Annotated in this window: 52 protein-coding genes (1 of these 52 running past the window's edge); 34 read left to right on the top strand and 18 right to left on the bottom strand. The window is 67.7% G+C overall.

Annotated elements, in window-relative coordinates; genetic code table 11:
- The 12 genes from AC1DXV_RS02510 to gspG all read right to left on the bottom strand — a co-directional run.
- Positions 1-593: the 5' portion of an AAA family ATPase gene (locus tag AC1DXV_RS02510; protein ID WP_477867227.1), read on the bottom strand. The gene continues 412 nt to the left of window position 1, outside the view; the window shows 593 of its 1,005 coding nt (coding positions 1-593); the start codon lies at positions 591-593; its stop codon lies beyond the left edge, outside the window.
- Between the two features lie 215 nt (positions 594-808).
- Positions 809-2,023 carry a type II secretion system inner membrane protein GspF gene (gene gspF / locus AC1DXV_RS02505; protein WP_477867225.1) on the bottom strand — a complete coding sequence of 405 codons (1,215 nt, stop codon included), beginning with the start codon at positions 2,021-2,023 and terminating at the stop codon, positions 809-811.
- A gap of 5 nt (positions 2,024-2,028) precedes the next feature.
- Positions 2,029-3,450 carry a type II secretion system ATPase GspE gene (gspE, locus tag AC1DXV_RS02500; protein ID WP_477867223.1) on the bottom strand — a complete coding sequence of 474 codons (1,422 nt, stop codon included), beginning with the start codon at positions 3,448-3,450 and terminating at the stop codon, positions 2,029-2,031.
- Between the two features lie 4 nt (positions 3,451-3,454).
- Positions 3,455-5,689: a type II secretion system secretin GspD gene (gspD, locus tag AC1DXV_RS02495; protein WP_477932324.1), complete on the bottom strand. Its 2,235-nt coding sequence runs from the start codon at positions 5,687-5,689 to the stop codon at positions 3,455-3,457.
- 2 nt (positions 5,690-5,691) lie between these two features.
- A complete protein-coding gene (gene gspN / locus AC1DXV_RS02490) occupies positions 5,692-6,612 on the bottom strand; it encodes a type II secretion system protein N (protein ID WP_477932322.1) in 921 nt (306 codons plus the stop codon).
- Complete coding sequence (locus AC1DXV_RS02485; RefSeq protein ID WP_477932320.1) at positions 6,612-7,154, bottom strand: type II secretion system protein M; 543 nt, start codon at positions 7,152-7,154, stop codon at positions 6,612-6,614. Before AC1DXV_RS02485 ends, gspN begins: the two co-directional genes overlap by 1 nt.
- Positions 7,151-8,419, bottom strand: a complete 1,269-nt coding sequence (gspL, locus tag AC1DXV_RS02480) for a type II secretion system protein GspL (protein WP_047500224.1) — start codon at positions 8,417-8,419, stop codon at positions 7,151-7,153. The genes AC1DXV_RS02485 and gspL overlap by 4 nt, the downstream gene beginning before the upstream one ends.
- A 124-nt stretch (positions 8,420-8,543) precedes the next feature.
- The gene (gspK, locus tag AC1DXV_RS02475) at positions 8,544-9,512 is read right to left on the bottom strand and encodes a type II secretion system minor pseudopilin GspK (protein WP_477932318.1); all 969 of its coding nucleotides are present in this window, start codon (positions 9,510-9,512) and stop codon (positions 8,544-8,546) included.
- Entirely contained in the window at positions 9,509-10,147 is a 639-nt protein-coding gene (locus tag AC1DXV_RS02470; RefSeq protein ID WP_477871891.1) for a prepilin-type N-terminal cleavage/methylation domain-containing protein, read from the bottom strand. Before AC1DXV_RS02470 ends, gspK begins: the two co-directional genes overlap by 4 nt.
- A 14-nt stretch (positions 10,148-10,161) precedes the next feature.
- Positions 10,162-10,539 carry a type II secretion system minor pseudopilin GspI gene (gspI, locus tag AC1DXV_RS02465; protein ID WP_477932316.1) on the bottom strand — a complete coding sequence of 126 codons (378 nt, stop codon included), beginning with the start codon at positions 10,537-10,539 and terminating at the stop codon, positions 10,162-10,164.
- Positions 10,536-11,036, bottom strand: coding sequence for a prepilin-type N-terminal cleavage/methylation domain-containing protein (locus AC1DXV_RS02460; protein ID WP_477871887.1), 501 nt, complete (start codon positions 11,034-11,036; stop codon positions 10,536-10,538). Before AC1DXV_RS02460 ends, gspI begins: the two co-directional genes overlap by 4 nt.
- A complete protein-coding gene (gspG, locus tag AC1DXV_RS02455) occupies positions 11,020-11,457 on the bottom strand; it encodes a type II secretion system major pseudopilin GspG (RefSeq protein ID WP_477932314.1) in 438 nt (145 codons plus the stop codon). The genes AC1DXV_RS02460 and gspG overlap by 17 nt, the downstream gene beginning before the upstream one ends.
- Before the next feature lie 60 nt (positions 11,458-11,517).
- Here gspG and AC1DXV_RS02450 point away from each other — a divergent pair, with 60 nt between their 5' ends.
- Positions 11,518-12,162 carry a type II secretion system protein N gene (locus AC1DXV_RS02450; protein ID WP_477932312.1) on the top strand — a complete coding sequence of 215 codons (645 nt, stop codon included), beginning with the start codon at positions 11,518-11,520 and terminating at the stop codon, positions 12,160-12,162.
- A 91-nt stretch (positions 12,163-12,253) separates the two neighbouring features.
- Here AC1DXV_RS02450 and AC1DXV_RS02445 read toward each other — a convergent pair whose 3' ends face one another.
- Both AC1DXV_RS02445 and ilvA read right to left on the bottom strand, forming a co-directional pair.
- Positions 12,254-13,339, bottom strand: coding sequence for a nicotinate-nucleotide--dimethylbenzimidazole phosphoribosyltransferase (locus tag AC1DXV_RS02445; protein ID WP_477932310.1), 1,086 nt, complete (start codon positions 13,337-13,339; stop codon positions 12,254-12,256).
- A gap of 168 nt (positions 13,340-13,507) precedes the next feature.
- Positions 13,508-15,085: a threonine ammonia-lyase, biosynthetic gene (ilvA, locus tag AC1DXV_RS02440; protein WP_477932308.1), complete on the bottom strand. Its 1,578-nt coding sequence runs from the start codon at positions 15,083-15,085 to the stop codon at positions 13,508-13,510.
- A 332-nt stretch (positions 15,086-15,417) separates the two neighbouring features.
- Between ilvA and AC1DXV_RS02435 the strand changes: the two genes are divergently transcribed.
- The gene (locus AC1DXV_RS02435; RefSeq protein ID WP_047585097.1) at positions 15,418-15,840 is read left to right on the top strand and encodes an OsmC family protein; all 423 of its coding nucleotides are present in this window, start codon (positions 15,418-15,420) and stop codon (positions 15,838-15,840) included.
- 6 nt (positions 15,841-15,846) lie between these two features.
- Here the strand turns inward: AC1DXV_RS02435 and coq7 are convergent, their stop codons facing one another.
- Positions 15,847-16,503, bottom strand: a complete 657-nt coding sequence (coq7, locus tag AC1DXV_RS02430; protein WP_477865757.1) for a 2-polyprenyl-3-methyl-6-methoxy-1,4-benzoquinone monooxygenase — start codon at positions 16,501-16,503, stop codon at positions 15,847-15,849.
- 243 nt (positions 16,504-16,746) lie between these two features.
- On the opposite strand from coq7, the gene AC1DXV_RS02425 reads away from it, so the two are divergent.
- The 8 genes from AC1DXV_RS02425 to AC1DXV_RS02390 all read left to right on the top strand — a co-directional run bounded on the left by AC1DXV_RS02425 (position 16,747) and on the right by AC1DXV_RS02390 (position 26,044).
- On the top strand, positions 16,747-17,802 hold the full coding sequence (locus AC1DXV_RS02425) for a porin (RefSeq protein ID WP_477865756.1): 1,056 nt from the start codon (positions 16,747-16,749) through the stop codon (positions 17,800-17,802).
- Between the two features lie 246 nt (positions 17,803-18,048).
- Entirely contained in the window at positions 18,049-19,152 is a 1,104-nt protein-coding gene (locus AC1DXV_RS02420) for a porin (RefSeq protein ID WP_477865755.1), read from the top strand.
- Positions 19,153-19,302: 150 nt separating this feature from the next.
- Entirely contained in the window at positions 19,303-20,286 is a 984-nt protein-coding gene (locus tag AC1DXV_RS02415; RefSeq protein WP_477865754.1) for an ABC transporter permease, read from the top strand.
- Positions 20,286-21,503, top strand: coding sequence for a M20 aminoacylase family protein (locus AC1DXV_RS02410; RefSeq protein ID WP_477865753.1), 1,218 nt, complete (start codon positions 20,286-20,288; stop codon positions 21,501-21,503). The genes AC1DXV_RS02415 and AC1DXV_RS02410 overlap by 1 nt, the downstream gene beginning before the upstream one ends.
- Positions 21,504-21,584: 81 nt before the next feature.
- Positions 21,585-23,153 carry an ABC transporter substrate-binding protein gene (locus AC1DXV_RS02405; protein ID WP_477865752.1) on the top strand — a complete coding sequence of 523 codons (1,569 nt, stop codon included), beginning with the start codon at positions 21,585-21,587 and terminating at the stop codon, positions 23,151-23,153.
- A complete protein-coding gene (locus AC1DXV_RS02400) occupies positions 23,150-24,061 on the top strand; it encodes an ABC transporter permease (RefSeq protein ID WP_477932306.1) in 912 nt (303 codons plus the stop codon). The genes AC1DXV_RS02405 and AC1DXV_RS02400 overlap by 4 nt, the downstream gene beginning before the upstream one ends.
- 1 nt (position 24,062) lies before the next feature.
- Positions 24,063-25,055 carry an ABC transporter ATP-binding protein gene (locus AC1DXV_RS02395; protein ID WP_477932304.1) on the top strand — a complete coding sequence of 331 codons (993 nt, stop codon included), beginning with the start codon at positions 24,063-24,065 and terminating at the stop codon, positions 25,053-25,055.
- Complete coding sequence (locus AC1DXV_RS02390) at positions 25,052-26,044, top strand: ABC transporter ATP-binding protein (RefSeq protein ID WP_477932299.1); 993 nt, start codon at positions 25,052-25,054, stop codon at positions 26,042-26,044. The genes AC1DXV_RS02395 and AC1DXV_RS02390 overlap by 4 nt, the downstream gene beginning before the upstream one ends.
- Here AC1DXV_RS02390 and lysA read toward each other — a convergent pair.
- Both lysA and lptM read right to left on the bottom strand, forming a co-directional pair.
- A complete protein-coding gene (gene lysA, locus AC1DXV_RS02385; protein ID WP_477867714.1) occupies positions 26,041-27,312 on the bottom strand; it encodes a diaminopimelate decarboxylase in 1,272 nt (423 codons plus the stop codon). The two genes, AC1DXV_RS02390 and lysA, sit on opposite strands and share 4 nt — an antisense overlap.
- Positions 27,309-27,482, bottom strand: coding sequence for an LPS translocon maturation chaperone LptM (gene lptM, locus AC1DXV_RS02380; RefSeq protein ID WP_477867712.1), 174 nt, complete (start codon positions 27,480-27,482; stop codon positions 27,309-27,311). Before lptM ends, lysA begins: the two co-directional genes overlap by 4 nt.
- Positions 27,483-27,501: 19 nt before the next feature.
- Here lptM and cyaY point away from each other — a divergent pair, with 19 nt between their 5' ends.
- Positions 27,502-27,864 carry an iron donor protein CyaY gene (cyaY, locus tag AC1DXV_RS02375; protein ID WP_477843566.1) on the top strand — a complete coding sequence of 121 codons (363 nt, stop codon included), beginning with the start codon at positions 27,502-27,504 and terminating at the stop codon, positions 27,862-27,864.
- An 8-nt stretch (positions 27,865-27,872) separates the two neighbouring features.
- On the opposite strand, the gene AC1DXV_RS02370 is transcribed toward cyaY, so the two are convergent.
- Positions 27,873-30,263, bottom strand: a complete 2,391-nt coding sequence (locus AC1DXV_RS02370) for a penicillin-binding protein 1A (RefSeq protein WP_477932297.1) — start codon at positions 30,261-30,263, stop codon at positions 27,873-27,875.
- A gap of 331 nt (positions 30,264-30,594) precedes the next feature.
- Here AC1DXV_RS02370 and AC1DXV_RS02365 point away from each other — a divergent pair, with 331 nt between their 5' ends.
- The 23 genes from AC1DXV_RS02365 to AC1DXV_RS02255 all read left to right on the top strand — a co-directional run.
- On the top strand, positions 30,595-31,632 hold the full coding sequence (locus tag AC1DXV_RS02365; protein ID WP_052202850.1) for a pilus assembly protein PilM: 1,038 nt from the start codon (positions 30,595-30,597) through the stop codon (positions 31,630-31,632).
- Entirely contained in the window at positions 31,629-32,273 is a 645-nt protein-coding gene (locus AC1DXV_RS02360; RefSeq protein WP_477932295.1) for a PilN domain-containing protein, read from the top strand. The genes AC1DXV_RS02365 and AC1DXV_RS02360 overlap by 4 nt, the downstream gene beginning before the upstream one ends.
- 13 nt (positions 32,274-32,286) lie before the next feature.
- A complete protein-coding gene (locus AC1DXV_RS02355; RefSeq protein ID WP_477932336.1) occupies positions 32,287-32,979 on the top strand; it encodes a type IV pilus inner membrane component PilO in 693 nt (230 codons plus the stop codon).
- A gap of 47 nt (positions 32,980-33,026) precedes the next feature.
- On the top strand, positions 33,027-33,524 hold the full coding sequence (locus AC1DXV_RS02350) for a pilus assembly protein PilP (protein ID WP_477865568.1): 498 nt from the start codon (positions 33,027-33,029) through the stop codon (positions 33,522-33,524).
- A gap of 23 nt (positions 33,525-33,547) precedes the next feature.
- Entirely contained in the window at positions 33,548-35,692 is a 2,145-nt protein-coding gene (locus AC1DXV_RS02345) for a type IV pilus secretin PilQ (protein WP_477932293.1), read from the top strand.
- Positions 35,693-35,723: 31 nt separating this feature from the next.
- Positions 35,724-36,128 (top strand): hypothetical protein, encoded by a 405-nt coding sequence (locus AC1DXV_RS02340; RefSeq protein ID WP_477932291.1) that lies wholly within the window; start codon positions 35,724-35,726, stop codon positions 36,126-36,128.
- Between the two features lie 61 nt (positions 36,129-36,189).
- The gene (locus AC1DXV_RS02335) at positions 36,190-36,723 is read left to right on the top strand and encodes a shikimate kinase (protein ID WP_477865565.1); all 534 of its coding nucleotides are present in this window, start codon (positions 36,190-36,192) and stop codon (positions 36,721-36,723) included.
- Between the two features lie 60 nt (positions 36,724-36,783).
- A complete protein-coding gene (gene aroB, locus AC1DXV_RS02330; RefSeq protein WP_477932289.1) occupies positions 36,784-37,875 on the top strand; it encodes a 3-dehydroquinate synthase in 1,092 nt (363 codons plus the stop codon).
- Between the two features lie 3 nt (positions 37,876-37,878).
- A complete protein-coding gene (locus AC1DXV_RS02325) occupies positions 37,879-39,042 on the top strand; it encodes a deoxyguanosinetriphosphate triphosphohydrolase (protein ID WP_477932287.1) in 1,164 nt (387 codons plus the stop codon).
- A gap of 3 nt (positions 39,043-39,045) precedes the next feature.
- Positions 39,046-39,711, top strand: coding sequence for a transposase (locus tag AC1DXV_RS02320; protein ID WP_477865562.1), 666 nt, complete (start codon positions 39,046-39,048; stop codon positions 39,709-39,711).
- A gap of 133 nt (positions 39,712-39,844) precedes the next feature.
- Positions 39,845-44,635, top strand: coding sequence for a glutamate synthase-related protein (locus AC1DXV_RS02315; protein WP_477932285.1), 4,791 nt, complete (start codon positions 39,845-39,847; stop codon positions 44,633-44,635).
- 39 nt (positions 44,636-44,674) lie between these two features.
- Positions 44,675-46,153, top strand: coding sequence for a glutamate synthase subunit beta (locus AC1DXV_RS02310; RefSeq protein ID WP_477932283.1), 1,479 nt, complete (start codon positions 44,675-44,677; stop codon positions 46,151-46,153).
- A gap of 84 nt (positions 46,154-46,237) precedes the next feature.
- Positions 46,238-46,801: a GspH/FimT family pseudopilin gene (locus tag AC1DXV_RS02305; RefSeq protein ID WP_477865663.1), complete on the top strand. Its 564-nt coding sequence runs from the start codon at positions 46,238-46,240 to the stop codon at positions 46,799-46,801.
- Positions 46,792-47,445 carry a type IV pilus modification protein PilV gene (pilV, locus tag AC1DXV_RS02300; protein ID WP_477932281.1) on the top strand — a complete coding sequence of 218 codons (654 nt, stop codon included), beginning with the start codon at positions 46,792-46,794 and terminating at the stop codon, positions 47,443-47,445. Before AC1DXV_RS02305 ends, pilV begins: the two co-directional genes overlap by 10 nt.
- A complete protein-coding gene (locus AC1DXV_RS02295; protein ID WP_477865665.1) occupies positions 47,442-48,455 on the top strand; it encodes a PilW family protein in 1,014 nt (337 codons plus the stop codon). The genes pilV and AC1DXV_RS02295 overlap by 4 nt, the downstream gene beginning before the upstream one ends.
- Positions 48,456-48,514: 59 nt before the next feature.
- Complete coding sequence (locus AC1DXV_RS02290; RefSeq protein WP_477865666.1) at positions 48,515-49,177, top strand: pilus assembly PilX family protein; 663 nt, start codon at positions 48,515-48,517, stop codon at positions 49,175-49,177.
- Between the two features lie 41 nt (positions 49,178-49,218).
- Positions 49,219-53,859 (top strand): pilus assembly protein, encoded by a 4,641-nt coding sequence (locus AC1DXV_RS02285; RefSeq protein WP_477932279.1) that lies wholly within the window; start codon positions 49,219-49,221, stop codon positions 53,857-53,859.
- Positions 53,860-53,887: 28 nt separating this feature from the next.
- Positions 53,888-54,334 carry a type IV pilin protein gene (locus AC1DXV_RS02280; RefSeq protein ID WP_477932277.1) on the top strand — a complete coding sequence of 149 codons (447 nt, stop codon included), beginning with the start codon at positions 53,888-53,890 and terminating at the stop codon, positions 54,332-54,334.
- A 71-nt stretch (positions 54,335-54,405) separates the two neighbouring features.
- Positions 54,406-54,957 carry a hypothetical protein gene (locus AC1DXV_RS02275; RefSeq protein WP_477932275.1) on the top strand — a complete coding sequence of 184 codons (552 nt, stop codon included), beginning with the start codon at positions 54,406-54,408 and terminating at the stop codon, positions 54,955-54,957.
- Positions 54,958-55,058: 101 nt separating this feature from the next.
- A complete protein-coding gene (locus AC1DXV_RS02270; RefSeq protein ID WP_477932273.1) occupies positions 55,059-55,910 on the top strand; it encodes an ABC transporter ATP-binding protein in 852 nt (283 codons plus the stop codon).
- Complete coding sequence (mlaE, locus tag AC1DXV_RS02265; RefSeq protein WP_477871543.1) at positions 55,907-56,689, top strand: lipid asymmetry maintenance ABC transporter permease subunit MlaE; 783 nt, start codon at positions 55,907-55,909, stop codon at positions 56,687-56,689. The genes AC1DXV_RS02270 and mlaE overlap by 4 nt, the downstream gene beginning before the upstream one ends.
- Before the next feature lie 14 nt (positions 56,690-56,703).
- Complete coding sequence (mlaD, locus tag AC1DXV_RS02260) at positions 56,704-57,207, top strand: outer membrane lipid asymmetry maintenance protein MlaD (RefSeq protein WP_047501040.1); 504 nt, start codon at positions 56,704-56,706, stop codon at positions 57,205-57,207.
- Positions 57,204-57,671: MlaA family lipoprotein (locus tag AC1DXV_RS02255; RefSeq protein WP_477932271.1), on the top strand; the 468-nt coding region annotated here is incomplete at its 3' end. The genes mlaD and AC1DXV_RS02255, both read left to right, overlap by 4 nt.

Here is a 57,671-nt window from a genome sequence, read left to right as displayed (position 1 = left end):
CTGTACAGCGCGCCGAGCGGGTCGTAGGCGTGTTCGCCGCCGGCCTTGTCGATCTCGTCGACCACCATCACCGGGTTCGCGTACTGGCCGTCGACCAGGGTCTCGAACACCTTGCCGGGGCGGGCGCCCTTCCACTGGCTGGAGGCGCCGCTCAGCACCCAGCCGGCGGTCATCGAACTCATCGACATGAAGCCCATGCCGGTGCCGAGCAGCTGCGAGAGTTCGCGCGCGAAGTGGGTCTTGCCGACGCCGGGCGGGCCGAGCAGCAGCAGCGGGGTGATCTCGAGCGCGTCGCGGCTGTCCTCGCACAGCGCGAGTTGGCGCTTCACGTCGTCGAGCACCTCGCTGAAGTTCGGCAGCTCGTCGTAGAGGTGGTCCATCGCCGGCAGGCCGGACGGTTTCACCTGGAAGCGCTCCGGGCCTTTCTCGAGCATGCGCTCGTAGGTGGAGCGCAGGCTCTCGTGCTCCTTGTGCGGCAGCTTGTCGAGCTTGCGGCCGACCTCGTCGACCCGGTAGAGGCTGCGCATGCGGGCAATCGGAATGCCGCCTCGCGTGGATGACGACACCGGGACCAACTGCTTGGATGCGCTCATGTGACCTCCAGAGGACGCAGACCTTGGCGTTCATTGAAGCAAAGGTGTCCGGAAGTCAGCACTCGATGAAAACCCGGAACACCACCCAGTTCTGGTGGTGCCGACATGCAGGACGCATGCCAGAGCGTGATCCAGCAACACCCGGGGAACTGGCTTTGCCAGGCCCCTTGGGTGGCGCCCCCTCGGGGGGGCAGGAGCGCAGCGACGTGGGGGCTCTACTTCACCCAGGTATTCAGCTGGATGATCGGCAGCAGCACCGCCAGCACGATCAACATCACCGCCCCACCCATCGCGACGATCAGCAGCGGCTCCAGGATGGTCGCCATCGCCATCGCGCGGCGTTGCACTTCCTGGCCCAGCTGCTTGGCGGCCCGGTCGAGCATCTGCGGCAGCTGGCCGGTCTGCTCGCCCAGCCGCGCGAACATCGACAGGATCCCCGGAAAGCGCTTCTTCGCGGCCAGCGCCGATGCGAACGGCGCGCCTTCGCGCACCTGCACCAGCGCATCCATCGCATCGGCACGCATCGCGTGGTTCGACAGCGTCTCCGCCGCCGCCTGCAGCGCCTTCAGGATCGGCACGCCGGCGTTCGCCAGCATCGCGAGCGTCCCGGCGAAGCGCGCCGCGTTGTAGCCGCGCGAGAGCTTGCCCACCAGCGGCAGCGTCAGCCAGCTCGCGTCGAACTGCTCGCGGAACAGCGCGTTGCGCAGCATCAGCCGCAAGGTCATCACGCCGCCGATGATCGCCAGCAGCAGCAGCCAGCCGTAGCTGCGCAGGAAGGCACTGATGTTCAGCATCATCGTGGTGATCAGCGGCAGCGCCCGCTTCGAGCTGGTGAACACCGAGGCCACCTGCGGCACCACGTAGGTCACCAGGAAGATCACGATCACCACCGCGATCAGCGAGACGATCGCCGGGTACAGCGTCGCGCCGATGATCTTCGACTTCAGCTGCTGCCGCTCCTCCAGGTCGTCGGCCAATCGCTCCAGCACGCGGCCGAGCGCACCGCTCTGCTCGCCGGCACCCACCACCGCGCGGTACACGTCGTCGAACTCGCGCGGCGCCCCGGCCAGCGCACGCGCGAACGGCGAGCCGCCGTTGACCTCGCTGCGCAGGTGGGCGATCAGCTCGCGCTGCTTCGGGTCTTCGGCCTCGTCGCTGAGCGCCGTCAGCGCCCGCTCCAGCGGCAGCCCCGAGCCGACCAGCCCGGCCAGCTGGCGCGTCCACACCGCCAGCCCGGTCGAGCTGAACACGCGGCGCACCATCTTCAGCCCGGTCGGCTGCGTGCCGGCCGAGGCCACCTGCGTCACCTCCAGCGGCACCAGCGCCTGCGCGCGCAACTGCGCGCGTGCGGCCTTCGCGTTGTCAGCCTCCAGCAGGCCGCTGTTGGTCTTGCCGGCGGCGTCGATCGCCTCGAACTTGTAGGCGGGCATGGTCGCTAGTCTTTCGTGACGCGCATGACCTCTTCGAGCGAGGTCACGCCTTCACGCACCAGCCGCTCGCCGTCCTCGCGCATCGAGCGCATGCCGCCGGCCTCGGCGGCGACGAACACCTGCGATTCGGCCGCCCGGCTGTGGATCAGCGCGCGCACCTTGTCGTCGGCCACCATCAGCTCGTAGACGCCGGTGCGGCCCTTGTAGCCGGAGTTGCCGCATTCGCTGCAGCCCACCGGGTGCCAGCGGCCCTTGGCGTCCTGCTTCTTGCAGTGCGGGCACAGCTTGCGCACCAGCCGCTGCGCGAGCACGCCCAGCAGGCTGGAGCTCAGCAGGAAGGGCTCGATGCCCATGTCGGTGAGCCGGGTCACCGCGCTCGGCGCGTCGTTGGTGTGCAGCGTGGCGAGCACCAGGTGGCCCGTCAGCGAGGCCTGCACCGCGATCTGCGCGGTCTCGAAGTCGCGGATCTCGCCGATCATGATGACGTCCGGATCCTGCCGCAGGATCGCGCGCAACGCCTTCGCGAAGGTCAGGTCGATCTTGGCGTTGACCTGCGTCTGGCCGATGCCGCCGAGGTCGTACTCGATCGGGTCTTCCACCGTCAGCACGTTGGTCGTCGCGGTGTCGACGCGGCCGAGCGACGCATACAGCGTCGTCGTCTTGCCCGAGCCGGTCGGGCCGGTCACCAGCACGATGCCGTGCGGCTGCTGCACCAGCGCATTGAAGCGCTGCAGCGTGTCGCCGCCCATGCCCAGGCCTTCGAGCGTGAATTTCGATTCGCCCTTGTCGAGCAGCCGCAGCACAGCGCGTTCGCCGTGCGCCGACGGCAGCGTCGACACCCGCACGTCGACCGCGCGGCCGCCGATGCGCAGCGAGATGCGGCCGTCCTGCGGCAGCCGCTTCTCGGCGATGTCGAGCTCGGCCATGATCTTCAGCCGCGAGATCAGCGCCGCGTGCAGCGCCTTGTTCGGCTGCACCACCTCGCGCAGCGTGCCATCCACGCGGAAGCGCACCGAGCTCGAGCGCTCGTAGGGCTCGATGTGGATGTCGCTCGCGCCGTCTTTCGCGGCCTGCGTCAGCAGCGCGTTCAGCATGCGGATGATCGGCGCGTCGTTCGAGGCCTCGAGCAAGTCCTCGATGGCCGGCAGGTCCTGCATCATGCGGCTCAGGTCGACCTTGCTCTCGACCTCGCCGATCACGACGGCCGCGCTCGATTCGGCACCGGCATAGGCGGCGGCGATGCGGTTGACCAGCGTCGACGACGGCTCGCGTTCCAGCGCGTCGATCGAGTACAGCCGCAGCACCTCGCTGAGCGCCGGCATCGACACCGTCTCGGGCGCCCACAGCACCAAGCGCTCGCCGTCGTCTTCCAACAACAGCGTGTGTGCCTTCGCGTAGGCGTAGGGCAGGGGGTGACGTGAGCCCATGGTGTTACTGCCCCGGCTGGCTGGCGGCCGGATCGGCCGGATCGGGGGCCGAGGCGCCCGACGCGGGCGCCGCCGGCAGCGCCGGATTGCGGATCGGCTTCGGTGCCGGTGCGCTCAGCGCCTTCGACGAATCCTGCAGCGTGTTCAGCGGCGGCAGCACCGGCGATTCGTTGATCGGCGTGATCCAGCTGTTGCGCGGCTGCTCGGCCTTCTGCTGCGCACGGATGGTCTCGTAGCGGTCCAGCGAGACCGAGTTCGAGGTCGCCGCATCGCGCATCACGATCGGGCGCAGGAACACCATCAGGTTGGTGCGCGTCTTCTGGCGGCTGGTGCTGCGGAACAGGGCACCCAGCACCGGGATGTCGCCGAGCAGCGGCACCTTGTTGTTGGTCTCGGTGAACCGGTCTTCGATCAGGCCGCCGAGCACGATGATCTCGCCGTCGTCGACGACCACCGTCGATTCGATCGAGCGCTTGTTGGTCGACGGGCCGGCGCTGGTGGTGCCGGGCGCGACCTTGTCGGACAGGCTCGACGACTCCTGGAAGATCGTCATGCGCACCGCACCGTTCTCGCCGATCTGCGGCTTGATCTTCAGCGTGATGCCGACGTCCTTGCGCTCCACCGTCTGGAACGGGCTGGTGGTGGCGGTGCCGGTGTTGGTGAACTGGCCGGTGATGAACGGCACGTTGCTGCCGACGATGATCTTCGCTTCCTCGTTGTCGAGCGTGATCAGGTTCGGGGTCGAGATGATGTTGCTGTTGGTCTGGCTCTGCAGCAGGTTGGCGATCGCCGCCAGCCCGTACTGGCCGGCGAACTTGCGGATCACGCCGATGTTGAAGCCTTCGCCGAGGCCGGCGGCCACGCCGGTCGCATCGATCTGCACCAGGTTGCCCTTGCCGCTCTTCGGCGTGAAGTTGGTGCCGCCGACGATGCCGGTGGAGTCGCCGCTCTTGCCGATCAGGCCCTGCCACTGGAAGCCGGCCTCGGCCGCGTTGTCGCCGGTCACCTCGACGATCATGCTCTCGATGTAGACCTGCGCACGGCGCGAGTCGAGCTGGTCGATCACCGCGCGCAGCTGCTTGTAGACCGGCTCGGGCGCCGTGATGATCAGCGAGTTGCTGGCCGGGTCGGCCTGGATCATGCCGCCGGTCGACGGTGCGGCCGACGGGGTGAGCGGCGCGACCGCCTGGCCGCCGCCGGGGCCGCCCTGCTGGCTGTTGGGGTTGGCGGCCTGCGACAGCGCGGCCGTCGGCGAGCTGCCGCCACCACCACCACCGCCGCCGGTCGAGCTGAACGCGGCGCGCAGCACGGTGGCCAGCTTCACCGCATCGCCGTTCTTCAGGTAGACGACGTAGATGTTGCCCATCGGGTTGTCGCCGACCATCGGCTTGTCGAGCTTGTCGATCACCGCCCTGATGTTGGCCATGCGCGCCGGTGTGGAGGCGCGCACGATCAGCGCGTTGCTGCGCGCATCGACCAGGATCGACGAGGTGGCGCCGCCGCCGGGCACGCCGCCCTGCACGCCGGTGCCGCCGTCGCTCAGGCGCTGCACGACCGTGGCGAGGTCGGTGGCGACCGCGTACTTCAGCGGGATGATCTCGACGTCGCCGGAGCTCGGCGTGTCCATCGCGGCGATGATCTTCGCGATGCGCGTCAGGTTGTCGGCGTAGTCGGTGATCACCAGCGTGTTGTTGCCGGGGTTCGCGTTGATGGTGTTGTTCGGGCTGATCAGCGGGCGCAGCACCGGCACCAGGTTGTTCGCGTTCTCATGGCTGAGCTTGAAGATCTGCGTCAGCACCTGGTCGCCCTGGCGCGACACCGAGCCGACCGAGACGGTGCCCGACTGCAGCTTCGCATCGGCTTCCGGCACGACCTTGAACAGCCCGCCGACCTCGACCACCGTGAAGCCCAGGCCGCGCAGCGCGGCCAGGTAGTTCAGGTAGGCCTCGCGCGGCGTCATCGGCTCTTCGCTGAACAGCGTGATCGTGCCCTTCACGCGCGGGTCGACGACGAACTGCTGCTTCAGGATGGCGCCCATCGCGCGCGACACGCCTTCGATGTCGGCATTGACGAAGTTCAGCGTGACCGGTTCGCCCTTGAAGCGCGACGGCGCCGGCGATGCCGGCTGCTGGGCCATCACGGCCGGGAACGTACCGAGGTTCGTGGTCAACAGCGCAGCCACCAGCGCGCCGACGAGCGGGCGTCGCGGCTGGAGCAGGGGGATATGGCGCTTTTTCATGCTCATCCGATCGAAATGACGGACACGGCGCCGTTGCGCCGCCCGATGATGTTCAGCAGATTGCTCAATGCGGCTTCGTCGCCGCTGTTCGCACGGGCCTCGCCGCGAAAGCGCACGCCATTGGCGCCCACGCTGCCGTTGCCCGAGAGTTGCAGGGCGCCGTCGAGCGTCGTCAGGCTCAGCTGCGACGGACCGCCGCCCGGGTTGCCGGTCAGCGACAGCCGGTAGCTGCCCAGCGTCTCGAGCGTCGACACGCGAGACGCCGCGCCGATCAGCTCGACATCGGCCCGGCCGTCCATCAGCCAGCGGCCTTGCACCCATTCCATCTTCAGCCCCGGCGACACCAGGCGCAGCGCGCCGCCGAGCTGCAAGGTGTTCCACGGCGTGCCCAGGCCGCCGAGCAGCGCACCCGGCCACTGGCCGGTCCAGCCCGGCTGGGGCATCAGCGTCAGCGAGAGGCGGCCGAAGCCGGGCTTGATCTGCAGCGCGACGTTGCCGTTCAGGCAGCAGGCCTGGCGCGCCACCAGCTCGAAGCCGAGCCCGCGCAGGCCGAGCGACCAGTCGAGCCGGCCCGGCAGCGCCGCGGCATCGCGGCTGCCCGGGCCGCCGGTCAGCACGACGACCGCGCTGCCCGACCACACCGTGCCGCGCGCATCGGCCAGCAGCACGCGCTGGCCCGAGGCCGATTCGATCGCGCCGGCCAGCCAGCTCGCGGGTGCGAAGGCGACCAGCCCGAACAGCAGGCCGAGCACGGTGCCGGCGATGCCCCAGCGCGCGGCAGCACCGCGCGACTGGTCCCAGGCCAGCTCGGCGAAGGTGGATTCCTGCCAGGCCGACGGGCTCAGGCTGGCGGCGAAGCGGCGCTTGCCGACGCGCTTGGGCACGTTGCGCCCGAGCGGTCGCAGGAACGGACGGGTGGCCATCAGGCGCCTCCCCCGAAGCTCACGAGGATCGTGCCGGCGTAGCCTTGCGGGCCACGCGTGAGCTGCGCATCGACCGGCCGCGCGCGCGCGCCGCTGCGCGCCTCGCCGAGCCAGGAGCGCAGCTTCTCGCCGGAGACGCCGGTGAGCGTCAGCGTCGCGCGGTCGCCCTGCACCGAGATCTTGCCCCTGTCGCCGAGCCGGTCGGTGGCCGATTTGAGCGCCTCGGCCGCCTGCTGCGGCGACACCGGCGCGACACCGCGCAGCTCGCGCACCTCGCCGGCCAGGCGCTGCATCGACTGCAGCTGGGCGTCGAGCGCATCGAGCGTGGCCGGGGCCTCGCGCAAGACGCGCAAGGCCGGCGCGACCGCGATCATCCAGACGACCAGGATGCCGACGCAGATCATCGCGGCGCCGGCGCCCATGCGCTCGCGCGCGGCGAGGCCGCTCCACATCGTGACGAACTGGGTGCGGATGGCCGCCAGCGGGGCCGGCAGGGCCAGGCGCGCGGGACGGGAAGGGCGGGCGTTGCGGGCGGTACTCACAGCGGGCGTCCTGGCGTCGTGGCGGGTGCGCGGCTGATGGTGAGCCGGCCATCGACCGACTCGACCTGCCAGCCGGCGGGTGTCAACTGGTTGCGGAACTGGTCGATCTGCGGCGGGCTCCAGCCGGCGGCCGCGAGCGTCAGCTTGCCGGGCTCGTACTTCAGCGTCTCGACCGGCGGGCGATCGGGCGGCCACGCGGCGGCGGCGGCCTGCAGCATCGGCTCGAAATCGGTTTCTCCAGGGCGGCCGGCAGCGGCCCGAAGGGTGTCGGTCTCACGCTGCATCTGGGCCGGCGCGTCGAGCACGGCGCGCACCTGCGGGTAGGCGGTCTGCACGACGGTGACCATCGCCTGCCGGCGCGCCGAGATCGCCGAGCTCTGGTGCGCGGCCCACAGGTTCAGGCCGAGCAGCTGCACGACGACCAGCGTGATCAGCCCGTAGCGCAGCGGCCGCCAGGCGGGGGTCAGGAACTTGCGCCAGCTGTCGCGCATCGCGCGGGTGCCGCGGTTCTTGCGGGCGAGCGAGAACTGGCGCAGGTTCCACAGCGAGCGCGAGGCCTGCAGCGCGCGCTGGGCCGGCGTCATCACGGTGATCGGGTTGCCGAGCCAGCGCTCGGCGGTGGTCGCGGCGGCCGGGGTGGCGCTCCAGCGCGCGCCCTCGGGCAGCGGTTGCGGCAGCAGCGCGCGTGCGAGCGTGCCCTGCAGGCTGAAGAGCGCGACGCCGTCATGGTGCGCCCAGCTCAGCGTGACGCCTTCGGAGCCGCGGGCGGCCTGCGGATCGGCGCTGCTCTCGGCGAAGTGGCCGGTCGGCGGATCGTCGGGCCAGGCCACCGGCACCACGCGATCGACGAAGACCTGCGCCTTCTCGAGGGCGGCCAGCTCGCCGGTGAGCCACAGGCGGTCGACCGCGGCGATCCAGGTCGGCTGGCCGGCGGTGGCCTCGGGCGCCACCGCCAGGTGCACGCCTTCGGCGTCGTCGAGCAGGGCTTCTTCGAGCACGCCGGTGAGGGCGGCGCGCAGCCGCGCGGCGGGTGCCTTCGGCAGCGTGATGCGGTGCCAGCTGACGTCGGTGTCGGCGAGCACCGCGACGACGACGCTCGCCTTCGGCAGCAGCGACGCGGCGCAACGCCCGTGCGTGGCCATCGACAGGCCGTCCGGCGACATCGCGTAGACGTACTCGGTGCCCGTGCCGTCCGCGCCGGCCGGCGCCTGGCTGCTGGCGCGCAACCGGGGACGGGGCGGGATCTGGATGACGAGTGTGCTCATGGGAGGCGCAATGTTGGCTGCGGCATTGTAGGCATTCGGCGCGCGCAAACCTTAGGAAATCAACGACTTACGGTGTCTTGTTGTAGTAATTCCTGCGACAGCGTGGCGGCGCTGCGGGGGCTTGTCAATTGCTGCTGTCGATCGAGCTCACGCGTTCTCGCGACAACGGGGTCACGGTGGTGCCGCTGCGTTGGACGACCGAGCGCTGTTCGAGCACCTGGTCGGTCAGCCGCAGGCGGCCGCGCACCTCGAAGTAGCTGGTGTTCACGCCGACCTGCTGCGCGTTCAGGTCGGGGAAGGTGGCGGGGAGCTGCGCCTTGATGTCGGCCGGGGTCTTGAACGGCGTGCGCAGGCGCACCTGCACCAGGCGCTCGGCGCTGCCGAGGTCGAGGTTCATCACCGAGGCCAGCACTTCCTTGCTGGCGGTGTTGGCGTTGACCGGCGTGCGCGTCGGCAGGATCGTCACGTAGGGCTCCAGCCGGGCGAGCGCCGCGGCGTCGACGCCCAGCCAAGTCAGTTGGTCGAAGCGCTTGGGCAGCAGCGGCGCGTTGGCGGTGCCGGCGGGCGCGCTGGCACCCGCAGGCGCCGGCGTCGCCTGGACCAGGCCTTTCGCGAGGTTGTCGGCCACCGTCACCGCGACGTTGGCGCGCTCGCACAGGCGGCGGAACGCCAGCAGGTCGGGCTCGCTGATCTTGCCGCCGTCGACCAGGTTCGTCAGGTTGAAGCGCGCCTGCAGGTCGGTGATGCCGCCGGACAGGAAGGCCTCGGGCGCGTCGTCGGTGTTGTCCTTGTCGGCCGCGAGGAAGGTGGACAGCCGGGCCTCCTCGAGCGGCACCGCCCAGGGTTCGCCGAGGTTGTCGGAGCCGCCGGACTTGGCGTCTTCCTTCAGGATGATGCGCGACCAGTCGAGCGCGCCCGACAGCATCCAGCCGGACTGCGATCGCGAGCGCTCGGCCGTCTCGACCTGCACCGCGCGCCATTGCTGCCAGACCATCGACACCGCCAGCGTCGCGATCAGCGTGACGATGATCATCGCCATCAGCAGCGCGGCGCCGCGCTGGCCTGTCGGCGAGGAGGTCGGGCGGCGCGTCATTGCGGGCCGATCGTCACGTCGCGCGTGACGTTGCCGGAGAAGCCGCTGCCCTCGCCGAAGCTCAGCACCAGCCGCACGCCCTGCGGCAGCGGGGTCGTGACGCCGCTCGGCGGGTTCGGTTGCCCGGGATTCTGCTGCGTCGGATCGGCGCTGGACTGCGCATTGGTCCAGGCATTGCCGCGGTAGTAGTAGACCTGCCAGTCCGACAGGTGGGTCAGCGTGCGCAGCTGGCCGACCTCGCTGCCGAGGAACTGCTGGCTCGACATCCAGTTCTGCTGCAGCTCGCTGGCCGTCGTGACGACCGGGCCGGCCCAGCGCAGCCAGGTGCCGCCGCGCAGCGACCACACCACCATCTGCAGCCCGCCGGGCACGCGCCGCGTGACGCGCATCGAGGCGCCGTCGAAGGCCATCGCGCTCGGCAGCACGCCGCTGTCCTGCGCGTTGTCGAGGTCCTGCTCCCACTGCGCGAGCACGCTGCTCACGCGCAGCACCTGTTCCAGCCGCTGCTGGCTCGCGGCGCGCGCACGCACGATGCCGTCGACGCCCTGCCAGGACATCATCGCGACGATCGCCATGATGGTCATCGCGACCAGCACCTCGATCAGCGTGAAGCCGTGGGCAAGGGGGGCGCGCATGGGTGGCGTGTCCATCAGCGCGGCAGGATGGTCGAGAGCGTCAGCACCGGCTGGTCGTCCTCGTTGAAGATCTGTGCGTCGACGCGCCGGAAGTTCGGGTTCGGCGTCGGCCGCGTGGCCTGCTTGCCCTTGTAGCTGGTGCCGAACTGGTCGCAGCTGAACTCGGAGTCGCCGACGCTCGGGAAGGTGTGGCTGAGCTTCAGGCCGGTCAGCTGGTTCTCGGCGCACCACTGGGCCGCGGTGACCTCGACCAGGCGCTGCGTGTTGTTGGTCAGCGCGCCGGCGGCCTTGATGCCGGCACCGAGCGTGACCGCGATGATGGCGAGCGCCACCAGCACCTCGATCAGCGTGAAGCCGGCGGCGCCGGCGTGTTGCGAAGGGCGTGCGCTCATGGCTGCGCGACCTGCTCGTCCTCGAGCACCACGAAGGGCCCGAGCCCGTCGGTGCCGAGTGCGACGCTCTGGTCGTCGAGGTGCAGCACGATGCGCTGTGCGCCGATCAGCGGTTCGGGGCCGAGCACGATGCCCTTGGAGCCGGCGATGTCGGCGGAGACCTCCGGCGTCAGCCATCTGGTCGGCAGGTCGTTGGTGGTCGGCAGCCCGACGAAGCGGAAGCCTTCGGCCGCGTTCGGCTCGGCGGCGCGCGGCAGCCAGGTCACCGCGATGCCCGATGCGCGCGATGCGGCGCGCGCCGATTCGAGCAGCGCGACCAGCCGCGCGGCCTCGTGGTCGAGCCGCGTGCTGGCCGGGTTGCGGATCGCCAGGCTCGCGACGGCCGAGGCGATGGCGATCAGCGTGATCACCACCAGCAGCTCGATCAGCGTGAAGCCGCCCGCGTGCGCCCGGCCTGCGGGCGACGCGGTGCGGCAAGGCTCATTGCCAGGAGCCAACTTCGGCGTCTTTGCCTTCACCGCCCACCTGGCCGTCGGCACCGAGGCTGTAGACATCGATCTCGCCTTTCACGCCCGGGTTGGCGTATTGATACGGCTTGCCCCAGGGGTCGTTGGGCAGCTTGTCGAGGTAGGGCTTCCAGTTCGGCGGGATGGTGCCGGCCGTCGGCTTGACGACCAGGGCCTGCAGGCCTTGTTCACCGGACGGGAAGCGCTGGTTGTCGAGCTTGTAGAGCTTGAGCGCCTGCATCAGGTTGTTGACGTCGGTGCGGGCGGCGGTGACGCGCGCTTCGGCGGCTCGGTCCAGCACGTTCGGGACGATCAGCGCCGCCAGCACGCCGATGATCACCAGCACGACCATCAGTTCGATCAGCGTGAAGCCGCGGTGGCGACGCGGGGCTTGAAGAGAGGCTCGGGTCATAAGAGTGTCAGCAACAATCACGTTACCGTTCGGAGGTGAACGATCAATCATAATCGTCGAATGACTGCGAGATTGTCGGCATTCGTAATCTGGGCCCTGGTGGCCGGATCCATCGTGTTCTGGGGGATGCGCCTGTTCGTGCGGCCGACCCCTGCGCCTTCCAATGCGGTGACGGTGGCGACCTCGGTCGGCCTGCGCGGCGACCTGACGCGCCTGCTCGGCGCCGAGCCGGTCGCGGCCGTGGCCGAGGCCTCGCCGGCCGCCAACCGCTTCAAGCTGATCGGCGTGATGGCGGCGAAGAACAGCCCCGAAGGTTCGGCGCCGGGCGTCGCGCTGATCGCCGTCGACGGCAAGCCGGCGCGGGCGTTCCTGGCCGGCGCGCGTGTCGACGAGAACTGGATCCTGCAGACCGTGAGCCTGCGCACCGCGTCGATCGGCCCGCTGCAGGGAACGCCGGCGCTGGTGCTCGAGATTCCGGCGCTGCCGCCGCCGGCGACCGGCAGCCTGCCGCCGGTCGATACCGCGTCGATGCAGTCCGCGCCGCCGCCGATGCAACCCGCGCCGCAGATGCAGCCGGCACCGCCGATGCCGGCGGTGCAGCAGCCGGGTGCCGTGCCGCCCCCGCCCACCTCGCAATCGAAGGGCGGCAGCAACATGGGGCGTCCGCGCGCACCCTATGTGAAACCGGGCGAAACGGCGCGCTGAATGACGACCCCTCGGTCGACGGGTACGTCGACCGATCCCCCGGGGGGATCCGGGCCGGCTTGGGGCGGCCCGGCGCTCGGCCCGGCTTTGCTCAGTCGCGGGTGAATCGGCCCGGGCCCGAGTTGCCCGCCGGACCGAATTCCGCCGGCAACGACGGTCCGGGATCCTCGCCCTCCGCCACTTCCGTCAGCAGCGCCGCGGCGCTGCGCACCAGCGGCCACGCCAGCGTCGCGCCGGTGCCGTCGGTGCTCTCCATGCCCAGTTCGAGCAATGCGAGCGCATGGAACAGGCCCAGCGTCTGCGTCAGGCCGGGATGGCTGTGGCTGCGACAGAAGACGGTGTAGTCGGTCACCGTCGGTGCGATGCGCGAGGCCACCATCAGCGCGGCGCAGGCCGGCACGCCGTCGGCCATGATCAGGTGGCGCTTGCTCGATGCGACGAGCATCACGCCCACCATCATCGCGATCTCGAACCCACCGTAGGCCGCGAGCACCTCGACCGGGTCGGTGACGTCGCGGTGGCGGCCCTGCGCGCCCTGCAGCACCATCAGCAGCCGGGCTTCGTGGTCGGCGCGCGCACCGGGGCCGCCGAACACCAGCTCGCGGATCGGCTCGCCGGACAGGCCGGACAGCACCAGCGCCGCGCTCTCGTGCGAGCCGACGCCGACGCCGGCACAGGCGATCACGTTGCCGGGCAGCGCATCGGCGATCTCCATCCCGGCGCGGATCGCGGCATGCGCCTGGTCGAGCGTCATCGCGACGTTGACCCGCGCGTTGCGCGTGCCGTGGGCGATCTTGCGGGCCATCAGCCGCGGGTGCGGCGCCACCGCCTCGGCCACGCCGCAGTCGACGACGCTCAGCTCCAGCCCCTGGATGCGGGCGAACACCGACACCGGCAGCTGCGAGGCCAGCAGGTTCTGCACCAGCCTGGCCGTCGACGGCTGGCCGACCGGGCTGATGCCGTCGACCGCCAGGCCGTGGTCGGACGCGAACAGCGCGATCTGCGGCGAACTGAAGCGCGGCTTCAGCGTGTTCTGGATCAGGCCCAGGCGCACCGCGAGCGGCTCGAGTTCGCCCAGGTTGCCGGTCACCTCGCTGCGGCGCTTCAGCTTCTCGCGCAAGGCCTGCTCGAGAAGGGGGTTGGCCGTGGGAGAGATCAGTGATCGGTTGACGGACATGGGCAGGGTGTTGGATCGTGCCGGAGGGGTCGTCATGGAAATCGCCCCAGCGTCACCGTCACTTCGAGTTCGAATACCGAGCATGGATTGTGGAGCAGCGCTCGCGGCCGCGGCAATGGTGTGTCATCCCTAGGAGTCAGGCTGTCGGGCTTGGCGCGCACGGCGGGTTCAGCGCAGGAACAGCCGGTAGACCGGGTTGTCGGTCTCGTCGACGCACGGGTAGGCGAGGCCTTCGAGGAACGCCTTGAAGGCCTTCTTGTCACCGCGCGGCACCTGGATGCCGACCAGGATGCGGCCGTAGTCGGCGCCCTGGTTGCGGTAGTGGAACAGGCTGATGTTCCAGTCCGGGTGCATCGACGACAGGAAGCGCATCAGCGCGCCCGGGCGCTCGGGGAACACGAAGCGGTACAGGCGCTCGTCGCGTGCGAGTTCGCTGCGCCCGCCCACCATGTGGCGCACGTGCTGCTTGGCCAGTTCGTCGTCGGTCAGGTCGATGGTGTCGAAGCCGTGCCTGCCGAAGCTGCGCGCGATCTTCGTCGATTCGCCGCGGTTGCTGGTGGCCAGGCCGACGAACACATGCGCCTGGTTCGCATCCGAGATGCGGTAGTTGAACTCGGTGACGCTGCGCGCGCCGATCAGCTCGCACAGGCGGCGGAAGCTGCCGTGCTCCTCGGGGATCGTCACCGCGAACAGCGCCTCGCGTTCCTCGCCGACCTCGGCGCGCTCCGCGACGAAGCGCAGCCGGTCGAAGTTCATGTTCGCGCCGGTGGTGATCGCGACCAGCGTGCGGCCCTTCAGCTTGTGCGTCTCGGCGTACTGCTTGATGGCCGCCACGCCGAGCGCGCCGGCCGGCTCGAGGATGCTGCGGGTGTCCTGGAACACGTCCTTGATGGCGGCGCAGGCCGCGTCGGTGTCGACGAGCACGAAGTCGTCGACCAGCTCGCGTGCCAGCCGGAAGGTCTCTTCGCCGACCAGCTTGACGGCCGTGCCGTCCGAGAACAGGCCGACGTCGCTCAGCTGCACGCGCTTGCCGGCCTTGACCGAGCGCACCATCGCATCGGAGTCGGAGGTCTGCACGCCGATCACCTTGATCTCGGGCCGCACCGCCTTGATGTACGCGGCGATGCCGGCGATCAGGCCGCCGCCGCCGATCGCGACGAACACCGCGTCGATCGGACCCTGGTGCTGGCGCAGGATCTCCATCGCGATGGTGCCCTGGCCGGCGATCACGTCGGGGTCGTCGAACGGGTGCACGAAGGTGAGGCCGCGGGCCTTCTCGAGCTCGAGCGCGTGAACGTAGGCGTCGGAGTAGCTGTCGCCGTGCAGCACGACCTCGCCGCCGAGCGCGCGCACCGCGTCGATCTTCACGCGCGGCGTCGTCACCGGCATCACGACGACGGCCTGGCAGCCGAGCTTGTGGGCGCCGAGCGCCACGCCCTGCGCATGGTTGCCGGCCGAGGCGCAGATCACGYCACGCTTCAGCGAAGCGGCGTCCAGGTGCGCCATCTTGTTGTAGGCGCCGCGCAGCTTGAAGCTGAACACCGGCTGGCTGTCCTCGCGCTTGAGCAGCACCTGGTTGCCGACGCGCTTCGACAGGCTGCGCGCCGTCTCGAGCGGCGTCTCGTCGGCCACGTCGTAGACCTTCGCCGTCAGGATCTTCTGCAGGTAGTCGGACAGGCTGAGCGGCGAGCCGGTCGCCTTGGCAGGCGCGGGGCGCGGTTTTTTCGGGCGAGCGGCGCCTGCCATCGGGGACTCCTCGGAGGGGTTGTTCTGGGGGCGCCGGATGATACGTCAGTGGTCGCCAACCGCTCGGCCCCGGCGCGCGGCTGGGATGCAGGCAGAAAAAAGCCCAAGTCATTGCTGACTTGGGCTGAATCCACCAATGGAGGAGGTGGAGGAGACAAACGGTGATGTCCCGGAAGACATCGATTGCGCGAGTGTAGCTGCAGTCATGTTGCGCCGCAATATGGGCGAGGGGCTTCGGCGACGCTGCCGGGCGTGGGGTTGTGACGGGATGCACAATGCCGGTCGCCCGCTGGGGCGGATGTGGCGGCTTTGCGAAGGCCTGGAGTCAGACGATGGAATGCACGATCAACTGGATGCCCGCGACCGGGATGGGCATGGTGGCCGAGACCGGCAGCGGCCATGTGCTGCTGATGGACGGTGCGCCCGACGGCGGCGGCCGCAACCTCGCGCCGCGCCCGATGGAGACGGTGCTCGCCGGCACCGGCGGCTGCACCGCCTACGACGTGGTGCTGATCCTGAAGCGCGGCCGCCACGAGGTGACCGGCTGCCAGGTGAAGATGCAGGCCGAGCGGGCGCCGGCCGACCCGAAGGTCTTCACGAAGATCCACCTGCACTTCACCGTCAGCGGCAAGGGCCTGCCGGCGCAGGCGGTCGAGCGGGCGATCCAGATGTCGCACGACAAGTACTGCTCGGCCACCATCATGCTGGCGAAGACGGCCGAGATCACGACCAGCTTCGAGATCGTCGAGGCCTGATCGCCGTCAGATGCGGTGCGCGGTGGCCGTCATGACGCGGGCCGCCAGGCGCATCGCGGTGCGAACCGGCCACGGCAGCGTGATGCCGCCGGCTGCGCTGGCGTCTTCCGCGTGGCGGGCTTCGTCGTCCTTCATCTGCTGCACGATGGCGCGTGACGCGTCGTCGGCGGCGGGCAATTGCTCGTTGTGGCCGGCCAGGTGCGCCTCGACCTGGCGTTCGGTCTCGACGATGAAGCCCAGGCTGATGCGGTCGCCCGCCAGGCCGGCCGCCCAGCCGATGCCGAAGGCGCCGGCGTACCAGAGCGGATTCAGCAGGCTGCGGTGCGCCTGCAGCTCGACGAGCCGCTGGTGCGTCCACGACAGGTGGTCGGCCTCTTCGCGCGCGGCCGCTTCGCAGTGCGAGCGCAACGCCGGATCGCGGGCCGTCAGCGCCTGCGCCTGGTAGAGCGCCTGGGCGCAGACCTCGCCGACGTGATTGACGCGCATCAAGGCACCGGACAGCTGTTGCTCGGCCCGCGTGAGGGTCGGCAGCGTACGGGCCGGCGTGGGCTTCGAGGCGGCGCCGGGTGTCGGCGCGGCGAGGGTTCGCAGCGCGCTGTCGGCGGCGCCCAACCAGTGGTCGAGGCGCGACAGCGAGCGGCCGGAAGTGGCGATGGAAGGCATGCGCGCAGGATACCGAACGGGCGTTCGTGCCGGCATGTGCCGGCGCAGCAAGCATGGTTTCGTGTCGATTCCGTGCACGTTGTGCTCAGACAACACAAGCCCCCAATGCAGTGCCACGAGCCTTTGCTTACATGCCGCGCTCTGGTGCAATACGCCAACTTCCACTGAGGAGGTTGGCTCGGTCTGTCCCCGGCGGGGATTCTGGTGACCGGGACCTCTTGTTCAACTTAGGAGATCGTCGCAATGAAAAAATCTCTACTCGTTCTCGCAGCTCTGGGCGCGTTTGCCGGTGCAGCTTCGGCGCAGTCGTCGGTCACGCTGTTCGGTATCCTGGACGTCGGCGCCCGTTACACCAAGAACGGCGACCAGAAGCTGAAGACGCTGAGCACCGACGGCATCAACAGCAGCCGTCTGGGCTTCCGTGGTGTCGAAGACCTGGGTGGCGGCCTGAAGGCTGGTTTCTGGCTGGAATCGGCTGTGAATCCGGATGCCGGCACGGCCAACTCGACGCGCTTCTGGCACCGTCGTTCGACCGTCAGCCTGATCGGCAACTTCGGTGAAATCCGTGCCGGCCGCGAACTGACCGCAACCTTCACGGGCTTCGCCGACTACGACACCTTCGGCACCAATGGTGTTGCCGACGTGGGCCACTTCAACGCTGCCAGCACCGTCGGTGCCGGCAACGTCGACACGGTGACCCGTTCGGACAACATGGTCAGCTACTACACGCCGGCCCTGGGTGGCTTCTACGCTCGCGCGTCGGTCGCTGCTGGTGAAGGCGTCAACGGCAAGAAGCACATCGCTGGCCGCCTCGGCTACGCCGCTGGCCCGCTGGACGTGTCGGGCACCTACGGCACCACCGAAAACATCACCGACGGCGAGAAGTACAAGAAGGGCATCATCGGCGCTTCGTACGACTTCGGTGCTGTGAAGGTCCTGGGCTTCGGCGCTCAAGCCAAGTACCTCGACGCGAAGCAGAACGTGATCCAGATCGGCGCCTCGGTGCCGGTCGGTGCAAGCACCTTCCGTGCTGGCTACGTCCGCGTCGACATGAAGGGCACGAACGCTGCTGGCGCGAGCATCGATGCCAACGATGCCAACCAGTTCGCTGTCGGCTACCAGTACGACCTGTCCAAGCGCACCGCGCTGTACAGCACGTTCGCGTCGATCAAGAACAAGGGTACTGCCACCTACACGGTGCAAGGCACGACCGCGACGGCCTCGTCGCCGGCTCTGCCCTACATCTCGGGTGGCCAGAAGTCGCAAGGCTTCGAAGCCGGTATCCGCCACTCGTTCTGATCGCAGCGGCACGGCTTGCCGTGCCACTCTGATGCAGTTCGTTCAAAGGCCGCCTTCGGGCGGCCTTTTTCATGGGCGTGTCGCCTGAGTGACACGAATTGACACAACAAGAACGATCGGCGCTTTGTCGCAATCAAGGTTTACGCCAGTGAACGCGTAGCAACAGGAAAGCGCACGACCGTGCTGCTTCAATGACAATTCCTGCAACAAGAAGAATTCGTTTGCTACCGACAACAGGAGACAACTGTGAAAAAGACGATCTTGGTGACTGCGGCGCTCGCTGCGATGGGTTCTTCGGCATTCGCGCAGTCGAGTGTCACGATCTACGGCATCGTCGACGTGGCGATGCGGCATACATCGAACGAGCAGAACGGGGGCGCCGAAGCTGGCATGTGGCGCGAAATCGGTGGGGGTATGTCGCAAAGCCGACTCGGCATCAACACCGTCGAAGACCTCGGTGGCGGCATGAAGGCGCTGGTCAACCTGGAACACCGGCTGTTGCCCGACAACGGCACGCAGCCCGGCGCTCAGTTCTGGCAGCAATCCTGGGTCGGCTTGCAGACCGGCTTCGGCCGCGTGACCCTGGGCCGGCAATACAACGTGCTGTTCGATGTCGTCACCAGCACCTACGCGTCCTATCCCTATTCGCCCTACTTCGAGGCCTACAAGCCGGAGATCGGTTTCGCGGTGGGCGCGCGCGCCGACAACATGGTCAAGTACCTGATCGAAGTCGGCCCGGTGCGCGCTGCGCTGCAGGTGTCGGCCGGTGAAGGTTCGGCCACCGGCGGGAAGACCGTGGGCGGCTACCTGCGCTATTCGGACAGCGGCATCGGCGCCGGCGTGGGCTACGAAGAATACGAGTTCGCCTCGGAGAAGAAGTTGAAGGCCACGACCTTCGGTGCGTCGTACAAGACGGGCCCTTGGTACTTCAATGTCGGCTGGGGCGAGAACAAGGTCGACTCCGGTCTGACGGCCACTGACAGGGCGACGCTCGGTGCCTTCTGGACCGGTGGCGCCAACGGCGGCTTCGGTGGCCCGGCCTTCCAGGCGGCCGACAAGCGCCAGATCTGGACCATCGGCACCAACTTCCAGGCCACGACCGAACTGAATCTGGGCATCCACTACTTCCGTGCGAAGCAGAACGGGCCTGCGGCTGTGGTATCGCCCGATGCCACCGCCAAGTTCCTGACGGCTGCCGCCGACTACGCGCTGTCGAAGCGCACCGATGCCTATGTCGAAGCCGACACCACCAAGCTGAGCGGCAATGTCAGCCTGAACGGTGCCGGCGGCGCAGCCAACGGCGCCCAGAAGCGCAATGGCTTCACGATCGGGCTGCGCCACCGCTTCTGATCGGCTACGCCTTTCACCAGCCAGGGCCGCCACCGAGCGGCCCTTTTTCATGCACGCGCGCCCCTGGGCCCCTCGTTTGCCCGAGGCGGTTCGGAAGTTGCTTCGGCAGTAAAGTCACGCGGGACCTTTCGGGACCTCTTTCACCCACGCATGCTCGCTTTCATCATTCGCCGGTTCCTGCAGGCCATCGTCGTGATGCTGTCGGTGGCCTTCATCTCCTTCATGCTGTTCCAGTACGTCGGCGACCCGGTCACCAACCTGCTCGGCCAGGAGGCCACGCCCGCCCAGCGTGCACAGCTGCGCGCCGATCTGGGGCTCGACAAGCCGTTTCCGATCCAGTTCGCGCGCTTCGTCGGCAATGCGGTGCAGGGCGAGTTCGGCCTCAGCCTGCGCCAGGGCCGCAAGGTCTCGTCGCTGATCGTCGAACGCCTGCCGGCCACGCTCGAGCTGTCGCTGGTGGCAGCCGTCATTGCGCTCGCGGTCGGCATTCCGTTCGGCGTGTATGCCGCGCTGCGCCGTGGCAGCGCGCTGTCGCAGGGCCTGATGACGCTCTCGCTGCTCGGCGTGTCGCTGCCCACGTTCCTGATCGGCATCCTGCTGATCTACATCTTCGCCGTCACGCTGAAGTGGCTGCCGAGCTTCTCGCGCGGCGAGGTGGTCGCCTTCGGTGCGTGGACCTCCGGCTTCTTCACGGTCGACGGCTGGCGCCACCTGATCCTGCCGTCGATCACGCTGGCGGCCTTCCAGTTGACGCTGATCATGCGGCTCGTGCGCTCGGAGATGCTCGAGGTGCTGCGGGCCGACTACATCCGGTTCGCGCGCGCGCGCGGCCTGCCGAACCGGGTCGTGTATTTCTCGCATGCGCTGCGCAACACGCTGGTGCCGGTGATCACGATCACCGGGCTGCAGCTGGGTGCGTTGATCGCGTTCGCCATCATCACCGAGCAGGTGTTCCAGTGGCCCGGCATGGGGCTGCTGTTCATCCAGGCGGTCACGTTCGCCGACATCCCGGTGATGGCCGCCTACCTCTGCCTGATCGCGTTGATCTTCGTCGTGATCAACCTGGTCGTCGATCTTCTCTACTTTGCCGTCGACCCGCGCCTGCGCGTCGAGCGCACGGCAGGAGCCCACTGATGATGCGTGAATCCGCACCCTTGGCCGCGTCGGGTGCCTACCAGCGGCTGGCCGGCTGGCAGCCCGAGCTGATGGCGTTCCGGCGCGACCTGCATGCCCACCCGGAGCTGGGTTTCGAGGAGGTGCGCACCGCCTCCAAGGTGGTCGAGGCCTTGCGCGTGTGCGGCGTCGACGAGGTCCACACCGGCATCGGCAAGACCGGCGTGGTCGGCGTGATCCGCGGCAGCCGGCCCGCCGGTGCGCACGGCGCGAAAGCCATCGGCCTGCGTGCCGACATGGACGCGCTGCCGATGCGCGAAGAGAACGACTTCCCGTGGCGATCGGCCACCCAGGGCCTGATGCACGGCTGCGGCCACGACGGCCACACCGCGATGCTGGTGGGCACGGCGCGCTACCTGGCCCAGACCCGGCAGTTCGCCGGCGACGCGGTGCTGATCTTCCAGCCCGGCGAGGAAGGCTTCGCCGGTGCGAAGGCGATGATCGACGACGGCCTGTTCGACCGCTTCCCGGTCGATGCGGTCTATGCGATGCACAACTGGCCGAGCATGCAGCCTGGCACGATCGGCCTGAACATGGGCGCGATGATGGCGGCCGCCGACCGCATCGAGATCACCGTCAACGGCCGCGGCGGCCACGGCGCGCACCCGTACATGGCGATCGATCCGGTGCTGGTCGCCGCGCACATCATCACCGCGGCGCAAAGCCTGGTGTCGCGCAACGTCAACCCGCTCGACAGCGCCGTCGTGAGCCTGTGCGCGATGCAGGCCGGCGACCTGGGCGCGTTCAGCGTGATCCCCCGCCAGGCGAAGCTGATGGGCACCGTGCGCACGTTCAAGCGCGAAGTGCAGGACCTGATCGAGGAGCGCCTGGGCCGGCTGGCCGAATCGGTGGCGCTCGGTTTCGGCGCGACCGCGAGCCTCGACTACAAGCGCGTCTACCCGGCGACGATCAACACGCCGCGCGAGGCCGCCTTCGCGGCCGACGTCGCCGCCGGCCTGGTCGGCGAGGACAAGGTGGTGCGCGAGCTCGTGCCGAGCATGGGCGCCGAGGATTTCTCGTTCATGCTGCAGGCGCGCCCCGGCGCCTACCTGCGCATCGGCCAGGGCGGCGAAGGCGGCTGCTTCCTGCACAGCACCCGCTACGACTTCAACGACGAGATCCTGCCGCTCGGCAGCGCCCTGCTCGCGACCCTGGTCGAGCGCGCGATGCCGCTGTAGCCGTCTCCGCCTGCCGCGGCCGCGCCGCCGGCCGCCTCGCTCCGACACCCCGACGTTCGTTCATCCCCCAAGGAGTCCACGATGAAGCTGAAACCCACCCTGCTTGCGGCTGCGCTGTTCCTGTCGTGCGGCATGGCCGGTGCCGTGACCCTGCGCGTCGCCAACCAGGGCGATGCGCAGTCGATGGATCCGCATTCGCTGAACGAGACGCTGCAGCTCACCTTCACCGGCAACGTCTACGAGCCGCTGATCGGCCGCGACAAGAAGCTCGCGCTCGCGCCGATCCTCGCCACCGAATGGAAGCAGACCTCGCCGACGGTGTGGCGCTTCGAGCTGCGCAAGGGCGTGACCTTCCACGACGGCACGCCGTTCAGTGCCGACGACGTGGTGTTCTCGCTGAAGCGCGCGGCCGGCGAGGGCTCCGACATGCAGAGCTACACCTCGCCGTTCAAGGAGGTGCGCAAGGTCGGCCCGCTGACGGTGGAGATCGAGACGCTCGCGCCGTTCCCGATCCTGCCGGACGTGCTGACGAACGTCTTCATGATGAGCAGGAAGTGGTGCGAGGACAACAAGGCCGTGATCCCGGTCGACCGCCGCAAGGGCATCGAGAACACCGCGAGCTTCAAGGCCAACGGCACCGGCCCGTTCAGGCTGAAGGAGCGCCAGCCGTCGGCGCGCACCGTGCTGGTCCGCAACGGCACCTGGTGGGGCAAGGTCGACGGCAATGTCGACGAGGTGATCTTCACGCCGATCGGCAGCGCCCCCACGCGTGTTGCGGCGCTGCTGTCCGGCGAGGTCGACGTGATCGAGCCGGTGCCGCTGCAGGACATCGATCGCATCAAGTCGTCGCCGAACCTGAAGGTGTCGCAGGGCCCCGAACTGCGCACGATCTTCCTCGGCATGGACCAGAAGCGCGACGAGCTGCAGTTCTCGAGCGTCAAGGGCAAGAACCCGTTCAAGGACAAGCGCGTGCGCCAGGCCTTCTACCAGGCGATCGACATCGAGACGATCAGGAACCGCGTGATGCGCGGCGCATCGCTGCCGTCGGCGCTGATGGTGGGCCCGGGCATCCGCGGCTTCACGCCGGAGCAGAACAAGCGGCTGCCCTATGACGTCGATGCGGCGAAGAAGCTGCTGGCCGAGGCCGGCTACCCGGCCGGCTTCGAGGTCGGCCTGAACTGCCCGAACGATCGCTACGTCAACGATGCCGACATCTGCCAGGCGGTGGCCGCCAACTTGGCGCGCATCGGCGTGAAGGTGAACCTGCAGACCGAGACCAAGAACACCTATTTCCCGAAGATCCTGCGCCGCGACACCAGCTTCTACCTGCTGGGCTGGACGCCGAGCACCTACGACGCCCACAACGCGCTGACCTCGCTGATGGCCACACCGACCGACAAGGGCCAGGGCCAGTTCAACCTCGGCTCGTACAGCAACCCGAAGGTCGACGAGCTGACGCTGAAGATCCAGAGCGAGACCGACCAGGCGAAGCGCAACGCGATGATCAAGGAGGCGTTCGAGCTACATGCCAACGACGTCGGCCACATCCCGCTGCACCAGCAGGCGCTCGCCTCGGCGATGAAGAAGAACGTCGACATCGTCCAGCTGCCCGACAACTTCATGCCCTACAAGTGGGTGGTCGTGAAATGAATTCGGCGTTGCGGAGATTCTTCGACGGCGACCTCTGGTACAGCTTCCGCCGCTCGCCGACCGCGATGGTGGCCGCGGTCGTCGCCTTCACCTGCATCTTCTGCGCGCTGTTCGCCGAACTGGTCGCGCCGCACAACCCGATGGACCTCGCGACGCTGGAGCTCGCCGACTCGCGGCTGCCGCCGGCCTGGCTGCCCGAAGGCAGCTCGAAATACCTGCTCGGCACCGACGACCAGGGCCGCGACATCCTGTCCGCGCTGATGTACGGCTCGCGCATCTCGCTGCTGGTGGGTGTGGCCTCGGTGCTGGTGTCGCTCTCGGTCGGCGTGTCGCTCGGGTTGCTGGCCGGCTTCGTCGGCGGCAAGACCGATGCCTTCATCATGCGGCTGTGCGACGTGATGCTGTCGTTCCCGTCGATCCTGGTCGCGCTGCTGATCGACGGCATCGGACGGGCGGTGTTCCCGAATGCGCACGAAGGCCTCGCGTTCGCGGTGCTGATCGTCGCGATCTCGCTGACCGGCTGGGTGCAGTACGCGCGCACGGTGCGCGGCTCGACGCTGGTCGAGCGCAACAAGGAGTACGTGCAGGCGGCGCGCGTGATCGGCGTGTCGACGCTGCGCATCATGCGGCGCCACGTGCTGCCCAACGTCACCGGGCCGGTGATGGTGCTGGCGACGATCCAGGTGGCGTCGGCGATCCTGATCGAAGCCACGTTGTCGTTCCTCGGCGTCGGCGTGCCCCCGACCTCGCCGTCGCTCGGCACGCTGATCCGTGTCGGCAACGACCTGCTGTTCTCCGGCGAGTGGTGGATCACGCTCTACCCCGGCGCGATGCTGGTGATGATCGCGCTGAGCGTGAACCTGCTCGGCGACTGGTTGCGCGACGCCCTCAACCCGAAGCTCCGCTGACATGCCGGCCCTGCTCGAAGTGAAGAACCTGCGCGTCGAGTTCCCGACGCGGCGCGGCACGCTGGTGGCGCTCGACGACGTGTCGTTCGACATCGCGCCCGGCGAGATCCTCGGCGTGGTCGGCGAATCGGGAGCCGGCAAATCGCTCACCGGTGCCGCGATCATCGGGCTGCTCGATCCGCCCGGCCGCGTGGCCGCCGGCGAGATCCGCTTCCAGGGCCAGCGCATCGACAACCTGCCGTACGAGCAGATGCGCCGCATGCGCGGCAAGCACATCGGCGCGATCTTCCAGGATCCGCTGACCTCGCTGAACCCGCTGTTCACCGTCGGCCGACAGCTCGTCGAGACGATCCGGACCCACCTGCCGCTCGATGCGGCGAAGGCACGGCAGCGCGCGATCGAGTTGCTGAAGGAGACCGGCATCCCGGCCGCCGAGGCGCGCATCGACCAGTACCCGCACCAGTTCTCCGGCGGCATGCGCCAGCGCGTGGTGATCGCGCTCGCGCTGGCCGGCAACCCGCAGCTGATCGTCGCCGACGAGCCGACCACCGCGCTGGACGTGTCGATCCAGGCGCAGATCATTTCGCTGCTGAAGCGGCTGTGCCGGGAGCACGGTGCGGCGGTGATGCTGGTCACGCACGACATGGGCGTGATCGCCGAGACCTGCGACCGCGTCGCGGTGATGTACGCCGGCCGCGTCGCCGAGATCGGCCCGGTGAACGACGTGATCCATGCGCCGGCGCACCCCTACACCGCCGGGCTGATGGGCTCGATCCCCGCGATGGACCTCGACCGCGAGCGCCTGCTGCAGATCGACGGCGCGATGCCGCGGCTGAACGCGATCCCGCCCGGCTGCGCGTTCAATCCGCGCTGCCCGAAGGTCTTCGGGCGCTGTCGCGAAGAGCGCCCCGACCTGCTCGCAGCCGGTGCGACCCGCGCCGCCTGCTGGCTTCACGACACGCCGGCGGCAGCCGCCGCAGGGGCTGTGCGATGAACGTGCTGGTGGAAGTGCGCGACCTGGTGAAGACCTTCGACGTCTCGGCACCGTGGCTGAACCGCGTGATCGAGCGCAAGCCGCGCCAGCAGGTGCATGCGGTGGACGGTGTCAGTTTCTCGATCGAACGCGGCACCACGCTCGCGCTGGTGGGCGAATCGGGCTGCGGCAAGAGCACCGTCGCGCGGCTGCTGGTCGGCCTGCAGGCGCCGACCGCCGGCGAGGTGCATTTCGGCCACAAGAACATCGCGCTGACGCTGGCCAGCCAGGAAGCGGCCGCGTTGCGTCGGCGCATGCAGATGATCTTCCAGGACCCGTTCGCGAGCCTGAACCCGCGCTGGAAGGTGCACCAGATCGTCGCGGAGCCGCTGACCGAGCACGGGCTGATCACCGACCGGGCGCAACTGAAGGCCAGGGTCGGCGAGCTGCTGCAGTCGGTGGGGCTCGCGAGCGCCGACATGGAGAAGTTCCCGCACCAGTTCTCCGGCGGGCAGCGGCAGCGCATCTCGATCGCGCGGGCGCTGGCCACCGAGCCGGAGTTCCTGGTCTGCGACGAACCGACCTCGGCGCTCGACGTCTCGGTGCAGGCCCAGGTGCTCAACATCATGAAGGACCTGCAGCGCAGCCGCGGGCTGACCTACCTGTTCATCTCGCACAACCTCGCGGTGGTGCGCCACGTCAGCGACCAGGTGGGCGTGATGTACCTCGGCCGCGTCGTCGAGCTGGCGCCGAAGGCGGAGATCTTCGCGAGGCCGCGCCACCCGTACACGCGCATGCTGCTGGATGCGATCCCGGACATCGCGATGAGCGGGCGGGCCCGCACGCCGGTGCAGGGCGAGGTGCCGAATCCGCTGAGCCCGCCAAGCGGCTGTTCGTTCCACCCGCGCTGCCCGCATGCGAACGAGCGCTGCAAGGCGGAGCGGCCGGCGCTGTTGTCGCTCAACGGCATCCAGGTGGCCTGCCACGCGGTGGCAGAAGGACGGATCTAGCCGGGCAGCAGGTGCTCGCCGGCAAACAGCGCGGCAGCGTCTTCGCGGTCGCGGATCAGCCAGGCCTGCGAGCCCGACACCAGCACCTCGGCGGCGCGCGGCCGCGTGTTGTAGTTGCTGGCCATGCTCATGCCGTAGGCGCCGGCGGACAGCACCGCGACGCGGTCGCCGGGCTGCACCGCCAGGGCACGGTCGCGCCCGAGCCAGTCGCCCGATTCGCAGACCGGACCGACCACGTCCCAGGTGACTGCCGCCGCGGACCGCGTGCGGCACGGCACGATGCCCATCCAGGCTTCGTACATCGCCGGGCGGGCGAGGTCGTTCATCGCGGCATCGACGATGCAGAAGTTCTTCTCGTCGCCGGGCTTCAGGTACAGCACCTCGGCGAGCAGCACGCCGGCATTGCCGACCAGCGAGCGGCCCGGCTCGAACAGCACCTGGCGGTGGCCGTGGCCGCGGGCGTCGATGCGCTCGAGCAGTTGTGCGACCAGCACGCCGGCCTCGGGCGGCGTCTCGTCGGTGTAGGTGATGCCCAGGCCGCCGCCGACATCGACGTGCTGCAGCCGGATGCCCTGGGCCTCGACCGCCTCCACCAGGTCGAGCAGCCGGTCCAGCGCATTGAGGTAGGGCGTGGCCTCGGTGATCTGCGAGCCGATGTGGCAGTCGATGCCGACGACCTCCAGGCCCGGCAGCGCGGCGGCGCGCTGGTAGGTGGCGACCGCGCGCTCGTGCGCGACGCCGAACTTGTTGCCCTTCAGACCGGTGGAGATGTAGGGGTGGGTGCCGGCATCGACGTCGGGGTTCACGCGCAGGCTGATGCGGGCGGTGCGGCCGGCGGCGACGGCCACCTGCGACAGCAGCTCGAGCTCGGGCTCGCTCTCGACGTTGAAGCACAGCACATCGGCCTCGAGGGCCTCGCGCATCTCGGTGCGGGTCTTGCCGACGCCCGAGAACACGATGCGCGACGCCGGCGCGCCGGCTGCGAGCACACGCTTCAGTTCGCCGCCGGAGACGATGTCGAAGCCGCAGCCGGCCTGCGCGAAGGTCTGCAGCACGGCCAGGTTCGAGTTGGCCTTCATCGCGTAGCAGATCAGGTGATCGCGGCCGGCCAGCGCACGCTGGTAGCTGCCGAGTGCTGCCAGCATCGCCGCCTGCGAGTACACGTACAGCGGCGTGCCGAAGCGGTCGGCGAGCGCGTTCAGCGCGCAGTCTTCGATGAAGAGATCGGCGCCGCGGTAGGCGACGTAGGGCGAACCGGGCAGGGTCATGGGGTCAGCGGGGGCGCGGAGGCGGCAGAGGATGCGGAGGGTGCCGCGGCAGGCGGCGAGGGCAGCTTCAGCGGCCCTTTCTGGCCGCAGGCCGCGAGCGCGGCCAGCAAAGACATCGATGCGCCCAGTGTTGAAAGGCGTCTCGCTACACTGCGCTGCTGCTGAAACATGCGAACAATTCTACCGGCCATGACTGTCGAGATCGTCCCCACACCCTTGAGCGATGCCCAGTTCCACGCGCTGACCGGCGCCATCCTGTCGAGCATCGAGGCGAGCGTCGACGCCTGGCTGCAGGACGACGTGATCGACATCGACGCGTCGCGCACCGGGGGCTTGCTGGAGATGGGGTTCCCGAACGGCAGCAAGCTGGTGATCAACACGCAGCCGCCGCTGCACGAGCTGTGGCTGGCTGCCCGCTCGGGCGGCTACCACTACAAGCACGTCGGCGGCCGCTGGCTCGACACGCGGGAAGGGCGGGAGTTCTTCGCGGACCTCTCGGCCTGCGCGAGCGAGCAGGGCGGGATGCCGCTGCGCTTCGCCCCGCCGGCCTGAGATCCTGCCTAGCGCTTGAAGAGGTCGAGGATGCCCTTCTTCTCGTCCTCGCTGGGCGGCGTGGGCAGTTTCTCCTCCAGGCCGAGGCTGCTGACGCCGCTGCCGTGGGTGTACTCCTCGTAGTACCACTCGCCACCCATGTTGACCACGCCTTCGGGGGCTGACGGCTCCTCGACCGGAACGCCCTTCAGCGTCTGCTGCATGTAGTCGATCCACACCGGCAGCGACAGGCCGCCGCCGGTCTCGCGGTCGCCCAGCTTGCGCGGGTTGTCGTAGCCGATCCACACCACGCCGACCACGCTGCGCTGGAAGCCGGCGAACCAGGCGTCGTTCGAGTCGTTGGTGGTGCCGGTCTTGCCGTACACGTCGGGGCGCTTCAGCGTGCGTTGCGCATTGGCCGCCGTGCCCGAGCGCGTGACCTCCTGCAGCAGGCTGTCCATCACGAACGCGTTGCGCGCCGGCAGCGTGCGCGTGCTGTCGTCCATTGCCTGCGGCGCCGCCTCGTTCAGCACGTGGCCGCGCGAATCGGTGATCTTGCTGATCAGGAACGGGTTCAGCCGGTAGCCGCCGTTGGCGAACACGCCGTAGGCCGATGCCATCTGCAGCGGCGTCACCGAGCCCGCGCCGAGCGCCATCGTCAGGTAGGCAGGGTGCTTGTCGGGATCGAAGCCGAAGCGGGTGATCCAGTCCTGCGCATAGGCCGGGCCGATCGCCTGCAGGATGCGGATCGAGATCATGTTCTTCGACTTGGCGAGGCCGCGGCGCATCGACATCGGCCCGTCGAAGGTGCCGTCGTAGTTCTTCGGCTCCCAGGGCTGGCTGCCGGTGGTGCCGGCGTCGAAGAACAGCGGGGCGTCGTTGATGACGGTGGCCGGCGTGAACCCTTTCTCGAGCGAGGCCGAGTAGATGAACGGCTTGAAGCTCGAACCCGGCTGGCGCCACGCCTGCGTGACGTGGTTGAACTTGCTCTTCGCATGATCGAAGCCGCCGACCATCGTGCGCACGGCGCCGGTGCGCGGATCGAGCGAGACGAACGCGCCTTCGACCTCGGGCAGCTGGGTGATCGACCAGTCGCCCTTCGGCAGCTTCACGAGCCGGATCACCGCGCCGGGGCGGATCTGCGTCTTCGGGTTGCCCTTTTCGGCGAGGCCGGAGGTGGCCGGCTTCAGGCCTTCACCGGTGACGGTCAGCGATTCGCCGCTCTGCAGCACCGCCACGACCTTGCGCGGGCTCGCTTCGAGCACCACGGCAGCGCGCAGTTCGTCGTTGTCGGGGTGCTCGACCAGGGCCTCGGCGATGCGGGCGTCGAGGTCTTTCAYGTTGGCCGGCAGGTCGACATAGGCCTCGGGGCCGCGATACACCTGACGGCGCTCGAAATCCATGATGCCCTTGCGCAGCGACCGGTAGGCCACGGTCTGCTCGGACGCCTGGATGGTCAGGTAGACGTTGAGTCCGCGCGTGTAGGCCTCTTCGCCGTACTGCGAGAAGATCATCTGGCGCGCCGCCTCGGCCACGTACTCGGCGTGAACGACCACTTCAGGTGCCGCGCGGTACTTCAGTTGCTGCGCGCGCGCCGCATCGTGCTGCTCCGGCGTGATGAAGCCGTTCTCCAGCATGCGGTCGATGATGTAGAGCTGGCGCTGCGTTGCGCGCTTCGGGTTGACGATCGGGTTGTAGGCCGACGGCGCCTTCGGCAGGCCGGCCAGCATCGCGGCCTCGGCGATCGTGATGTCCTTCAGCGGCTTGCCGAAGTAGATCTCGCTGGCCGCCGCGAACCCGTGCGCGCGCTGACCGAGGAAGATCTGGTTCATGTAGATCTCGAGGATCTGGTCCTTGCTGAGCAGGCTCTCGATCTTCAGCGCCAGCAGGATCTCGTAGATCTTGCGGGTGAACGTCTTCTCGGTGGAGAGATAGAAGTTGCGCGCCACCTGCATCGTGATGGTCGAAGCGCCCTGGCTGCGCGACTCGTTGAACTGCGCGAGGCCGGCCCGCAGCACGCCCTTGTAGTCGACGCCGCCGTGCTGGTAGAAGCGCGCGTCCTCGATCGCCAGCACCGCGTCCTGCATCACCTTGGGCACCTGGGCGAGCGGCGTGAAGTTGCGGCGTTCCTCGCCGTACTCGCCGAGCAGCACGCCGTCGGCCGAATAGACGCGCATCGGCAGCTTCGGCCGGTAGTCGGCGAGGCCGCTGACCTGGGGAAGGTTCGGATACGCCACCGACAGCGCGATGCCGATCACCAGCAGCAGCGTGAGCACGCCAGCCAGCGCGCCCCCCACCAGCCACGACAGCGCACGGCCCAGCCAGCGAGCCCAGGCGGGCAAGGGCGAGGAGGCAGAAGAAGAGGATCGGCGGTTCGGGCTGGCTGCCGGGCGCTCGGACGGGCCCTCGGATTCGCTCATGGGACTCCAACAGTGGTCGCGACGATTATATGAAGCGACTTTGACCGGTCCGCATCGACCGTGAACTGCTTGGCAGCTTGTGTCGCCGGGTGCCTAGGGTTGACCCGGAATGACAAATTTTGGCTCCAAAATCCGTCAGGCTTTCGCAACGAGGATGGGTTGCAAGAAAAGGAAAAATCTTTGTTGCACAAAGGGTTTACTGCTAGCATTGAAGTAACTTCTTAACAATCCAGCGCACGTATCACCGCCAATTCGGTCGTCGATTCGTGTCGCGTTGGGAGATGGCCCCTTGAGCTTCCTAGACCTGTTGTTAGGCCGAAAGCATCCACCGATGATCGGCTTGGATATCAGCTCGTCCAGTGTGAAGCTGGTCGAGCTGGGCCAGAGTGCCTCCGGTGAATATGTACTCGAGCGTTTCGCCTCCGAGAGCTTCGAGAAGGGCTGGATCACCGACGGCCAGATCGAGAAATTCGACGAAGTGGCCGACGCCGTCCGGCGCGTGGTCACCAAGAGCGGCACCAAGACCAAGCAGGTCGTGCTCGCGATGCCGCAATCGGCGGTGATCACGAAGAAGATCATGCTGCCGGCCGGTCTTCGCGAAGAAGAACTCGAGCTGCAGGTCGAATCCGAAGCCAACCAATACATCCCGTTCTCGCTGGACGAGGTGAGTCTTGACTTCTCCGTGGTCGGCCCGAGCCCCACGTCGGTGGGCGATGTCGAGGTGCTGATCGCCGCGTCGCGCAAGGACCGCGTGCAGGACCGTCAGGGCCTGGCGGAAGCCGCCGGCCTGAAGCCCGCGGTGCTCGACATCGAATCGCATGCCTCGCGCCTGGCGATGGGCCGGCTGATCGAGGCGCTGCCGAACGAGGGCAAGGACGCCCTCGTCGCGCTGTTCGAGATCGGTGCCGACACCACGAGCCTGAAGGTGCTGCGCGACGAAGAGATGCTCTACGACCGCGACCAGGCCTTTGGCGGTTCGCAGCTGACGCAGCTGATCTCCCGCCAGTACGGCTTCTCGTTCGAAGAGGCCGAGCAGAAGAAGCTGTCGGCCGAATTGCCGGAAGACTACGAGTCGTCGCTGCTGGTGCCGTTCGTCGACAGCCTGTCGCAGGAGATCGGGCGTGCGCTGCAGTATTTCTTCACCAGCACGCCGCACCACAAGGTGCACTACGTGATGCTGGCTGGTGGCACGGCGACCCTGCCGGGGCTGAAGGACCGCGTCACCGAGTTGACGGGCTTCGCGTCGATGGTCGTCAATCCGTTCGAAAACATGAAGCTGGGCTCCGCGGTCCGCGAGAGCAAGCTGCGCCGTGAAGCGCCTTCCTACCTCACGGCCTGCGGGCTGGCGATGCGGAGGTTCCTGCAGTGATTCTGATCAACCTACTTCCGCACCGCGAAGAAAAGCGCAAGCGGCGCAAGGCGGCGTTCTTCCTGGGCCTGGCGCTGGCCGCCGCGGCGGGTCTCGCAGCCGTCGGCATGTGGTACCTGGTGCTGCAGCAGATGACGGAGAACCAGATCCACCGCAACGAATTCCTGTCGGTGAAGATCCGCGAGCTCGAGGCGCAGATCAAGGACATCGCATCCTTGCGTGCCGAGATCGACGCGCTCAAGGCACGGCAGAAAGCGGTCGAAGACCTGCAGATCGATCGCAACCTGCCGGTTCACGTGCTCAACGAACTCGTCAAGCAGACGCCCGAAGGCGTCTATTTCAGCAGCATCAAGCAGGAAGGCCAGGTGCTGCAGCTGACCGGCATCGCGCAGACCAACGAGCGCGTGTCCGAGCTGCTGAGAAACACGAGCAACAACTCCGAATGGCTGACGAAGCCGGAGCTGGTCGAGATCAAGGCGGCCACCGTGCAGACGGCCAGCCGCGAGCAAAAGCGCCTGTTCGACTTCTCGATGCGCGTGACCATCAAGCGCCCGCAGGATGTCGACGCGGCCGCAGTCGCTGCCTCGGCCGTCGTGCCGGGTGCTGCGGCCAGCGCCGCCGTCGCTGCGAAGAAGCCCTGACCATCGAGACGCCATGGCAACGAAAGCGAAATCCGTCAACGTCGATCTGAACTCGGTCTTCGGGGCTGCCGCCTCGCAATTCCGGGGGCTGAATCCCAATGAACCCGGCCAATGGCCGATGCTCCCCAAGCTCGCCACCTGGCTCGTGCTGGCCATCATGGTGGTCGTGGTGGGCTGGTTCCTGCTGCTCGCCGGTGTCGACGAGCAGTTGCAGGCCGAGCGCGACAAGGAACCCGTCCTGAAGCAGGACTACCGGGGCAAGCTGGCGCAGGCCGTGAACCTCGAAGAATTGCGCAAGCAGAAGCTGCAGGTCGAGGAATACGTGACCCAGCTCGAGAAGCAACTGCCCGGCAAGGCCGAGATGGACGCGCTGCTGTCGGACATCAACCAGGCGGGCCTCGGCCGCGGCCTGCAGTTCGAGCTGTTCCGTCCTGGCCAGGTGCTCGTGAAGGAGTACTACGCCGAACTGCCAATCTCGATCCGGGTGACGGGGCGCTACCACGACATCGGCGCGTTCGCGGCCGATGTGGCGAACCTCTCGCGCATCGTCACGCTGCACAACATGCAGATCGCGGCTGCCAACACCAGAGACGCCAACGGGTTGCTGGGCATGGACGCGACGGCCAGAACCTACCGCTATCTGGATCCGAACGAGATCACAGCGCAGCGCCAGGCTGCGGCGAAGGCCGCGGGAGCGAAGAAATGACGGGAACCACATTGCGTTGGCCGGCAGCCGCCTGTGCGAGCGCCATCATGGCGCTCACCCTGACCGCCTGTGGCGATGCGCAGGACGAGTTGCAGCAGTGGATCGAGCAGCAGCGCCGCGAGGTGAAGCCGAACGTGACGCCGCTGTCGCCGCCGAAGAAATTCAACCCGCAGGCCTACCTGGCCGGCGCGGGCGTCGAGCCGTTCAGCGCGCAGAAGCTGACGGTGGCCATCAAGCAGGAATCGCGGCAACCGAATTCGTTGCTGGCTGCGGAGATCAACCGCCGCAAGGAACCGCTCGAAGCGTATCCGCTGGACAGCATGGCGATGGTCGGCAGCGTGACCAAGCAGGGGCGCCCGTACGCGCTGCTGCGGGTCGACAACCTGCTGTACCAGGTGAAGATGGGTGACTACCTGGGCCAGAACTACGGCAAGGTCACCAAGATTTCCGAGACGGACGTCTCGTTGCGCGAAATCGTGCAGGACGCGGCGGGTGAATGGATCGAGCGTACGAGCTCTCTTCAGCTTCAGGAACGGGCGCGGTGAAGAACATGCAGGAGAAACAGATCATGGGTAAGTGGCAAGTTCGAAGCGTTGCGCTCGCGTTGCTCTTCGGCGCGTCCTTGTCTGCGTGGGCGCAGAACGCCATCCAGTCCATCAACAGCTCCCAACAGGCGGGTGCAGAGGTCGTGCGCATCGAGTTGTCCGAGCCCTTGGCGGCGGTGCCGACCGGCTTCACGGTCCAGACGCCGCCACGCATCGCGCTGGACCTGCCGGGGGTCGGCAATGCGATGGGCAAGTCGAACCTGGAGATCAACCAGGGCAACATCCGCTCGATCAACGTCGCGCAGTCGGGTGACCGCACGCGGTTGGTCATGAACCTGAAGACAGCATCGAACTACCGGGCGCAGCTCGAAGGCAAGGTGCTGGTGGTGGTGATGGAAACGGCGGCACCGGCCGGCGGCGTCGCTGCCACGGCCAAGGCGCCGGTGGCGGGTGAATCGACCCGTTTCGCGGAGAACCTGAACGACGCGCCGATGCCGCTGAAGGGCATCGACTTCCGCCGCGGCCAGGATGGTGCGGGCCGGGTCGTGGTCGACCTGCCGAACAACCAGGTCGGGGTCGACATCCGCCAGCAGGGCCAGAGCCTGGTGGTCGAGTTCCTGCGCTCGAACCTGCCGGAGAACCTGCGCCGCAAGCTCGACGTGACCGACTTCGGCACGCCGGTGCAGAGCGTCTCGACCTTCCAGAACGGTGACCGTGTGCGCATGGTCGTCGAGCCGCGCGGCGCCTGGGAGCACAGCGCGTACCAGACCGACAACCAGTTCGTGCTGGAAGTGCGCCAGCAGAAGCAGGATCCCAACAAGCTGGTGCAGGGCCCGGGCTATGCGGGCGAGAAGCTGTCGCTGAACTTCCAGAACATCGAGGTTCGCGCGCTGCTGCAGGTCATTGCCGACTTCACCAACTTCAACGTCGTCACGAGCGACACCGTCACCGGCAACGTGACGCTGCGCCTGAAGGACGTGCCGTGGGACCAGGCACTCGACATCATCCTGCAGGCCAAGGGCCTGGGGCTGCGCAAGTCGGGCAACGTGATCTGGATCGCGCCGAAGGACGAGCTCGCGTCGAAGGAGAAGATCGACCTCGAGGCGAAGGCGCAGATCGCCAACCTGGAGCCGGTGCGCACGCAGTCGTTCCAGCTCAATTACACGAAGGCCGAAGAAGTGGCCAAGGGCCTGACCGGCCAGAATACGGCGGGTGGCAGTGGAGCTGCGTCGCGCATCCTGACGACACGCGGCAGCGTGATCTTCGAGACCCGCACCAACCAGCTGTTCGTCAGCGACATTCCCTCGAAGCTCGAGGAAATACAGGCGATGATCGCCAAGATCGACGTGCCGGTGCGGCAGGTGCTGATCGAAGCGCGCATCGTCGAAGCGAACGACAGCTTCGGTCGCTCGCTGGGGGCGAAGCTGGGTTACTCCGACCTGCGCGGCCTCAATGGTGGCGTGCCCGGATTCAACACGGGCGGCAACATGCGGGTGGGGGTCGGCGGCAACATCAATGCGATCGGCGTGCAGACCGGGCAGGCCACTCCGCCAATGCTGTACAGCGATACCAATTTCGTCAGCCTGCCGGCCACCCGCCAGAACGACTACAACGCCGCGACGTTCGCGCTCTCGCTGTTCGGGGTCGGTGCCAACCGGTTCCTGAACCTGGAGTTGTCTGCGCTGGAAGCCGAGAACAAGGGCAAGATCCTGTCGAGCCCGCGCGTCATCACGGCCGACCAGGTGAAGGCCTTGATCGAGCAGGGCACGGAACTGCCGTACCAGACCGCCACGTCCAGCGGCGCGACGGCCATCCAGTTCCGCAAGGCGAACCTGAAGCTCGAAGTCACGCCGCAGATCACGCCGGAAGGCAACGTGATCCTCGACCTCGACGTGACCAAGGACACCGTGGGGCAGGTGACCTCGCAGGGCCTGGCCATCGACACCAAGCACGTGCGCACGCAGGTCCTGGTGGAGAATGGCGGCACGGTCGTGATCGGCGGCATCTTCACGCAGGACGACCAGGAGAGCGTGACCAAGGTGCCTTACCTCGGCGACATTCCCTTCCTCGGCAACCTCTTCAAGACCAGGACGAAGTCGTCGAGGAAGACCGAACTGTTGATCTTCATCACGCCGAAGGTCGTGAGCGATCGCACTGCGGTGCGCTGATATGACTGGCCTCAGAAATCAGGTACTTGACATGAACTACGTTGTACTCAATCGGCTTGCCGCGGCTACCTTGGTGTCGTTCGCGTTGGCGTCGTGCGGTGGGAGCAGCGATGACGAGGCGGGTTCGCCCACGGCGTTCGCGACCATCCCGACTGAAGTTACTTTTGCAGGTGCGGCCACTGCACCCGCCACGGGTTGCGCGGGTGGCACGGCCGAGATCGCGGTTGTCGGCGGGGTTGCGCCCTATTCGGTGAAGACGACGTTTCCGGACGTGATTTCCTTCAACACCACGACTGYCGGAAATCGAGGCGGCACCTTCAGGATCACGGTGGCATCGGGCATCTGCCTGAATCCGGGCAACGTGATCGTCACCGACAAGCTGGACCACGTGRTCACGGTGAAGGTGACGTCGACGGCGACCGTTCCCGCCAGTTGAGGGTCTGACGCAGCATGACGCTGCCCGGCCCTGGAACACCCGCCTTCTGCTGCGTGTCCTCGTGGAATCCGACGCCCGCCCGCTGATCCTGGTGGGCATGCCGGGTGCCGGAAAATCCACGATCGGACGCCAGCTCGCAAAGCGGACCGGGCGAACATTCCGTGATTCGGATGCCGTGCTCGAAGAGCGTTTCGGCTGCAGCGTGCGGAGCTACTTCGAGCGCGAAGGCGAAGCCAGCTTTCGGGATGCCGAGTCCGCGGTGCTCGATGAGTTGACGAAGGAGCAGCAACTGGTCGTGGCGACCGGCGGCGGCGTGGTGCTCCGGGCGTCCAACCGGGCGCTGATGCGCGAGCGCGGTCAGGTGGTCTACCTGAGCTGCCATCCCGACGAGTTGTTTCGCCGGCTGCGAAACGACAGCCAGCGTCCGCTGCTGCAGGTCAGCGACCCCCGTGCACGCCTGCGCGAACTCCACCAGCAGCGCGATCCCCTCTACCGCGAGGTGGCGCATTTCGTGATCGAGTGCAGTCGAGCCACGGTACCGGCGCAACTGGGCAAGCTGATGATGATGCTCGAGTTGGCGGGAGTGATCGGCTAGCCTGGAACACTCCCGGGCGCGTCGCCGAGCTTGCACGCGACGGGCGCTAAACTGGTCGCCATGAGTGACGAACGAAGCGCAGTCAGCATCGACCTGGCGGACCGAAGCTACGACATCCTGATCGGTGGCGGTTTGCTCTCCGATCGGCAGATCGTCGATGACTTGCCGCGGGCCAGCACCGCGGTCATCGTGTCGAATCCGACGGTGGCCGGGTTGTATGCGCATCGCTTGCAGACCTTGCTGAAGACGAAGTCCGATCAGTGCATGGTCGTCGAACTGCCTGATGGCGAGATCCACAAGGACTGGTCGTCGCTGGAACGCATCTTCGGCGCCCTGCTGAGGGCGGGCGCCGACCGCAAGACGGTGCTCTACGCCCTGGGCGGCGGCGTGGTCGGCGACATCACCGGCTTCGCGGCGGCCTGCTACATGCGCGGCATTCCCTTCGTCCAGGTGCCCACCACCTTGCTGGCCCAGGTGGATTCGTCGGTCGGCGGCAAGACCGCCATCAACCACCCACTGGGCAAGAACATGATCGGCGCGTTCTACCAGCCGCTGCGCGTGATCGCCGACCTGGACACGCTCGACACGCTGCCCGACCGCGAGGTCTCGGCCGGGCTGGCCGAGGTCATCAAGTACGGCCCGATCGCCGACGACACCTTTCTCGGCTGGATCGAAGACAACCTCGACGCGCTGCTCGCGCGCGACAAGAAGGCGCTGGCCCATGCCGTCAAGCGCTCGTGCGAGATCAAGGCCTGGGTCGTCGGCCAGGACGAACGCGAAACCGGCCTGCGCGCGATCCTGAACTTCGGCCACACCTTCGGCCATGCGATCGAGGCCGGCCTCGGGTTCGGAACCTGGCTGCATGGCGAGGCTGTCGGCTGCGGGATGGTGATGGCGGCCGACCTGTCGCACCGCCTCGGCCTGATCGACGCGGCCTATGCGCAGCGCATCACCCGGCTGGTCGAGCGCGCGCGATTGCCGATCCGTGGCCCGCAGCTCGGCGCCGACCGCTACCTCGAACTGATGCGCGTCGACAAGAAATCCGAGGCCGGCGAGATCCGCTTCGTCGTGATCGAGGCGCCGGGGCGCGCCGCGCTGCGGCCGGCACCCGACGACATCGTGCGCGAGGTGCTGGCGGCCCACGCTGCCTGAACCATGTCGGCCCTGCGTCCGGCCGGAGGAATGCAACCGTATGCCTGCGATCCGCAGCACAGCGGCGGCCGCCGGCTGCACGAGTCGCCCGCGCCCACCCGCAGCGAGTACCAGCGCGACCGCGATCGCATCGTGCACAGCACCGCCTTCCGCCGGCTGGTCTACAAGACGCAGGTGTTCCTGAACCACGAAGGCGACCTGTTCCGCACGCGGCTGACCCATTCGCTGGAGGTGGCCCAGCTCGGCCGCTCGATCGCCCGCAGCCTCGGCCTGAACGAGGACCTGGTCGAAGCCATCGCGCTGGCCCATGACCTCGGCCACACGCCGTTCGGCCACGCCGGCCAGGATGCGTTGAACGACTGCCTGCAGGCGGTGGATCCGCACAGCGGCGGCTTCGAGCACAACCTGCAGAGCCTGCGTGTCGTGGATTCGCTCGAAGAGCGTTATCCCCACTTCGACGGGCTGAACCTGACGCTGGAAACCCGGGAGGGAATCCTGAAGCACTGCTCCGGCCCCGCCGCCGCACGGCTCGAGGCCCGGGAGCCGAACGGTGTCGCGCACCGCTTCGTCGCGCGGCTGCGTCCAGGCCTGGAAGCGCAGCTGTGCAACCTGGCGGACGAGATCGCCTACAACGCGCACGACGTGGATGACGGCGTGCGTTCCGGCCTGTTGAAGCTCGAGCAACTCGACGAGGTGCCGCTGTTCGCGCGCTGCAAGGCCGAATCGCTGGCGGCCCACCCCGGCCTGCGCGGCAAGCGGCTGCTGTTCGAGAGCATTCGCCGCATGCTGTCGGCCCAGGTCTACGACGTGCTCGACGCCAGCGCCGCGGCGATCGCGCTGCAGGGCCCGCGCAGCGTGGCAGACGTTCGCCGGGCGCCGCCGCTGATCTGCTTCAGTGCTCAGATGGCAGCCGACAGCGTCGAACTGAAGCGTTTCCTGCGGCACAACCTCTACCGGCACCCGCAGGTCGTGGCGACCACCGACCGGGCCAAGCAGGTGGTGCGCGAGCTGTTCGCGATCTACCGCGAGGCGCCGCAGGAATGGATGTCGGCCGGCGAATCGCGCACGGCCGGGCTGCGGCAGTTGGCCGACTACATCGCGGGGATGACCGACCGCTACGCGTTGCGCGAGCACGAGCGCCTGACCGGCCGGCGGCTGTTCGACTGAGCCATGGCGCGCCTCGCCCGCCTGTGCATTCCCGGCCAACCGCACCTCGTGCAGCAGCGCGGGCACAACGGCCAGCCGGTGTTCATCGACGAGGCCGACATCCGGGGCTTCCTGCGGATGCTGGCCGAGGCCGCGAAGGCGAACGGTGTCGCGGTCCATGCCTATGGGCTGGCGACGGGCGAAGTGCACCTGCTCGCGACGCCGACTGCGGCCGATTCGCTGAGCCGGCTGATGCAGGCGATCGGGCGGCAGCACGGCCAGGCCTTCAACCGCCGCCATGGCCGTTCCGGCAGCCTGTGGGATGGCCGCTTCCGTACCGCCCCGATCGATGGGGAACAGCACTTGCTTGCTGCCATGCGCTTTGTCGAGTCGGCCGTGCCGGACCTGCGCGCCTCCAGTGCGTCGCACCACCTTGGGCAGGCGACCGATCCCGTCGTAAGCGACCACTCTCTCTATTGGGCATTGGGAAACACGCCATTCGACCGGGAGGTGAAATACCGCACATGGTTCGAGCAAGGTGCTTCTTCGGCTGAAGCCGAGCGCTTCCGGCGTGCGGTCACGCAAGGATGGCCGCTCGGAGAGGCCTCATTCATCGACAGCTTGTCCCAGGTGACGACGCGCCGGCTGGCGGCGCGTCCGCGGGGGCGGCCGCCGAAAACCGCCGTTTGATATGTCCCCAATTATTCCAAGCGCTAAGCTCGCAAAGCTCAAAAAGGTATCTGACCCCATTTATTTCGATTGAAGCCCCTGTTGCAGTGCAGTATTCTTCGCGTCCATTCCAGATTTCCGGACGGAGTACGCCATGACCCAGGCCGACCAAGGTGGGGCATCTCCCGCTGACAGCGCAGACGCCGCTGAACTGCAGCAAGCGGCCGAGCACGGCCTCTACGACCCGGCGAACGAGCACGATGCCTGCGGCGTCGGCTTCGTCGCCCACATCAAGGGCCACAAGGCGCACAGCATCGTTGCGCAGGGCCTGAAGATCCTCGAGAACCTCGACCACCGCGGCGCGGTCGGTGCCGACAAGCTGATGGGCGACGGCGCCGGCATCCTGATCCAGATTCCCGACGAGTTCTACCGTGCCGAGATGGCGACGCAGGGGGTCGTGCTGCCGCCGCCCGGCGAGTACGGCGTCGGCATGATCTTCATGCCGAAGGAACACGCGTCGCGCCTGGCCTGCGAGCAGGAGGTGGAGCGCGCGGTGCGGGCCGAGGGCCAGGTGCTGCTGGGCTGGCGCGAGGTGCCGGTCGACTCGGAGATGCCGATGTCGCCCACCGTGCGCGCCAAGGAACCGATCATCCGGCAGGTCTTCATCGGCCGCGGCCCCGACGTGATCGTGCAGGACGCGCTCGAGCGCAAGCTCTACGTGATCCGCAAGACGGCGTCGAGCGCGATCCAGCGCCTGAAGCTCACGCACAGCCGCGAGTACTACGTGCCCAGCATGAGCTGCCGCACCATCATCTACAAGGGCCTGCTGCTGGCCGACCAGGTCGGCAAGTACTACCAGGACCTGCAGGACCCGCGCGTGATGTCGGCGCTGGCGCTGGTGCACCAGCGCTTCTCGACCAACACCTTCCCCGAGTGGCCGCTGGCCCACCCGTACCGGATGGTGGCGCACAACGGCGAGATCAACACCGTCAAGGGCAACTTCAACTGGATGCGCGCCCGCGAAGGCGTGATGAAGTCGCCGGTGCTCGGCGACGACCTGAACAAGCTCTACCCGATCACCTTCGAGGGGCAGTCCGACACCGCCACCTTCGACAACGCGCTCGAGCTGCTGACGATGAGCGGCTACTCGCTCGCGCACGCCGCGATGATGATGATTCCCGAGGCCTGGGAGCAGCACGCGACGATGGACGAGCGCCGCCGCGCGTTCTACGAGTACCACGCCGCGATGATGGAGCCGTGGGACGGCCCCGCCTCGATGGTGTTCACCGACGGCCGCCAGATCGGCGCCACGCTCGACCGCAACGGCCTGCGCCCGTCGCGCTACATCGTCACCGACGACGACCTGGTCGTGATGGCCTCCGAATCCGGCGTGCTGCCGATGATCCCGGAGAACAAGATCGTCAAGAAGTGGCGCCTGCAGCCCGGCAAGATGTTCCTGATCGACTTCGACCAGGGCCGCATCATCGACGACGAGGAACTGAAGAACCAGTTCGCGCTCGCCAAGCCCTACCGCCAGTGGATCGAGAACGTGCGCATCCGCCTCGATTCGATCGAGCTGACCGGCGAGCCGCGCGAGTTCGGCGAATCGCTGCTCGACCGCCAGCAGGCCTTCGGCTACACGCAGGAGGACATCAAGTTCCTGCTGAGCCCGATGGCGCAGGCCGGCGAGGAAGGCACCGGCTCGATGGGCAACGACTCGCCGCTCGCGGTGCTGTCGGACAAGAACAAGCCGCTGTACAACTACTTCAAGCAGCTGTTCGCGCAGGTCACGAACCCGCCGATCGACCCGATCCGCGAGGCGGTCGTGATGTCGCTGGTGTCGTTCATCGGCCCGAAGCCCAACCTGCTCGACATCAACGCGGTGAACCCGCCGATGCGGCTCGAGGTGTCGCAGCCGATCCTCGACTTCGCCGACATGGAGCGGCTGATCGAGATCGAGAAGCACACGCACGGCAAGTTCAAGAGCCATGTGATCGACATCACCTACCCGCTCGCGTGGGGCGACGAAGGTGTCGAAGCCAAGCTCGCGTCGCTGTGCGCCGAGAGCGTCGATGCGCTGAAGAGCGGCCACAACATCCTGATCATCAGCGACCGCGCGATGAACCGCGGCCACGTCGCGATCCCCGCGCTGCTCGCGCTGTCGGCGATCCACCAGCACCTGGTGCGCGAGGGCCTGCGCACGACGGCCGGCCTGGTCGTCGAGACCGGCTCGGCGCGCGAGGTGCATCACTTCGCGGTGCTGGCGGGCTACGGCGCCGAGGCGGTGCACCCGTACCTCGCGATGGAGACGCTGATCGGCCTGCACAAGGAGCTGCCGGGCGAGCTGTCGGCCGACAAGGCCATCTACAACTACGTGAAGGCGATCGGCAAGGGGCTGTCGAAGATCATGTCCAAGATGGGCATCTCGACCTACATGTCGTATTGCGGTGCGCAGATCTTCGAGGCGATCGGCCTCGACAAGGTGCTGATCGACAAGTACTTCCGCGGCACCGCGAGCCAGGTCGGCGGCATCGGCGTGTTCGAGGTCGCCGAAGAGGCGATCCGCATGCACCGCGCGGCCTTCGGCGACGACCCGGTGCTCGAGAACATGCTCGATGCCGGCGGCGAGTACGCCTGGCGCGTGCGCGGCGAGGAGCACATGTGGACGCCGGACGTGATCGCGAAGCTGCAGCACAGCGCGCGCGCGAACAAGTTCGACACCTACAAGGAGTACGCCCAGCTGGTGAACGACCAGTCGCGCCGCCACATGACGCTGCGCGGGCTGTTCGAGTTCAAGGTCGACCCGGCCAAGGCGATCCCGCTCGACGAAGTGGAGCCCGCGGCCGAGATCGTCAAGCGCTTCGCGACCGGTGCGATGTCGCTCGGCTCGATCTCCACCGAGGCGCACGCGACGCTGGCCGTCGCGATGAACCGCATCGGCGGCAAGTCGAACACCGGCGAGGGCGGCGAGGACCCGGCTCGCTACCGCAACGAGCTGAAGGGCATCCGGATCAGCGCCGGCACCAAGGTCAGCGACGTGATCGCCAACAAGGTCATCGAGGCCGACTACGAGCTGCAGGAGGGCGACTCGCTGCGCTCGAAGATCAAGCAGGTGGCGTCGGGCCGCTTCGGCGTCACCGCCGAGTACCTGTCGTCGGCCGACCAGATCCAGATCAAGATGGCCCAGGGCGCGAAGCCGGGCGAGGGCGGCCAGCTRCCGGGCGGCAAGGTCACCGACTACATCGGTTTCCTGCGCTACTCGGTGCCGGGCGTCGGGCTGATCTCGCCGCCGCCRCACCATGACATCTACTCGATCGAGGACCTGGCGCAGCTGATCCACGACCTGAAGAACGCGAACCAGCGTGCGAGCATCAGCGTGAAGCTGGTGTCCGAGGTCGGCGTCGGCACCATCGCGACCGGCGTGGCCAAGGCCAAGGCCGACCACATCGTGATCGCCGGGCATGACGGCGGCACCGGCGCGTCGCCGTGGAGCTCGATCAAGCATGCCGGCACGCCGTGGGAGCTCGGCCTCGCCGAGACCCAGCAGACGCTGGTGCTGAACCGGCTGCGCGGCCGCGTGCGCGTGCAGGCCGACGGCCAGATGAAGACCGGCCGCGACGTCGTCATCGGCGCGCTGCTGGGCGCCGACGAGTTCGGTTTCGCGACCGCGCCGCTGGTGGTCGAGGGCTGCATCATGATGCGCAAGTGCCACCTGAACACCTGCCCGGTGGGCGTGGCCACGCAGGATCCGGTGCTGCGCAAGAAATTCCAGGGCCGCCCGGAACACGTCGTCAACTTCTTCTTCTTCATCGCCGAAGAGGCGCGCCAGATCATGGCGCAGCTGGGCATCCGCAAGTTCGACGACCTGATCGGCCGCGCCGACCTGCTCGACACCCGCAAGGGCATCTCGCACTGGAAGGCGAGCGGCCTCGACTTCTCGCGCATCTTCCACCTGCCGACGGCGCCGGCCGACGTGGCGCGCCGCCAGGTCGAGGAGCAGGACCACGGGCTGGCGCGTGCGCTCGACGTGAAGCTGATCCAGAAGTGCCTGCCCGCGCTGGAGCGCGGCGAGAAGGTGCAGTTCATGGAGGAGACGCGCAACGTGAACCGCACCGTCGGCGCGATGCTGTCGGGCGAGCTGGTGCGCCGCCATCCCGAAGGCCTGCCCGACCACACGATCTTCATGCAGATGGAGGGCACCGGCGGCCAGAGCTTCGGCGCCTTCCTCGCGAAGGGGATCACGCTGTACCTGATCGGCGACGCGAACGACTACACCGGCAAGGGCCTGTCCGGTGGCCGCGTGGTGGTGCGACCGAGCATCGACTTCCGCGGCGACGCGACGCGCAACATCATCGTGGGCAACACCGTGCTGTACGGTGCGACCAGCGGCGAGGCGTTCTTCCGCGGCGTGGCCGGCGAGCGCTTCGCGGTGCGCCTGTCGGGCGCGACCGCGGTCGTCGAAGGTACCGGCGACCACGGCTGCGAGTACATGACCGGCGGCACGGTCGCGGTGCTCGGCAAGACCGGGCGCAACTTCGCGGCCGGCATGAGCGGCGGCATCGCCTATGTGTTCGATGAAGACGGCCAGTTCGCCAAGCGCTGCAACACCGCGATGGTGCAGCTCGACAAGGTGCTGGGCGCCGCCGAACAGGAGGCCTCGGTCGACAAGGCGGTGTGGCACCTGGGCCAGGCCGACGAGGCGATCCTGCGCAAGCTGCTCGACGACCACCACCGCTGGACCGGCAGCCTGCGTGCGCGCGAGATCCTCGACACCTGGGCCGAGTCGCGCGGCAAGTTCGTGAAGGTGTTCCCGAGCGAGTACAAGCGCGCGCTCGGCGAGATCAACGCCGCGAAGCAGGCCGGTGACACGATCGCGAAGGCGAAAGTCATCGAGAAGAACGCCGACAAGGGCGGCCCCAAGTCCAAGAGTGGCGCCAAGGCCTGAGCCAGGCCCAGCCCCAGCCAACCGGAGTAGCGAGAGATCATGGGAAAAGTCACCGGCTTCATGGAGTACGAGCGCCTGGAAGAGGGCTATGCGCCCGTGCAGGCGCGCCTGAAGAACTACAACGAGTTCGTGATCGGGCTCAAGGCGGACGAGTCGAAGGTCCAGGCGGCGCGCTGCATGGATTGCGGCACGCCCTTCTGCAACAGCGGCTGCCCGGTCAACAACATCATTCCGGACTTCAACGACCTCGTGTACCGCAACGAGTGGCGCAATGCCATCGACGTGCTGCACTCGACGAACAACTTCCCGGAATTCACCGGGCGCATCTGCCCGGCACCGTGCGAGGCGGCCTGCACGCTGAACGTCAACGACGACGCGGTCGGCATCAAGAGCATCGAGCACGCGATCATCGACCGGGCCTGGGCCGAGGGCTGGGTCAAGGCGCGCCCGCCGAAGGCGAAGACGGGCAAGAAGGTCGCGGTCGTCGGCTCCGGCCCGGCCGGCCTGGCGGCCGCGCAGCAGCTGGCACGTGCCGGTCACGACGTGACGGTGTTCGAGAAGAACGACCGCATCGGCGGCCTGCTGCGCTACGGCATTCCCGACTTCAAGATGGAGAAGTCGCACATCGACCGCCGCGTCGAGCAGATGCAGGCCGAGGGCGTGCAGTTCCGCACCGGCGTGATCGTCGGCAAGCTGCCCGAAGGCAGCAAGGTCACCAACTGGGCCAAGGAAAGCATCACGCCCGACGAGCTGAAGGCGCAGTTCGACGCGGTCGTGCTGGCCGGCGGTGCCGAGCAGTCGCGCGACCTGCCGGTGCCGGGGCGCGACCTCGACGGCGTGCACTTCGCGATGGAGTTCCTGCCGCAGCAGAACAAGCTGAACGCCGGCGACAAGCTGAAGAACCAGCTGCGCGCCGACGGCAAGCACGTGATCGTGATCGGCGGCGGCGACACCGGCAGCGACTGCGTCGGCACCAGCAATCGGCATGGCGCGAAGAGCGTCACGCAGTTCGAGCTGATGCCGATGCCGCCCGAGCAGGAGAACAAGCCGCTGGTGTGGCCGTACTGGCCGATCAAGCTGCGCACCAGCTCCAGCCATGAAGAAGGCTGCGAGCGCGAGTTCGCGATCGCCACCAAGGAGTTCATCGGTGGCGAGGGCAAGGACAAGGGCAAGCTGCGCGCGCTGAAGGCGGTGCGCGTCGAGTGGCAGGGCGGCAAGATGACCGAGGTGCCGGGCAGCGAGCAGACGCTGCCGGCCGATCTGGTGCTGCTGGCGATGGGCTTCGTCAGCCCGGTCGCGAGCGTGCTCGATGCGTTCGGCGTCGACAAGGATGCGCGCGGCAATGCGCGAGCTGGCACCGATTTCATCGGTGGCTATGCGACCAGCGTCCCCAAGGTGTTCGCGGCCGGCGACGTGCGGCGCGGCCAGTCGCTGGTGGTGTGGGCGATCCGCGAAGGGCGCCAGGCGGCCCGCGCAGTCGATGAATTCCTGATGGGATCCAGCGACTTGCCGCGCTGAGGGCCGATCGGCGGCCGACAAACGGTCGTTCCCACCCGACCGGCAGCGCCGTCGCCRGCGGGGCCTCCGCCTAGACTACGGTCCATGAACGGCGGACACCTCCCCCCCACCTCCGTGCCCTTGCGGCACGGCGGCTTCACCCTCATCGAATTGATGGTCACGGTCGCGATCGTGGCCATCCTGGCGATGGCCGCGGCACCGTCGATGCGTGATTTCGTGATCCGCAATCGCAGTTCCGCGGCGAGCAACGAGTTCATGGGCAGCGTGCTGCGTGCCCGCAACGAGGCCGCCTCGCGCAACTCGTGCGTGACGATGTGCGTCAGCAGCAACGGATCGAGTTGTGACGCTGCCACCCCGACGGCCTGGGGCAGCGGATGGATCGTCTTCCGCAATCCGGCCTGCGATGCAGCGGCCGTGAATCCTGCGGCCGACGACGTGCTGCTGGTGACGGGCGCGCTGACCGCCGACTACACCATCACCGGTCCCGGCGGCCTGATCTTCTTCTCGGCGACGGGCCGGCCCCGGTCGACCGATGTCGGTTCCTTCAATGTGCGCTACCAGACATCGACCCGCTCTTCCAATCGCACGATCTGCGTGAGTCCGCTGGGTCGTACGTTGACAGTGGGCTACGGCGAGACATGTCCATGAAAACGATGCATTCCATCCCTGCCGGTCCGGGCCGCAGCGCGCGCCGATCCTCGGGGTTCACGCTCATCGAAGTGCTGGTGACCGTCCTCATCATGTCCCTCGGCATGCTGGGCATCGCCGCGCTGCAGGCGACCACCTCGCGCTTCAAGATCGGCGCGTGGGCGAGGTCTTCGACGGCGGTGCTGTTCAGCGATTTCGCCGACCGTGTGCGCGCCAATCCGGACGTGGCCGGGCTGTCCTACTTCAGCAGCGGGGCGGCGACCTCGACCTCGGCCTACGCGCTGACCACGAACTGGAGCACGCAGTCGACCGCCGCGCCGCCGGCCGTCTCGACCGACTGCAGCACAGCCACCTGCACCGCCACCGAGCGTGCCGCCTACGACCTGACCATCTGGCGGCAGCAGATCCGGCGCCAGCTGCCGCAGGGTTCGGCGTTCGTCACCGGCAACCGCAGCACCGGCATGACGGTGACGATGATGTGGTTCGACAAGCAGTTCCTCACGGCGAACAACACCCTGGACAAGAGCAAGGCCTGCACTGTCGCTGCAACTTACACCGCTTCTGCGGCCATGAGCAACTGCTGCCCGGATGCCGCCGGTGCGGCGGACGGCGTTCGTTGCGTCAACTTCACCTTCCTCCCATGAACGGCCATCACTTCCCGAAGCGCGCCGGGCGCCGTCCCGCTCAGCGCGGCCTGACCTTGGTCGAATTGCTGGTGGCGATCACCATCAACCTGGCCATCGTCGTCGCCGCCGTCTACCTGTACCTCGGCACCCGCGAAAGCCAGCGCACGATCGACCAGGTCTCGGAAGCCAACGAAGTCGGGGTCTTCGCGCTGCGGGCGCTGGGCCGCGATGTCGTCAATGCAGGCTTCTATCCGGCAGTCAGCTCCGAGGGCAACGAGAACGTCCTGGCGGCCTACAGCAACATCACCGGCTCGCCTGGCCTGCCCGGGTACGCCACCGGCATCTTCGGATGCGAAGCGACGAATTTCAACCTGGTGACCGGCACCTGCGGCACCACGGCAGGAAGCGATGAACTGGTCGTCGCCTACTTCACGAACGACGCGTTCGGCGAGGCTGGCGGCCAGCGCAAGGATTGCAACGGCAACGATGTCGGGACCGCTCCCGTCAACACGAGCCGCCTCGGCACCGGCGCGGCGACCCAGCCGCCCGCCAAGCCACTTCTGGTCGCCAACCACTACCGGCTGGGGGCTGCCAAGACGGTGGTCGTCGATGGACAGACGGCCAGCGTGCGCAGCCTGGAATGCCGCGGCAATGCGGCCGCCTCGACCGGCTACCAGCCGGTGATTTCGAACATCGAGGAATTCCAGGTCACCTATGGCGTCTTCTCGACCAGCGATCGCGCGGTCGACAAGTTCTACACCGCAGCCCAGTTTGCCAGCCTCCCCCTGCCGACGCTGACCATCGACGGCAAGTCGCTGACGCCCTGGGCCCGGGTGGCCGCGGTGCGCATCTGCGTGCTGTCGAAAACCTACGGGGGTCCCAGCCGGATCAACGACACCGCCGGCGCGCTGCGAACCTACCAGGACTGCGAGGGAACGGTGAAGACGCAGGCGCTCACCGACCGTTCGACGTACAAGCTCTACAGCCAGGTCTTCGGCTTGCGCAACTTCCTCAACAAGACGTATTGATTCCTATGCTGCCGCTTCGTCTTGAATCCCGTGTACCGGCGCTGCCGGCGAACCGTCTCGTGCGTCGCCGGCGTCCGGCCCGGCAGCAGGGCGTCGCGATGGTCGTCGTGCTGATGCTGATGCTGGCGCTGATGGGCATCGTCGCGTTCTCGGCGCGCAACGCCAACTTCGGTGAAATGTCGTCGCGCAACCAGCTGGACGGCGAGATTGCCCGCCAGGCGGCGGAGTCGGCCCTGCGCGATGCCGAGCGCGACCTGCTGCTGTCCGACGGGTCGGTGCTGGCGAGCAGCACTGCCAAGTGCAAGCGCGAAGGCGCACGGCCGCTGGAAAGCGCCGTCGCCGGCTTCTCGGCAACCTGCGTGGGCGGGCAGTGCGACAAGGCGCTGAACGACTACAAGACAACGAGCTGGGCTGCCTCGTCCCCCAACGGCGAGCCCTGGTGGCCGCAAGACAAGGGCGGCATGTGGGGTGACCCGTCCACCAAGCCGAAGACCGCGAATGCCGCCACCTGCGCGACCTTCACCGGTGGCGTGCCGCTCGGCCTGTACACCGGTGCGCCGGCGGTTCCCGGCGTGGCCATCCAGCCCGAGTACCTGATCGAACAGTTCTCCCGCAGCAGCGGCCGCGTCCTCTACTACCGCATCACCGCGCGCGGCTTCGGCGTCTCCGACCGCACGCAGGTGGTCCTGCAGTCGTACTTCCAGCCCTTCACGATCAAGTGATCGCCGGCCACGTCGGCTCCTGAATTCATTCGAGGTCTTCCATGCGTCACTTCATTCGACGAACCTTCTGCATCGCGCTGGTCTGGGCCATGATGCCGCTGCCGCAGGCCTTTGCCGCCTCGACGGCCACCGTCTACACGCCGATCAGCCCGATTCCGGCGAATGCGGTGACCTATCCGGCCAAGCCCGCGATCATGCTGAACATGTCCAAGGACCATCAGCTGTTCTACCGGGCCTACAACGAGTTCACCGACTACGACAACGACGGGCAGCCCGATGGCGGCTACATCCACGCGATCCGCTATTCGGGCTATTTCGACACGGGCAAGTGCTACGCCTACAGCGGGACGACCGGCCGCTTCGCCTGGACCGCCGACACCACCGACAAGTACTGCGCCAGCGGCACCGGCTGGAGCGGCAACTTCCTGAACTGGGCGACGATGACGCGCATGGACATGGTCCGCAAGGTCCTGTACGGCGGCTTCCGCTCCACCGACACCAACTCGCTGACCGTGCTCGAGCGTGCGTCGCTGCCGATGGACGCCCACTCGTTCGCCAAGTACTACAACGGCACCGACATCAACCGGCTGACTCCGTACACGGGTCAGACGCAGATCACGATGTGCAACACGACGATCGACGCCAACGGCGCCTATTCGCACTTGACGACGAATGCGCCGTTGATGCGGGTCGCGAGCGGCAACTACTCGCTGTGGAATGCCAACGAACGCCGGCAATGCCGGTGGGGCGACGAAAACGGCTGGAGCAGCAACGGCAGCGGCAACGGCAACAGCTCCGCCGTGACCGGCCTGACCGCGGCCAACGACAATCCGCCGCGCACGGCGGCCCTTTCGGGCGGCAACAACGGCGACTTCATCGTGCGCGTCGAGGCGTGCAACAGCACGCACATCGGCGGCGAGCGCTGCCGGAAGTACCCGGGCGGCAACTACAAGCCGATCGGCCTGCTGCACGAGTACGGCGAGAGCGACCAGGCCGAATTCGGCCTGATCACCGGCTCGTTCTCGAAGAACACCTCCGGCGGCATCCTGCGCCGCAACGTGACCTCGTTCGTCCCCGAGGTGAACACGACGACCGACGGCACCTACACGTCCTTGGTCGGCATCGTCGGCACGATCAACAAGCTGCGCGTCTTCGGCTATGAATACGGCGACAGCAGCTACAACAACAACACCGACGGCACCTGCACGTACCAGCTGACCGCGCTCACGGACAACCAGTGCGCGAGCTGGGGCAACCCGATCGGCGAGATGTTTACCGAAGCGCTGCGCTACCTGAAAGGCCTGGCGCCGGCGGGGGACTACGGGTCGAATGCCGATGCGAAGGGCGACACGATGGGCCTGCCGCACCCGGCCTGGGTGGACCCGTTCACGCGCGGCACGACGACCGATGCGACCTTTGGCTCGCCGCAGTGCCGCCCGATCGACATCATCAACTTCAATGCCAGCGTCGTCTCCTACGACCGCGACACGCAGGCACCGTTCGCCGACCTCAATGCCACCGGTTCGCTGAACAGTTACGTGAATGCCATCGGCACCGGCGAAAACCTGACCGGCACCTTGCGCTTCGTCGGCCACACGGCCAGCGTGGACGACAAGGCGTGTACGGCGAAGACGCTGGCCAACCTGTCCGATGTGGAAGGCCTCTGCCCGACAGCGCCCGCTTACAAGGGCTCGTACAGCCTGGCGGGTGCCGCCTACTGGGCGCACACCAACCCGATCCGCAATTCGACGACGCTGCCGCTGACCGGCAGGGACACAGATCCGAATTTCCACGTCAACACCTACAGCGTGGCGCTGGCACCGGGGGTTCCGCGCATCACGGTGACGACCGGCGGAACGACACCCCTGAAGGCGATCATCCAGCCGTCGTACCTGCTGAACAAGCCGGGCGCCGATCCCGGCAACGGCACGCTGGTCGACTTCCGGGTCGTCAGCCAGACGGCCACGCACGGCAAGTACCTGGTGGTGTGGGAAGACTCGCAACAGGGCGGCGACTATGACCAGGACGCCTCGGGCATCCTGGAGTGGGACCTGAACGGCACGACGCTGAAGGTCACCACGTCCACCTTCGCCGACGCCACTGTCAATCCGCAGGGTTTCGGCTACACGATCTCGGGCACCAACCGGGACGGCGTCCACTTCCACTCCGGTATCCTGAATTTCAGCTACACCGACCCGACCAACCTGCCGGTCACCAAGACCGACGGCACGGCGTACGGCACTGGCGTGAACGCGTCCGGCGGCTGCAACGGCTGCAACAAGAACCAGGCGGCCAGCATGGCGACGTACACCGTCACCGGCAACAGCGGCGGCACGCTGGAAGACCCGCTGTGGTACGCCGCGAAGTGGGGCGGCTACAAGGTCACCTACAACAACGGCGTCGCGGATCTTCCCGATGCGACGAGCAAGTGGGACGTGAAGGACGCGAGCGGTGCGGCGAAGGTCGGCGGCGACGGCACGCCTGACAACTATTTCCTGGTGTTCAACCCGGATCAGCTGGAAGCGGCGCTGCGCGCGGTGTTCCAGGATGCGCTCGAGTCGTCGAACGCGGCCCCGGCCGTCTCGTCCAGCCAGCTGACGACCGGCGGCTTCAAGTACCTGGCCAACTTCGAGATCGCCAAGGTCTCGGGCGACATCGAAGGGTTCAAGATCCTGAGCAACGGTGCGTTCGACAAGACTGCCACCTGGAAGGCCAGCAAGGAACTGACAGCCATCGCCACGAACTCACGCAACGTCATCACCAATGACGGACCGGCGGGCGTCGGGTTCGACTGGGCGACGCTGAACGCGAGGACCAACTACAAGACTGCGCTGACGACCGGATCGGTCATCGCGCAGACGGATCTGCAGGCGGAGGCGACGGTCAACTACATGCGCGGCGACCGCAGCCAAGAGGGCAGCGGCGGCACGAAACCGCTGCGCGTGCGTCCGCTCACCAACATCCTCGGGCCGATCATCAGCGCGGCGCCGTGGATCCAGGAAAAGCCGGTGGCGCGCTACACGGCCGGCAACTACCCGGGATACGGTGCCTACGCCGCGGCCAAGGCCACCCGCAAGAAGCTGCTCTGGGCCGCCTCCGATGACGGCATGGTGCACGCGTTCGAAGCGCCTGCGGAGTCGGCCACGAGCACGCAGACCGGCGGCGCGCTGTTCTCGTATGCGCCGGGTGCGCTGGCGCAGCGCTTCTACGCGACCGGCCAGCAAGGCTTCGCCGTCACGGCGTATGTGGACGGCACGCCGTTCAGTGCGGATGTCTGGATCGACGACACGTCGACGACCAACACCGCCCTCGAGTGGCACACCTACCTCTTCGGCACGCTGGGGCGCGGCGGTCGCGGCGTCTATGCGCTGGACGCCACCACGCCGGACTCGCTGACGCAGGCCAATGCGTCGAGCGTCTTCAAGTGGGAGTTCACGGCCGACCATGACGCCGACCTGGGCTACGTGCTCAGCGACATCTCGGTCGAACCGGGCACCAACCAGCCGGCGCCTGTCGCGAAGCTGAACAACGGCAAGTACGGCCTGATCCTGGGTAACGGCTATAAATCGGCGGGTGGCCATGCCGCGCTGTTCGTGATCCCGGCCGACGGCCCGACCGCCGCGGGGAGCTGGGCCGGCCGCTACAAGAAGATCACCGTGGACGGCACGAGCACCGACAACGGCCTGTCGACGGCCACCTGGGTGGACCTGGACAACAACGGCACGGCCGATGTCGTCTACGCCGGCGACCTGAAGGGCAACCTGTGGAAGTTCGACATCTCGTCGAGCGATACCAACAACTGGAACGTCGCGTACGTCAACCCCTCCAGCGTCGCGCAGCCCCTGTACACCGCGCGCAGCCCCGCCAACGAGGTGCTGCCGATCACCGGTGCGCCGCAGTTCACCTTCCCGTCGATGGGTGGCGTGATGGTGAGCTTCGCCACCGGCCTGGCGAACACCAGCACGGAGTACCCGCGCAACAATGTCACGCAGCGGGTGTTCGGCATCTGGGATCGCCCGGACTTCACGGTGACGCCGAAGACGGCAGCCCGCCCGCGAGCCCTGCCGAGCGGCGTCAGCACGCTGGTTCAGCGCACGCTGACCCGGTCGGCGACGACGGGCATCGTGACGGTGGCGGCCGGTGCGGCGGTGGACTACCTGAACAGTTCGGGGGGTGCCAAGGACGGTTGGTTCATCAACCTTCCCGGCCAGTCCGAGATGGTGGTGTCGAACCTCGAGTACCGGTTGAACAACATCATGATGACTTCGATCCGGCCTCTCATCCGAACCGGCCGCATCGACACCTGCAGCGACCTGCCGCTGGCCACGTTGTTCGTCTTTGACCCGGTCACCGGCCTGCCCAACAGCAATGTGCTGGGCCCGCCCACGCTGGTCAATGGCGTGGTCGACTCCTACACGATCGGCGTCCCGGTGGATGACCAGAAGCTGCGCTTCGCCAACGACCGCACGCCGGCTCCAAGCCTCACCTCGTGCACCGCCGGCGAGGCGGGCTGTACTTGCACGGGCACGGGCGCGGCCGAAGTGTGCACGAAGGCACCCAAGTGCCCGGACGGCTCGGGCAGCCTGCGCGGCATCGGGCGCGATACCGACACCAACTTGTGCTTCTCGCAATCGAACTCCCGGATCCAGTGGCGCGAGGTTCCGGGCCTGCGAACCAAATAACAGGATGACTTCGATCATGAGGATTGACATGCGAAGCGGGACAAGGCGTGCGGGCGGCTTCACGCTGATCGAGTTGATGATCACCGTGGCGATCGTCGGCATCCTGTCGGCCATCGCGTACCCGTCCTATCGCGAGAGCATCGCGAAGGGGCGCCGCGCGAAGCTGACGACGCAGATGCTGGCGGCACAACAGTTCATGGAGCGCTGGTACAGCGAGAACTACGACTACTCGAAGAACACGGCCACTACGTCGGTGAACGATGCCGACCAGTTTCCGAAGCGTTTCGCGAAGGTGCCGCCGGAAGGGGACCAGTACTACACCCTGACCGTGATCGACCTGACGGCCACGACCTACACGTTGAAGGCCGTGCCCGAAGGGGGGATGACCGGCGACAAATGCGGTAACTTCACGCTGGACCAAAACGGCAAGAAGGGCGTGACGGGCACCGCCACCGTGGAAACCTGCTGGCGCTGATCATGCCGAGGGCAGGCCGGGGCCCCGCATCGCCGGGTGCCGGCCTGCTGCCGGCAGCGGTCGCGGCAGCCTTGCTGCACTTCGCCGTGCTGTACGCCGGGGCCGGGCCGGGTCCGGTGTTCACCGGCAGCGATCGGCAGGCACCGATGTCGGTGCGTGTCATTCCCCCCGAACCCATTCCCGTGCCAATCGCTGACCACGTCGCGACGCCACGGGTCCGGCCCATGCCGCAACCCGGCGAGCGCGCAGCCAAGGTCTTGCCGCCGGCGCAGGAGGCGGCAGCCGCCGCACCCCCAGCCGCTTCCGGCGTCGACCAGCCATCCACCGAGGCGCCGGGCGGCTACGACGTGCCGCCGATGCCGGAGCGCGGCTGGAACGTGGTGTTCCAGGCCATCGATCCCGCGGCGGAGGTCGACACCGTGGCCACCGTCGAACTGGAGGTGTCGGCCCAGGGCTTGATCCGGCACTGGCGCATCGTCGAGTCGAACGCGCCGCTGGAAGCGACCACGGCCCTGCTGCTCGGCATCGAAACAACTCCGATGCTGCCGGCCGTGCGCGACGGGGAACCCGTCGATGCCATCGTCCGGTATGAATTGCGATTCCTGAGGGTTCCGTCCAATTGACGACGCACTCGGATACGGTTCGTTGCCAACGGACCGGCGCGAGGATCATCTATCATCCGCTTCCGGCCATCGCTCACGCGGCCTGATCCTACGACCAGCGCATGTCCACCATCCCCTTGTCTCCCCCTGCGAACACCGGCGGCACCCTGATCGAACTGCGCGATGTCACCTGTGGCTACGGCGACCGGGTGATCCTCGAGAACGTCAACCTCAGCGTGCCGCGCGGCAAGGTGCTCGCGCTGATGGGCACCTCGGGCGGCGGCAAGACCACGGTGCTGCGCCTGATCGGGCGCCAGCTGCAGCCGATGAAGGGCCAGGTGCTGTTCGACGGCGTCGACATCGCCACCCTCGATGCGCAGGGCCTGCACGCGATGCGCCGGCGCATGGGCATGCTGTTCCAGTTCGGCGCGCTGTTCACCGACCTGTCGGTGTTCGACAACGTCGCGTTCCCGCTGCGCGAGCACACCAACCTCGGCGAGGCGATGATCCGCGACCTGGTGCTGATGAAGCTCAACGCGGTCGGCCTGCGCGGCGCGCGCGACCTGCTGCCGTCGCAGGTGTCGGGCGGCATGGCACGCCGTGTCGCGCTGGCACGGGCCATCGCGCTCGACCCCGACCTGATCATGTACGACGAGCCGTTCGCCGGCCTCGACCCCATTTCGATGAGCGTCGCCGCGACGCTGATCAAGGACCTGAACCACGCGCTGGGCGTCACCAGCATCGTCGTGTCGCACGACGTGGCCGAGACCTTCCTGATCGCCGACCACATCGTCTTCGTCGCCAACGGCAGGATCGCGGCGCAGGGCTCGCCGGCCGAGATGCGCGAGAGCGACGACCCGCTGGTGCAGCAGTTCGTCAAGGCGCAGACCGACGGGCCGGTGCGCTTCCACTACCCGGCCGTGTCGGTCGAGGAAGATTTCGGCGCAGGTTCCGGCGCAGGAGCAGCCCGATGAGCTGGTACAACCCCGCCGACATCGGCTTCTCGGTGCGCAGCAAGCTCGCCGGCGTCGGCGACGCGGCGCGCCTGTTCTTCCGGCTGGCCGGCCTCGGCAGTGCGAGCTTCGGCCGACCGCGCCTCGTCAGCGACCAGGTGTTCTTCCTCGGCAACCACTCGCTGTCGATCATCACGGTGTCGGGCCTGTTCGTCGGCTTCGTGCTCGCGCTGCAGGGCTACTACACGCTGCAGCGCTACGGCTCGGCCGAGGCGGTGGGCCTGCTGGTGGCGCTGTCGCTGGTGCGCGAACTCGGCCCGGTCGTCACCGCGCTGCTGTTCGCCGGCCGTGCCGGCACCTCGCTGACGGCCGAGATCGGCCTGATGAAGGCCGGCGAGCAGCTTGCCGCGATGGAGATGATGGCGGTCGACCCGATCAAGCGAGTGCTGGCGCCGCGCTTCTGGGGCGGCGTGATCGCGATGCCTTTCCTGGCGGCGGTGTTCAGCGCGGTCGGCATCATCGGCGGCTGGCTGGTCGCGGTGCCGCTGATCGGCATCGACGCCGGTTCGTTCTGGTCGCAGATGCAGGGCGGTGTCGACGTCTGGGCCGATGTCGGCAACGGCGTGATCAAGAGCCTCGTCTTCGGTTTCACCGTCACCTTCATCGCGCTGCTGCAGGGCTACAACTGCAAGCCGACGCCTGAAGGCGTGTCCGCCGCCACCACGCGCACCGTCGTGATGGCATCGCTTGCAACGCTGGGGCTCGATTTCGTGCTCACGGCCATGATGTTCTCGATTTGAAGAAAGAGGCGACGATGCAGAAATCTCGTCACGATGTGTGGGTGGGCCTGTTCGTGCTGATCGGCGCGGCAGCGGTGTTGTTCCTCGCGTTGAAGGCCGGCAACCTGCTGAGCCTGAACTTCGACGAGACCTACCAGGTGATCACCAAGTTCGACAACATCGGCGGGCTGAAGCCGCGCGCGGCCGTCAAGAGCGCCGGCGTGGTGGTCGGCCGCGTCGAGTCGATCGGCTTCGACGACAAGAGCTACCAGGCGCGCGTCGTGCTGCAGCTGCAGAAGAAGTTCGCGTTCCCGAAGGACAGCTCGGCCAAGATCCTGACGTCCGGCCTGCTCGGCGAGCAGTACATCGGGCTGGAGGCGGGTGCCGAGGAAAAGAACCTGGCGGCCGGCGACGTCATCAGCCAGACCCAGTCGGCGGTGGTGCTCGAGAACCTGATCAGCCAGTTCCTGTACAGCAAGGCGGCCGATTCCGGCGCGCCTGCGGCTGCGGCGGCGCCCGCCAGCGGAGCGAAGAAGTGAACCTGCGCGCGCTGCGTCTGCTGCGCCTGGCTTTCGCCGGCCTCGCGCTGGCGTGGCTTGCGTCGCTCACCGGCTGCGCGACGACCGCACCGGGGCCCGATGGCAAGCCGGTGCAGCGCGTCGACCCGTGGGAGAGCTGGAACCGCAAGGTCTACAACTTCAACGACGCGCTCGACACCGCGGTGCTGAAGCCGGTGGCCACCACCTACCGCGATGTCGTGCCGCAACCGACGCGGCGCGGCATCAGCAACATCTTCGGCAACGTGTCGGACCTGTGGTCGGCGTTCAACAACGTGCTGCAGGGCAAGGTCGACTCCGGCATGCAGGACGTGATGCGCGTGACCACCAACACGATCTTCGGTCTCGGCGGCTTCTTCGACGTCGCCACCGAGATGGGCCTGGAYCGGCACAACGAGGACCTCGGGCAGACGTTCGGGCGCTGGGGCATGAGTTCAGGGCCGTAC

Source organism: Rhizobacter sp. P3_C12, assembly GCF_056402735.1.
Note: the sequence above shows the minus strand (reverse complement) of the source record. Positions and strands in the feature narration are given on the sequence as shown.

Bases quoted from the DNA above. Each gene is read 5' to 3' on its own strand.
- AC1DXV_RS02350 (WP_477865568.1), top strand. From the start codon at position 33,027: ATGGCGCTCACCCTGACCGCCTGTGGCGATGCGCAGGACGAGTTGCAG.
- AC1DXV_RS02355 (WP_477932336.1), top strand. From the start codon at position 32,287: ATGGCAACGAAAGCGAAATCCGTCAACGTCGATCTGAACTCGGTCTTC.
- gspE (WP_477867223.1), bottom strand. From the start codon at position 3,450: ATGGGCTCACGTCACCCCCTGCCCTACGCCTACGCGAAGGCACACACG.
- AC1DXV_RS02415 (WP_477865754.1), top strand. From the start codon at position 19,303: ATGCTCGCTTTCATCATTCGCCGGTTCCTGCAGGCCATCGTCGTGATG.
- coq7 (WP_477865757.1), bottom strand. From the start codon at position 16,503: ATGCCTTCCATCGCCACTTCCGGCCGCTCGCTGTCGCGCCTCGACCAC.
- AC1DXV_RS02295 (WP_477865665.1), top strand. From the start codon at position 47,442: ATGAACGGCCATCACTTCCCGAAGCGCGCCGGGCGCCGTCCCGCTCAG.
- pilV (WP_477932281.1), top strand. From the start codon at position 46,792: ATGTCCATGAAAACGATGCATTCCATCCCTGCCGGTCCGGGCCGCAGC.
- AC1DXV_RS02425 (WP_477865756.1), top strand. From the start codon at position 16,747: ATGAAAAAATCTCTACTCGTTCTCGCAGCTCTGGGCGCGTTTGCCGGT.
- cyaY (WP_477843566.1), top strand. From the start codon at position 27,502: ATGACTGTCGAGATCGTCCCCACACCCTTGAGCGATGCCCAGTTCCAC.
- AC1DXV_RS02400 (WP_477932306.1), top strand. From the start codon at position 23,150: ATGAATTCGGCGTTGCGGAGATTCTTCGACGGCGACCTCTGGTACAGC.
- mlaE (WP_477871543.1), top strand. From the start codon at position 55,907: ATGAGCTGGTACAACCCCGCCGACATCGGCTTCTCGGTGCGCAGCAAG.
- AC1DXV_RS02435 (WP_047585097.1), top strand. From the start codon at position 15,418: ATGGAATGCACGATCAACTGGATGCCCGCGACCGGGATGGGCATGGTG.
- gspN (WP_477932322.1), bottom strand. From the start codon at position 6,612: ATGGCCACCCGTCCGTTCCTGCGACCGCTCGGGCGCAACGTGCCCAAG.
- AC1DXV_RS02395 (WP_477932304.1), top strand. From the start codon at position 24,063: ATGCCGGCCCTGCTCGAAGTGAAGAACCTGCGCGTCGAGTTCCCGACG.
- AC1DXV_RS02285 (WP_477932279.1), top strand. From the start codon at position 49,219: ATGCGTCACTTCATTCGACGAACCTTCTGCATCGCGCTGGTCTGGGCC.
- AC1DXV_RS02390 (WP_477932299.1), top strand. From the start codon at position 25,052: ATGAACGTGCTGGTGGAAGTGCGCGACCTGGTGAAGACCTTCGACGTC.
- gspL (WP_047500224.1), bottom strand. From the start codon at position 8,419: ATGAGCACACTCGTCATCCAGATCCCGCCCCGTCCCCGGTTGCGCGCC.
- AC1DXV_RS02305 (WP_477865663.1), top strand. From the start codon at position 46,238: ATGAACGGCGGACACCTCCCCCCCACCTCCGTGCCCTTGCGGCACGGC.
- lptM (WP_477867712.1), bottom strand. From the start codon at position 27,482: ATGTTTCAGCAGCAGCGCAGTGTAGCGAGACGCCTTTCAACACTGGGC.
- AC1DXV_RS02410 (WP_477865753.1), top strand. From the start codon at position 20,286: ATGATGCGTGAATCCGCACCCTTGGCCGCGTCGGGTGCCTACCAGCGG.
- gspD (WP_477932324.1), bottom strand. From the start codon at position 5,689: ATGAAAAAGCGCCATATCCCCCTGCTCCAGCCGCGACGCCCGCTCGTC.
- AC1DXV_RS02270 (WP_477932273.1), top strand. From the start codon at position 55,059: ATGTCCACCATCCCCTTGTCTCCCCCTGCGAACACCGGCGGCACCCTG.
- gspF (WP_477867225.1), bottom strand. From the start codon at position 2,023: ATGCCCGCCTACAAGTTCGAGGCGATCGACGCCGCCGGCAAGACCAAC.
- gspG (WP_477932314.1), bottom strand. From the start codon at position 11,457: ATGACCCGAGCCTCTCTTCAAGCCCCGCGTCGCCACCGCGGCTTCACG.
- AC1DXV_RS02280 (WP_477932277.1), top strand. From the start codon at position 53,888: ATGCGAAGCGGGACAAGGCGTGCGGGCGGCTTCACGCTGATCGAGTTG.
- gspK (WP_477932318.1), bottom strand. From the start codon at position 9,512: ATGACGCGCCGCCCGACCTCCTCGCCGACAGGCCAGCGCGGCGCCGCG.
- AC1DXV_RS02445 (WP_477932310.1), bottom strand. From the start codon at position 13,339: ATGTCCGTCAACCGATCACTGATCTCTCCCACGGCCAACCCCCTTCTC.
- AC1DXV_RS02310 (WP_477932283.1), top strand. From the start codon at position 44,675: ATGGGAAAAGTCACCGGCTTCATGGAGTACGAGCGCCTGGAAGAGGGC.
- AC1DXV_RS02325 (WP_477932287.1), top strand. From the start codon at position 37,879: ATGTCGGCCCTGCGTCCGGCCGGAGGAATGCAACCGTATGCCTGCGAT.
- AC1DXV_RS02450 (WP_477932312.1), top strand. From the start codon at position 11,518: ATGACTGCGAGATTGTCGGCATTCGTAATCTGGGCCCTGGTGGCCGGA.
- gspI (WP_477932316.1), bottom strand. From the start codon at position 10,539: ATGAGCGCACGCCCTTCGCAACACGCCGGCGCCGCCGGCTTCACGCTG.
- AC1DXV_RS02470 (WP_477871891.1), bottom strand. From the start codon at position 10,147: ATGCGCGCCCCCCTTGCCCACGGCTTCACGCTGATCGAGGTGCTGGTC.
- lysA (WP_477867714.1), bottom strand. From the start codon at position 27,312: ATGACCCTGCCCGGTTCGCCCTACGTCGCCTACCGCGGCGCCGATCTC.
- aroB (WP_477932289.1), top strand. From the start codon at position 36,784: ATGAGTGACGAACGAAGCGCAGTCAGCATCGACCTGGCGGACCGAAGC.
- AC1DXV_RS02365 (WP_052202850.1), top strand. From the start codon at position 30,595: ATGATCGGCTTGGATATCAGCTCGTCCAGTGTGAAGCTGGTCGAGCTG.
- mlaD (WP_047501040.1), top strand. From the start codon at position 56,704: ATGCAGAAATCTCGTCACGATGTGTGGGTGGGCCTGTTCGTGCTGATC.
- AC1DXV_RS02405 (WP_477865752.1), top strand. From the start codon at position 21,585: ATGAAGCTGAAACCCACCCTGCTTGCGGCTGCGCTGTTCCTGTCGTGC.
- AC1DXV_RS02320 (WP_477865562.1), top strand. From the start codon at position 39,046: ATGGCGCGCCTCGCCCGCCTGTGCATTCCCGGCCAACCGCACCTCGTG.
- AC1DXV_RS02345 (WP_477932293.1), top strand. From the start codon at position 33,548: ATGGGTAAGTGGCAAGTTCGAAGCGTTGCGCTCGCGTTGCTCTTCGGC.